Here is a 40,426-nt window from a genome sequence, read left to right on the forward strand (position 1 = left end):
TAGGGCTGGGATGGCCCGAATCAACGCCCGTGGAGACTGCGCTCCCTACGGACACGGATTCCGTGTCTGCAAAGTGCGTCGTAGAAACGGGAAGCCTCGGGGCTTGACCCCGAGGTGGTTCACCGGGTCTTTGTTGTGCACAATACACTTGACGCTCGCGCGCCTCGAATGTACATGGATAACAACCGGGCGGGTGAGTGGACCATTCCAGTTATTGATGCAGTCACTGCTGCACTCGATCCGCTTGGCTGGCAGGTAGCGGATGGTCCGGACCGAGGCCCTCCTGCAATTGCGACAACCGATAATGCAGACAGTAGCCAACCGATCGCAATCGAACCACTCTATACCACTTCAATCGACCCAACAACCGTCTGTTCGCAGATCGTGCATGCCCAACGAAACGATAGATCGGTGTTATTTGTCGTTGAGACTGAAGATGCACAGCGACTTCTTACAGAGATTCTCAACGCCCCACCACTGCTTCACGCAGCACGTGATGGAAAGCGTACATTCTACAATGGACCTGACCGCATCCCACTTGATGCAGGTGGCTACGCACTCGTTGATGCACCGGCACAGAGCCTTGTATGGCGAGAAACACATACCCCATCTGGACCGCTCCCAGACGATCCAAATGTAGACAGAGGGCCACGATTGGTACTGGAAGCAGACACGGAGGTTGTTGCCCTTTTAGCAGATGTTGATTCCTTACGGGCCCCTCGTGCCAGTGCATTTCCGTATCGGTATCTCCGTGATCCAGATACGAAGCGGTTCTATGTGTTTGCTAACCGGGACGGCCCTGACGGTCCAATCGAAGATTTCGCAGGTGTCTCTGCAATTCGACACGGTGGCTACACACCAGTCCCAATGCCGCTTGTTCCAGAGCACCTCCTTTCGGAGCCGTGGCCACAGGTTGGCTTCTATACAATCGAAACCGATGTACTGCGAATGCCGATCGAGTTGCAATAAAATACGCAGATACAAACGGGCAGATTCACATTATCAGATAATGACTGTCCGGTACGACACACTTTCAGTTACGTGGCTTGGCTATGCAACGGCTCGAATCGAGACCGCGGATGGGCCTGTTGTCTACACCGATCCTGGCCGGTATGGCGTTCTTGATAACTACTACGCCCGCGATGCAGACGTCGTTGTCGTGACTCATAATCATCACTACGATTCTGATGGAATCGAGCAAGTTGCCAGTGAGGATGCGACGATCGTTGTGTACGAGGGTGTTGATACGTCCGAGATCGATCGCGACGTAACGCCGGTCTCAGCGCTTCCATTTACCGTTGTGCGTGTAACAGATGATGACCACGTTGCAGTTGAGACAGAACATGGTGTGGTTGATATCTGGTCTGTCCCTGCGTACAACGACCCTGATGGCCCGTGCGCTGATGCGGACGGGAACGTCCCACATCCAGTAGGGCTTGGCTGTGGATTCCTTATCGGACTTGATGGACACCGAGTCTTTTGGCCAGGAGATTCTGATGCGTTGGATGGGTTCTCAGAGCTTGACGTCTCCGTTTTCTTAGCGAACATCGGTGGCAGCGTTGTCTCAGACGCGGCTGCAAGTGCTGCGCTTGCCGAACAAATGCAGCCGGAACTCGTTATTCCAATCCATTACAACACATTTGAGCTGCTCAACGCGGATGCGGCGGCGTTTGTTGCGGATGTTGCCTCACGATCGATCGCGGTTGCACTCGACGAACGAAGTACAAACCAATAAAAAAGGCTCTTTTAGCGGATTAAATAACGCCCATTGCGTCAAGCCGTTCCGGGAGATACGTGTCGGTCACGAAGTCGAGTCCACGTGCAGCAAGCGCTTGCTGCTCTGCCTTTTTGCCGATTTCAAGTTGGAGTTCGATCTGTTCTTCCCAGTAGTCAGTCTGGAATCGCGGATCTGACAACTCAGACTCCAGTGCATTCACATCAGAGTCAGCTAGCGGGTCTGTTGGAAGGTCGTACTCCACAATATCTTCCGGTTGAATCCCAACATATCGCGCCTGCGGTGTTGCAAGATACTCCGAGAGGTGTGCGGACTTGATCGATCCGTATGCAACGGAGCCATAGATCCGATAGGACCACGGGTCGCCGTCACAGAAGACCATCACTGGGAGATCTAACTCATCGTGCAGCCGTTTTGTAATCCGGCGGGTCGCCCGTGCTGGCTGGCCTTTGAGGTGAACGACGAGACAGTTGTACTGTTCATCGAACCCGTTTTCGATGAGCCGATCGCGCATCCCACCGGTCTCGACACACATGACGAAATCAGTATCATGATCGAGGAATTCGATCGTATCCGGGTTATTTGGAATCTGATAGCCGCCCTCGCCAACGTCCTCTTGACAGTGAATCTCACGTTCGCCACGACGGGTCTGTTCTTTTATTTTCAGTGGCCCCATCAGTGTAGCACCGGATTCCTCCGGTCGCATATGGAAATCCTCACGCGTAACTTTGGAAACGATTTCAAGATCCTCAACCAACTGGTTCGATTCGTCTTGATCCGAAAAGTGCGCTTCATTGTTATCCCACGATTCGGAGAGATAGTACAGTTCACGCAGGGTCGAAGAGCGATCTTCCTCAAGCTGATTTGCAAGAAACTCGATCGTGTACACCGCTTTTAACAGCTTTCGTGCGCCTCGAACGGAGTTTGCACTCCGCGTTGACGTCCGATCGCCATACACCCACACACCGGAGTTTGGGTTATACTCGATATTGCTTTTTGTTCGGGTCGGAAGTTTCATCTCCGGAATGTCTCCGCCAGCAAACTGATCATAAAACTCCGCTGCGAGGTCAATCAGCTGTTCGCGTGCTTTCTCTTCCGGTGTTTGTGTTTGTGATTGTGATTCGGAACTCATTATGCGTTCACCGTCAGTTTTTCTCCGTCAATGCCATCGACATTCATTTCGAAATCGGTGCCCTCCGCAACTGTGTACGTAATCGATACCTCATCGCCCGAGCCAACTGTTGGTGACCATTGGAGGAACCACTCACCATCCATATCGACCACGGTTGCATCGCCGTTCAGATCGGTTGGCTCTGCGGACAGAATATCCGTTATTTCTGGTGTTTCCGATCGACCGGAGTAGTTCTCAACAGAGAGCGTCACCGTTTCTCCATCCACTTCGCGATCGACACTCACATTGTTCATGATACGTGCCATCGCACCCTCGATGTTCGGTCGCTCCCGACCAGTGACCTCCGCAACCTTATCAGCCATCTCCGGAAGGATTCGGCCAAGCACATCCTGCTTCTCTCGGCGTTTTTCCATCGATCGACGCTTATTGAGATAGGATTTGAGCTCACGTGCAGCCTCACGAATTGCGAGTTCGATCTCATCTTCGATCGCTGGAATGTTCGCCAGTGCGTCTTTTGACTCGCTGGTAAACGGCACATTTGTCGAGGCAACGTGAATCATAATGACGGCCGGTCCGTTTGGCATGCCGCTCCCTCCTGGCTGGTCAAGCCCGTAGTTTCGCCAGCCGATTCGTTTGACGACATCCGTTGATGCACACGCACCACGCTGGTAAACAAGCGGTACGCGGTTTGCAAATCGGAGCAGATCTACCGATCCCTCGGCTTTGAGGTCACCACCATACGCAATTCCAGCTTCAATGATGAATGGATCGCCACCATGTACCTCTGCATCACGAGTTGCTGCAGAGTAGAAATCAGCATTGTATTCCTTTCTGAGCCCTGCCTCGACAAGCTCGGCACTAATCGGGGAGAGACAGTCGGTTGGCGGAGAGAGAATATCTGTCTCTCGCATCGCATCAACCAGTTGGCTCGCTGTGTCACGATCGCCTGCAACCGATCGTACCTTCGGAACGTCGTCTGGGACCGTCCGAGTCGTCTTCCAGACGGCCTCAAAAATATTCTCTTGTGCTGTCTCTCCGAATTTTACCTCATCGTACTCCTTCGTTGCTGCAGCAACATCAGCAATAATCTTCGTTAGTGATTTGTGGGTGAACCGGAACTGCCTCCCACCGTCAGCGGCGAGGCGCCGAGCAAGCCGATCGGAAAAGCCCTGAATCGCAGCATCATCTTTCCGAGTGCTTGTTGCGCTGTCGACAAGCGTGTAGATGTTTGGTGTGAGGTGGTCGCGCGCCGGCTCTTCGCCGTTTGTGGCTTCCTCGCTGTAGGCGGTGAGCTCATCCCATGCGGCTTCAACTGCATTCTCTCGAACCGTATCACCGAATGTTCTTCCAGTGTCCTTCTCGACCGTCTCCGCAACACGATCGACAATCTCAACAAGTTCGAAATGGCTCGTTCGCTCTCTGTTGGAGAGAACTGATGCAATTTCGCTGGCAAACGCTTCAGTTGCGTCTGCACCCTTATTTGAAACTGCTTCCGTGACTGCACCCTCAATATCTGCGGTGTGTGTCGCTGGCGTTGTCCACGATAGTTCTCGGCCAAAGTGCCGATCGCGGAAGGCATCTAGAATCTTATCCGAGGTTTTTGCACCAACCCGAGTGAACTCCTCTTGGAGGAAACCAGAGATCGAGTATGATTCGGTCGCCTCAAGCATCTTGATGAGCGTTCCAAGCTCGACACCGTGTGGGTGTGGTCTGATCTCTGTTGTTTCTGCAGGCAGCTGATCTGTCGCTCGTTCGAACTTCATTGGGGTTTCGAGTCCTGGTTCTCGAAGTTCCAACCGAGCGTGAGGGTTCACCACAGCGGTATGTTTGATGTAATCTCGAAGTTGGCCGCGTGCCCGCATATTGGCTTCCATCTCCAACTCGATTCGTGTACCATGTGGACGATCCCACGATGTTTCTCGTGCGACTTTGATCTCCGGTTCGTTGGTGTCCGTGTCGATAATTAGCTCAACGTACTCCGCATCTTGGGAGCCTTTTGGGCGGCTTGTGATCTTTGCAGGCTTCCCGGACGTGAGCTGCGAGTAGAGCACAGCCGCGGAGATTCCGATTCCCTGTTGTCCTCTACTTTGTTCTCGCTTGTGGAATCGAGAGCCGTAGAGGAGCTTTCCGAATACCTTCGGAACTTGCTCTTTCGTAATTCCCGGCCCGTTGTCCTCGATAATAAGTCGGTAGTAGTCACCAACTTCGGTAATCTCAACGTAGATGTCAGGAAGAATGCCTGCTTCCTCGGTGGCATCAAGCGCATTGTCAACTGCTTCCTTAACAGCGGTGACAAGCCCTCGTGCACCCGAATCAAAGCCAAGCATGTGCTTGTTCTTCTCGAAGAACTCGGCGATGGAGATCTCCCGCTGGCTCTGGGCCAACTCTTCGGCGATCCCCGGTTCATCACCGAGCGTCGACTGCAAGGAGGTCATTATGTGAGCATCTCTTTCTGTCCTATGGTTAAAACCTCACCGCCAGCGTAGTGAAAGTAGAGTAGCCACCAATTCCCTGAACAGATCCACATTTATGTATTGTCAGGAATGACGTAGTGTCATGGTCGCCATACAATTAGACGGCGTCTCCAAGCAGTACGGTTCGATAACTGCGTTACGGAACGTCGATCTAACCGTCGAGTCCGGCGAGATATTTGGGTTTTTAGGCCCAAACGGTGCTGGAAAGTCGACAACAATTGATATCCTCCTCGATTTCGTTCGCCCAACGAACGGATCGGCTACTGTGCTCGGACATGATGCGCAAACCGAAAGTGTGGCTGTCCGATCGAAAACAGGCGTACTCCCCGACGGCTATCACGTCTACGATCGGCTCAGTGGACGCGAACACGTTCAGTTTGCGATCGACTCAAAAGAAAGCACAGAGGATCCGCTCGATCTCCTTGATCGAGTTGGGATTGCAGATGCAGCTGATAGAAATGCCGGTGGCTATTCGAAAGGGATGACTCAACGGTTGGTGCTTGCAATGGCACTTGCTGGAGAGCCAGAGTTACTAATTCTCGATGAACCATCAACCGGGCTTGATCCAAACGGTGCTCGGGAGATGCGTAAAATCATCCGCGAAGAAGCCGATCGAGGCGCTACCGTGTTCTTTTCGAGCCATATTCTTGAGCAGGTTGAAGCAATCTGCGATCGAGTTGGGATTTTGAATAACGGGGAACTGGTTGCAGAAGATACGATTTCTGGACTCAGAGCATCGCTGGAGACGGATTCGAGATTGGATGTAACGCTTGAAAACGCCGACAACGGTGCAGTGTCAGCGGCTGAAGACGTGGCTGGTGTCACATCGGCTATTCAAGACGGCTCAATGCTGTCGATCGCGCTCACGCGTGAGTCGAAGTATGAGGTGTTAGCTGCGCTGGATCGTGAGGGATACTCGATCGTTGATTTTACCACTGATGAATCCTCGTTAGACGATCTCTTTGCAGCCGTTACTGGAGAGCCAAGATCAGAAGATCACACCGAAGAAGATGCCGCTGCAGCCCCAACAGAGGTCGAACAATGACGTGGGTTGCAGTCGCGAAAAAAGACTTCAGCGATGCGGTTCAATCACGATCATTGTGGGCGCTTTCAGCGTTCTTCATCCTTCTCTCGCTTGGTTTAACCTACGGCTACAGCGAGTTTGAGTTTCTTTCTGCTGGGACAGAGACGACAATTGGTGGGTTAGTATTCTTCCTCGGCGGAATTGTTGGGCTGTTTGTCTCGATCACGTCAATCGTCATCTGTTATCGTGCGATCGCTGGTGAACGTGAGCTTGGAAGCGCAAAACTCCTCCTTTCGCTTCCACATTCACGGTTGGATGTACTCGTTGGCAAAGTCGTCGGCCGGACCGCCGTCCTTGCAGTGCCGCTCATCATCGCATTAGGGCTTGGATTGTCGATCGGAATCATTGTTATTGGCGCAGGAAGCATTCTCTCCGCAGTGATCTTCCTCGGTTGGACGTTTTTTTTTGCACTCGTCTATGTGAGTATCATTGTTGGACTCTCGGCACTTGTGAGCTCGACAACCAAGGCGGCAGCGCTCGGCATTGGGTTCTTTTTTATTGTTGAGTTCCTCTGGGACGGAGTTGCATTCGTACTGTTATTCGTTGCAAACGGGTTCTCTCTCCCGACAGCGGCACCGGATTGGTACTTTGTCGTGACGCAAGTTCCACCAAGCAACGCCTACTTTTCCGGGCTTGTCGCACTGCTTCCGGACGTAGCTGCGGCAGTGAATGCGTCAACCGGTGCGGCCGGATTTGACGCCTTTTATGCCGTGCCTGAGATCGGGATTGTCATTCTCTGTCTGTGGCTTATTGTGCCAATTTCGATCGGCTACACCGTATTCTCACAAGCCGATCTCTGAGCGAGGCATACGAATCGAAATATCTTTTCACTCGTTCTTCGGAGTGAGCATGTGAACGAAACGCAGCTCCAATTTTATTCTCTCTACCTCACACGGTTTGCGGAAGGCTTTGGATTCATCACGCTGATCACCCTTCTGCCGACCTATATCAACGTCCTTGAGCCATCTTCGACCACTATTTTGGGGATTACAATCAGCGCGGGATTCATCATTGGAATGTACACCACGGGGTTCACGCTTGCACAGACAGCTGCAGTTGTGCCGTTGGCGTGGGCTGGCGATCGGTTTGATAAGCGAACGGTCCTCGTTGGGAGCTTACTTGTCGGGATCGTCGCCTACGCACTCTTCCCGCTTGTTGATTCGAGCGCATCATTCATTGCAGCGCGTGCATTGCAAGGGATCGCCGTCACTGGTGCGGGGTTGATGTCGCTCTCACTTGTGGGCCAACTTGCACAGTACGGTACACGGGCGGATCATATTGGGAAAGCAAATGCCGCAAGCTTCGCAGCGTCGATCGTTGGGAGCCTCTCTGCGGGATTCTTATATGACTTGTTTGGGTTTACTCCGATTTTTATGATTATTGTCCTGATTATGGTGATCGCAACCGGCGGGCTCTCGATCTTTCTGCCGCCAGATGAAACCAGAATCAAGGGGTTTCCATTCTCCGATCTGGCGCTCAACCAGAAGATTCTGACAATGACCAGTTTCCGTGTCCAGTACGCGTTTTCGGTAACGATGGTTCGGACATGGGTCCCGATTTACGCTGGCACTGCAGCCGCTGCAGGTGGGCTGGGTGTCACTGCAGCGTTTGCCGTTGCGATGACTGTCACCGCAGAGAAGTTCACGAATATGGTTGGGCAGCTGTTTACTGGCCGACTTTCGGATGGATACGGTCGATCGCTGTTTGTCTTCTTTGGCGGCGGGATGTATGGGGTGATTGCGATCGCGGTCCCGTTTTCACCACAGATCGGTGCTGCAATCGGGGCACCGACCGCACTACCATACATTGGCGAGATTTCGATCGCATTCGTTCCGCTCGTGCTTCTCTCTGGACTGCTTGGGATCGTTGACTCCTTCCGCGAACCTGCAAGCATGGCGTTGTTTGCCGATGAAGGAACTTCTGAAGGTGGTGTCGCATCGTCATTCGGTATTCGTGAGCTTGTCTGGCGGCCCGGGAGCGTCCTTGGCCCACTCATTGCGGGCTGGCTGATGATTGAAGTGAGCATGGCATCGGTGTTCTATGTTGGTGGGGCATTCGCAATTACTGGCGCACTGTTGTTCCTCATGATTTTGGCAACCCACCACGGTCGAAATGCGCTCTCTGCGTGGTAACTCACTACTCGCTTTTTCGAGGGCAATTCGATAGTAAGCGCTCTCGACCGATCGCTGAATGGCAGCAACCATCCACGGGGTCCCCGCAGCCGCCTCACGAATCCGATCGGGACTAAACAGCCGAAACAGCAGTACTGGATCGGATTTGTCGGTATATTCGAACCAGAACGCACGGGATGCAACCCCGTGTTCGGCATCCGATCGGTATCCAAGAAGCTCCGACGTTCGGTGGTCAGTTGGGTCATACGAGTCAATAATCGCGGTTGCGTTCTCTGCGGTAATTGTAGCAAGGTCCGACAGAAATGCCGTTAGTCCAGCCATGGATCGGACAAGTCCGAGCTGCGTTCCGATCACGATCGCGGACTGAAACTGCTCCGTATCGAACTGACCGGTGAGCCCAAACAGCCCGCCAATCCGTGCGTCAGAAACACCACGGTCTGTCATTGTTTCGACAAGCTTCGAGCTCGGGTCGATCGCCGTAGTCTCGTATTGGGATTGAAAATACAATGCGTGCCTGCCAACACCGGCACCGATATCCAAAAGCGGTCCGGAAATCTGTTGACAGAGCCACGAGCCGCGATCGGATTCGGAAGCGAACGGCTCAAAATAGAACGCCTCGATCGGATGGGTCTGTCTCTGCGGTCCATCACACTGATACAGCGGCTCCGATCGCGTCCCCATGTAGTGGTCGAACAGGGCAGTCCCAAACAGATCCGAATTGCCGTCGGTATCGGCCATACTCGACAGTCAGAACGGAATTTAAAAAATATGTGTGAGCAATGATACCGAACGTGGCGCAGTTACTGTTCGTAGCCTTGTTCTGCAAGTGCTTCTTCGATCGATGAAAGCACGTACTGAACGTTTTTCGGACGGGCAGAGTAGCCCATACAGCCGATTCGCCAGATATCACCTGCAAGATCACCCAAACCACTCGCGATCTCAAGATCGTAGGTATCCAGCAGGTATGAGATGACGGCACCGTCGTCAACGCCATCAGGAACACGAACTGCATTGAGGCTTGGTAGCCAGTATTCGTCCGGTGCGTTCATCTCAAGCCCCATCTCCTGAAGTCCGCTTTTGAGCTCACCAGCGACATTCAGATGCCGTTCCCAGCGGTTTTCAATGCCTTCTTCGGCGACAAGTCTGAGTGCCTCTCGAATCGCATAGACGTTCGTAATCGGTGCAGTATGGTGATATGATCGATCGTCTCCCCAGTAGCCTTCAAGCAACGATAGGTCGAGATACCACGATCGTGGCTCCTCTTCGCGGGAGAGGACCTTGTCCATCGTCCGATCGTTCAGCGTGAGTGGGCTTGCGCCTGGTGGACAAGAAAGACATTTCTGTGGCCCAGAGTAGGCAACATCAACACCCCACTCATCAACCTGCATCTCCACACCACCGAGCGAGGTCACACAGTCTGCAATCACGTATGCGTCGTGATCGTGTGCGATCGACGTAAGCTCCGAAACGTTTGGCTGTAGAACACCTGTGCTGGTTTCGGCGTGAATAAACCCGAACACATCCGGCTGATGCTCATCAAACGCTTTTTGAACGTCGACTGGATCAAGCGGTTCACCCCACGGAGCCTCAACATGGACGACCTCACCACCTGCACGCCGTGCCATGCTCTCCATGCGACCGCCGAAGTAGCCATTTGTTGGTACGAGCATGGTATCTCCGGGTTCGACGACATTGCCAATCGCAGCTTCCATCGATGCAGAGCCAGTCCCCGAAACCGGGATCGTCCACTGGTTATCGGTTCGGAATGTGTACCGGAGTAGCTCCTGTACCTCGTTCATAATCTCAATGAACGATGGGTCAAGGTGTCCAACAAGCGGTGTGCTCATCGCCTGCAGCACGCGCGGGTGCACGTCGCTTGGACCCGGCCCCATCAGTGTTCGATCCGGCGGTGTCAGCTCGCCAACTTCTGGTGCGTCAGCCATAAGTGACGATATCTCACGGTGGGGGCAAAAACACATTGATCATTGAAAATAATGCTGATAGACTCTACATTTCCGATACAGTCGGTTCATCCATCGATTTTGACGCTTTGACTAATACTTCGGGGTCTGTGCTGACGCTAATTCGATCGAGTGCAAGTGCGACGATGTATGGTGCAGGCGAGATACCAGTTGCAGAAAAGAGGCCTTTGAACCCTGCTGTTGGATTAACTTCGAGAACGTACCATCGATCGCCGTCTGTAATAAGATCAATACCTGCACAATCTAGCCCGATGGCAGCCGTCGCGTCAACTGCAAGCGATACAAGCACGTCATCAAGGTCATCTGTGACATCAACCGCGTATCCACCACGTGCAATATTCGCTCGCCAGTCAGTTTTGGCTGCAAATCGGTCCATTGCGGCGATAACTGAATCAGCAACGACGTAGATTCTTCGATCCCACCATCGGTCACCGGGCGGTTTGATTCGAGATTGGGTCAGTGAAAGTCGGTCGCCAAACTGTGGCTCAGGCGGGTTGTTACGGTTCGCCTGTAACACGTTTGAGCCATGTGTACCAACAGCTCGTTTGTACACAACAGACTCTGTAAGCGTCTTGTTTGATGTAAAGAGCCGATCGTGGTTCAGGCTACAGACAGAGGCTGGCACCAAAATGCCCGCCTCAGAGAGTGTCGAAAGCGTCATGAATTTATGTGTTGCCCGTACGGTCGCGAACGGGTCGTTTATCATCGGGACTGCTTGGCTGATAGTGTGTGCAACACCGATCGGGTCAAGTGGATATGACTGTGTACTCAGAAGAATTCGGTTAATACAAACATCGATATCCGGTTCGATCGAAACGCCACTATCACCTGCAGTGAGAGTGAGTGATTCCTCATTAAGTCGAACTGGTACCGCACCAAGTTCGGAGATCGCCCCCTCGATCGCACGAAGTTCAGGACTCGTATGAAACGCTAATACCCCAACTCGCGGCGTCTCCAAGCTCATGCAAAAAAGACGGATTGAATGCGGATAACAGTCGGTATCAATCGGTTTTACGGACTATCCAGCGCTCAAGCATGTTAACACGCTAGTCGAGGAAGTCCGGCCCCAGCCGTTTCTCAGTGCGTTCGGAGAGGATATGCTGAACGAACGTCTCTACCTCTACGTCTTGTTGTTCCTGCTCTTTGCGGTCTCGTACTGAGATGGTTCCGGCTTCTGCCTCATTGCTTCCGACGATGAGCATATATGGAACCCGATCGTCCTGCGCTTCTCTGATTTTGCGACCAAGCGTCCACGATCGATCTTCGATATCAACCCGGAACTCCTTCTCCGTCAGTTCGTTCTTCAGTCGATATGCGTAGCCGAGTTCGTCATCCGAGATCGGGAGGATGCGAATCTGCTCCGGTGCAAGCCAGAGTGGGAACTTCGCGTTGAAGTGCTCTATGAGAACCATCAAGAACCGCTCATAGCTGCCGTAGAGCGCACGATGGATCATCACCGGCTGGTGTTCCTCGTTGTCTTCACCAGTGTACGTCAGCTCGAATCGGTCCGGCATATTGAAATCAAGCTGGACGGTTGGACCGTCCCACTTCCGGCCAAGTGCGTCGGTGAACGCAAAGTCGATTTTTGGTCCATAGAACGCACCATCACCAGGTTCGAGATCGTAGTCAATATTCCCGCTTTCGAGGACCGCCTCAAGCTGGGACTCTGCCTGCTCCCAGATCTCATCTGAGCCAACGGATTTCTCCGGGCGCGTGGCGAGTGCAACCTCCGCATCAAGTTCGAACGTCTCGAACACGGTCATAATGTTATCAATGATGAGGTTGATCTCCTGTTCGATCTGGTCCGGGCGACAGAACAGGTGGCCGTCATCGATCGTAAACGCCCAGACACGCGAGAGCCCGGAAAGCTCTCCACGCTGTTCTTTTCGGTACACCTTGCCATCTTCGTAGTACCGAACTGGGAGGTCACGGTAGCTCCACGACTGCTGATTGAAGATGGTTGCGTGCCCCGGGCAGTTCATCGGCTTGAGGCCATACTCCTCATCGTTCACATCAAGGAGGAACATGTCATCAACGTAGTTGTCGTAGTGGCCCGATTTTTTCCACAGCTCCGTTCGGAACAGATGTGGCGTCTCAACCGGCTCATACCCGGCTTCAAGATTAAGCTCTTCTGCGAAGTCCGACAGTTCATTGAGAATCCGCTTGCCATGTGGATGATACAATGGGAGGCCAGGTCCCGTCGTCTCGTTAATCGAGAAGATACCAAGCTCGCTGCCGAGTTTACGGTGATCGCGCTCTTTTGCCTCTTCACGCTGTGCGCGGAATGTTTCGAGATCGGATTCGCTCTCAAATGCCGTTCCGTACACACGCGTGAGCGTGTCGTTTTCTTCGTCGCCGCGCCAGAATGCAGCGGAGATGTTCGTCAGCTCAAACGCACCGATCTTCCCCGTCGATGCAACATGTGGCCCCTTACAGAGATCCTCGAACTCCGCTTGCACATAGAATGAGATCTCCTCCTCATCTGCGGCTTCCGTCTCAAGGATGTCGAGTTTGTACGGGTTTGGCTCCGACTCGTACTTTTCGATCGCCTCCTCGCGCGATCGGATCACACGCTCAATCTCGTAATCTTCCTCGACGATCGATTCCATTTCGGTTTCAATCGCTGACAAGTCGGATTCGTCAAGCTCGACACCCGTGATATCATAGTAGAACCCTTCATCGGTCCATGGGCCGATCGTTAGCTGTGCATCCGGGTGGGTTCGAAGCAGCGCTTGTGCAAACACGTGTGCTGCGGAGTGTCTGAGGACGTCAAGATACTCGTCGCTCTGGTCAGTGACAATCTCAATTCGATCGCCATCGGATACTGCTGCGGCTTTATCAACAAGCTCGCCTTCGATCTTGCCGGCAACTGTGTCGCGTCCGAGACCGGGTCCAATCTCGTACGCTACATCTTCGAGCGTCGATCCCTCGGGGACCGTAAGGTTTGATCCATCCGGAAGGACGACTGCGATATCGCTCATATCAAATCGAAGCCGGACGAACAGGATAAGTGTTTTTGAGTGTCGCTGTGGCGTGTCACACAATGAAAACGTACTTATATAGGTTGTGAGCCGATCATATCTGAGAGAGGAGAACCCGAAATGGCAAGCAGGAAAGGCGATCGACGAGAGCGTGAACTTGTCAACAAACTCGATGCAAACGGCTTTGCAGTGATGCGGGCACCTGCGAGCGGCAGTGCAACAGAACGTGACCTTCCGGACGTGATCGCAGGAAATGGTGAGCGATTCTATGCGATCGAAGCAAAAGCAAGCAGCGGTAGACCGATCTATCTGGATGCGGCTGAGGTTGCATCGCTACAGTATTTTGCGGACTCATTTGGGGCGGAGGCGTTGATCGCTGTTCGGTTCGATCGGGAAGCGTGGTACTTTTTCGAGCCCGACGAGCTGTACCGAACTGATGGCGGCAACTATCGTGTCAAAAAGGAGACCGCCTTGAGTGAGGGGTGGGATTTGCACGCGATCGCTGGGCAGTCAGAGCAGTCACGGCTCTTTTGAACACCTGCCGAAACAATTAGTCACGTTCGACTCCGATCAACGGTGTGGACGACATTCATCAGTGGCTTCGGACTCGCCCATACTACGCTGGACAGATCGCAGACATGCGAACAGTACCAGCACGCGAACCGGAGTTTTCATCGATCGAACTTGAGCCGCGGCTGGAATCTGCACTCTCAAAACAGGGAATTGCACAGCCATACCGTCATCAAGCGGAGACGATTGAAGCGGTTCGAGATGGGGAGAATGTCGTTCTTGCAACCGAAACCGCAAGCGGAAAAAGCCTTACATACACTGTTCCGGCGTTTGAGAATGCAATGGACCACGGTGGTCGGACACTCTACATCGGTCCGCAGAACGCGCTGATCGCCGATCAAGAGAGCTCGCTAAGCTCGCTTGCACACGGGCTCGGATTTGGGAGTCGTGTCTCAGTAGCGTCATACACGGGACGGCAGTCAAAAAGTGAAAAGAAAGCCGTCCGCGATCGACGGCCAACCGTCCTGTTGTCAAACCCGGATATGCTGCACTATGCACTGTTGCCCCATGCTTATCGGCTGTGGGATTGGTTTTTCAAATCGCTTGAACTGGTTGTGATTGACGAAGTCCACAACTATCGCGGTGTGTTTGGGACACAGGTCGCGCTTGTGATGCGACGACTCAACAGACTGTGTGAACGCTACGGGAGCGAGCCACAGTTTGTGTGTTGTTCGGCAACGATCGGGAATCCAGTCGAGCATGCCGCACGAATCACCGGAACAGACGAAACAACGTATACACTCATCGACGAGGATACGAGCGGCCGTGGACCACGTCACTGGGTGCTTTGGAATCCACCGGAGTACGAGAACGAGTGGCAAGCACAAGGATCTGGCCGACGGCGATCGAACCACAGCGAGGCAAAACAGCTCTTTTGTGATCTGGTCACTGCAGGCTATCAGACGCTCACGTTCACGCGGGCACGACAGGCCGCAGAGCAGTATGCAACCGAAAGCGCTCGAGAGCTGCGCGATCGAGGTGAGAGCGAGCTTGCCGGAAAAGTGAGCGCATATCAGGCCGCACTACAACACGAAACGAGACGAGACATTGAATCACAGCTTCATAGCGGTGCACTTCGTGGGGTCTGGAGCACAAATGCGCTTGAGTTGGGTGTCGATGTTGGAGGACTTGATGCCGTTATTTTGGATGGGTATCCAGGAACGCGGATGTCTGCGTATCAACAAGCTGGACGAGCAGGGAGAGGGAGCGACCCCGCGTTGGTTGTGCTGATTGGTGGTGAAGATCAGCTTGATCAGTATCTGATGCGGAATCCAGATGAGTTCTTTGCAGCCGATCCGGAACAAGCGATTTCGAACCCTGAAAATGAGGAGTTGCTTCCGGACCATATCGCGGCTGCAGCCAACGAAAACTGGCTCTCAGTTGACGACGAGGTGCACTTTGGCGGGCCGTTCCCGGATATTATTTCGCGACTAGAAAGTGAGGGCCGATTGGAACGCCGATCGACCGATGATGGTGTCCGCTGGACCTACGCTGGCGGCGGGAGTCCACAGCATTCGATGAGCTTGCGGACGATCGACGATCGAGAGATCAACCTGCTCGATGGACGAACAAACGAAACGATCGCCTCGCTCGCGTTTGCAGACGCACTTCGTGATGCACACGAGGGCGCGATTTATCATCAACAAGGCCAAAGCTACGAGGTCTCATCGCTCGATCTCGATCGGGATGTTGCGGTGTTGCAGCCAACGTGGGCGGATTACTACACAAAAGTCCTCACCGACAAGTCTATTGACGTGACTAGTGATCTGCTTGAAAAACCGCTTTCTGGGGACTCCGATGCAACGGTTCGGTTTGCGGATGTCACCGTCACAGAGCAGATCACTGGGTTCCAACGGAAAGATCGAAAAACAGGAACGGTGATTGGTGAAAGAGTTCTCGACCTTCCAGAGACGACGCTGCGAACCAAGGCGTTGTACTATACGCTCCCACCGACGTTGGAAACCAAGATTCGATCGGAGCATACAGACTGGGAGTTCAATGGTGGGATCCATGCTGCGGAGCACGGCATAATTTCGCTGTTTCCGTTTACACTGCTTTGTGACCGCGGCGACATTGGTGGCATCTCTACCCCATATCACCCACACACTGAGCGGAGCACAGTCTTCATTTATGATGGTTATCCCGGTGGCGTTGGGTTAACAAGAGCTGGCTATTCGATCGTCGAAGAGCTGATGAGTCGAACGGCGACCCTCATTTCGGGGTGCGATTGTACAGATGGCTGTCCGTCATGTGTGCAGTCACCGCAGTGTGGAAATGCAAACGAACCACTCGCAAAAAAACCGGCGGTGTGGCAACTTGAGGCGTTGGTTGCGTCCGAAAATAGCGACTCAGGCTAACCACTCACTACCGATGTCGCCGGCAACGTTTCGTCGCCACTGTCTAAATCCAGATTTACAGCGTGGGTTTTCATCGAGATGGTCCATAAATCCCGCTCCCGGATCAGCTAATCGGGACTGACAGAACGGACAATGGTTGTGGTCGGTCCACTCTGCGATCGGGATGTTTTTTATGTCACTCGTTGCCATACAGCACTATTCGATAGAATCCGGTATATATCTTAGGATCAGACAGGAATCAATAACAAATCAATAAAGAACGCATATATTATTGGTCGTTTGTTTCGTTGTTACCAGCTAAAGACTGCGTCTCCACACAATCGATTGGACGTTTCCAAGTGTGACGGAGTCGCGGTCTGCGCCGGTAGCAACGGCGGGTGCGGCGAGTGCTGGCTCCCAGCCATCGGTTGGGAGGTCAGCAATCTCGTCGGCCAAGATTTCCGGTGAGACCTCAATCGGTGGTCCCTCCATGTTTGCTGCAAAGAGTAGTTGTTCATCACCGTCTGGGGACTCTCGAAGCCCGTAGTAGAGGACGGTTCCGTTTGTTGGATGTCTGTAGCCGTACGCTTCGTTCCCTTCGTGATCGATATCCGATCGAAGCCATGGACGTTCGTGCCGGAACTCTCTGACCGCCAGGTCGAACGCAGTACGCTCGTCGTCCTGTTCATCTGCCCAGTGGCTGAGATTTGCGTAGTGATGAATATCTTCCATCCACGCATAAGCGAACGTCTCCAGATCATCAGCAGTAATCTCCTTGCCAAATGGCGTCTCAAGGGTTGAAAGAACGGTTGCGATCGCATCGAGATCGTAGTCCGTCAGATCAACTGCCGAAAGCAGCGCTCGGATGAACATCCGAAGGTCGTCTTTCTCAGTAAAGCCGAGCGATTTGAGTCCGCCAAAGAAGCGATCGTCGCCGTACACGTCATCTGGAATCTGCCAATCAACGAGGTATGCCTCCTCTGCTACAACCTTGACGTTCCATGCCGGATCCGTATCGCGGATGAATCCCCACGGCGATCGCATATTTGCACCGACAAAGTCCATCGGAACGCCCGGCATGAAACAGTAGAATAGCATCGTTGCCGCAGGGCTGTTGTACGCCTCATTGAGGGTTTCCGGCAGTGTCTCTGCAAGGTGTGGATTCTCTTGTGGGGCATTCCATGCGTCACCAACTTCGGTCTGTGTTCCACGACGGATGGTGTCATGGTTTGCGACGCCGGTAATCCACTGGCTTCCAAACTCTGCGACCTCTTTGACGCGCCACCATTTTGTTGCCCAGAATGTAAGCAGTGCAGGCGTGTTGTGCGCAAACGTTACGGGCGACCACTGGAACGCGTGTGGGTGCTGTTCGATAAGGGTTCGATACGTCGACGCAAGCTCCCAATCCTCCTGCGGCCATGGCCGGCCATCCTCGTAGATCATCCACGGACGATACTCCGTTCCAGCGACTTCCTGAGTAATCGCATCCATTTTCGCGAGATACGCATCATCGTGGATCATTTCCTCGCGCTCCGGATCCCAGTAACGGAAGTCCTGTGCACCATCAACCCGGATCCCATCCGCTCCGAGGTCCATCTTTCGGCGCTGGAGTTCAAGCAGGATTGCTCGAACGGTTGGCTCTGTATAGTCGAGGTGTTTGCCATACATTCCGGGGCCCTCAAAGAAGTGCTCCGAAAGGAGTGGAATGGAACCGTTATCGGCGTGCCCAAGCGCAATATCAAAGACAACCTTGATCGGCTCCGGAAGGTTGTGACAGGCGGCAATGAAGTCAACTAACTCGTCCGGTCGGTTGCTCTCTAGGATTGCCGGGTTCGTCGCAGAGAAGGCGGAGACAACAATGTCGTATCCCCAGTTTATCATCTCCGGGTTACCAATTTTGACCTCGATCGACTGTGCATCGGTCGATCGGTCAAGCTGCTGTGGCGTCCAGTAGTCATGAAGGTCGGGATTCTGTGTAATCGGCTCAGTTGGCATTAGCTGAATCGCATCGTAGCCGACAAAATTCCGCTCTGCTGGGGTCAGCGCCTCGCCAGTCTGGAGTTTCTCACCGATCGTCTCATATTTTCTTGCAAGCCCGCCAAGACTCCCCGCTTCAGTTGCGGTTCCAGGGTGGATTTCAAGCATACTCACCGCAGGGTCAACCCGTGGAAGTCCGTCATCTTCACTGGTAGCGACGCGTTCAGCGTCTGTACCGATCGATGCAAAGTAGTCGCGATCGGCACGGTTGGCCTGCAGGTGCTGCATGTCATAGATTTCGGACGGTGCATAGACGCCAAACGGAACCGAATCCGCGAGCGGGTCCGGGATGACGCCCCACTCCTCATCTCCGAGGTCGCTCTCTCGTGCGAGGGCTTCGCCGGGTGTTGGGCGTTTGTAGACCAGTTGGTAGAGCGTCCCAAGCTGTTGCCGTGTACCAGCAGACACATTATCTACGACGGCCCATGTGTAGTCCTCGTGCTGACGAACTGGAACCTGGTGGCGATCGAACGCAGCCGTCTCGTCCGTTGTCAGGTCAACTGAGCCCGTTGGTGTGTACAGTTCGAGATAGACGTCCGCTTCAGGTACGTCAGCCTCCGTTAGCTCCGGCGTCCAGAACCCGATCGTCACGGTTCCATCAACATTGACGTGCGAGCCAAGACGCGTGGAAAGTGTTTCAGCTGCATCGAACTCGCTGGTAGCTGTTTCAGTAACGTCCGTGTGCCATGCAATTAGTTCTGCAGTTTGATCGCTGCAAAGCGTTGGTGAAGTGTTTTGTGTCATCGAATAACTCTGTGAAATGATCGCTATGTCAGTACGTGTCGGTGCCGTTAGTTCAGTTTGAAAACAGCGGCATCCTCAACGAGGAGGCCGTTTTCGGATGCACGATTCTCACCGGAAACGAGGTCTGTTGCATCAACCGTGACGTCGACACCGACCTCTACGTCTCCTTCCGCAAAGTTGAGACAGACAAGCAGCGACTCATCTCCTGTGTGCCGGACAAACGCAACTGCATCGTTCGGATGTGCGTTATCAGCGGCTGTCACAGTGTAGTCAATCCGATTGAGATCACCGGTAGATCCAAGCGAGTCGTATTCGTCGTGAAGTGCGATGAGATCATCATAGTGCGATCGAATTTCATCGCGTGCATGGTTCCATGCAAGCGCATCACGACGACCACGCTGACCGAGTTCCTGACCGCCGTAAAGCATTGGAATACCAGGAAGCGTAAAGAGGGCACCAGCCGCAGCCAAGCCGGCATCGTCGCCACATTCAACGATGTACCGTGTCTCGTCATGGTTCTCTAGGTAGAGCATAAATGCAGCGTGGTCCGGGAACCCACTTTCCGCTCGGCCATCAATCGCATCTAAGAGGGCCTCTGCAGGCTCGTTTCCACGGCCGATCTGTCGGAGTGTGAAGTAGAGCGTTGTATCAAAGTGAACATCGAACATTCCTTCGTGGAAGTCTTCGATATACGGAATCGTCTCATCTAAAAGCAAAAACTCTCTGTCCTTTGCTTTGATCCGATCGCGGATCTCTTTCCAGAACGAATCAGGAACTGCCCATGCCATATCACAGCGGAACCCATCTGCGACTTCGGCCCACTCGTCAACAGCCGCAAGGAGATGCTGTCGGACTTCAAGGTTTGTGTAATCAAAATTAGCAATAAGCTCCCAATCAAAGTAGGTTCCTGGCTCGCCGTTGTCCTGCCATTCGTACCAGTCGTAATACGGTGATTCAGGATTCTGGTATGCGGACTCGAAATATGGGTGATCACGGGCAGAGTGGTTAAGAACGAGATCAAACAGGACTGCCATGCCGCGCTCGTGTGCTGCATCAACAAATGACTCGTATGCCTCACGCGTTCCAAGATCATCCGCAATCGAAAAGAAGTCCGTGATGTTGTACCCATGAGGCTTTCCGTCGTGTTGGAGTACCGGTGTCAACCACAGCGTATCAACACCAAGCTCTTCGAGGTACGGAAGTCTGTCTTCAAGCGCCTCGAAGGTATTAGTTGCATCTTCGTCATCGGATGCAAAGCCGCGGACGTAGATTTCGTAGAGGGTTGCATCTGTTGCCCACTCTGGTGGATCGTTGAGTCGGACAATGTCGATCGAATCCGGTGATGGAATCGCTCCAGCGTGTCCGGTTACGTCACTTTCTGTATTGACCACATACTCATCGGTACGCTCAATTGAGACCGCATCAGCAACACTGTAGCTGTCACCAATTGCAACTGCGTGGACTCTGAGCTGTTCAGTGCGTTCGAAGACAGAGAGTGGGACTTCGACGGTTCGATCGGTGATCGTAACCGCACTTTTTGAGATGCCATCTCGGTCGTCAAGCACGAACTCAACCGAAAGATCGCCAGCCGATCGCGACGAGTTCGGGTGTGGTGATGGTGTTGCGTGGATCGTTACAGTCTCTGTCTCTTCGTTGACAGTGCCATCAAGTCTGATACGTGGGCGACCTGTTGGAAGATTTTGTTGTTCGCCGAGTGCGCCGGAGCCAGAACCGCTAATTCCGCCACTTTGCCCACCAGAGCGTGGGCGAGCAGAACCGCTGAAGCCGCTGTAGCCGCTGTATCCACTGCGACCCGTTGCGCCGCCAAGACTTGTTGGCCGCTTGTCACTCGAGAAGACACGTATGGTGAGGTTGTGTGTGCCATCTGGTGCATCGAGAGCGAGAGTGTATTGCCCTGCGGCGTCAGGAACAAAAGAAATAATCGCATCGCTTCCGAGTTCGACAGTACTTGCGATCGGCGCATCAACAATAGACCACGCGTATGCTACGTCTGGATCAGGATTGCGTGGTGCTAATTCAACTGTGTCGCCAACAGCGACAAATCGTGGTGGACCTGGATGGTGCATAGTTCTAGAATAGAATACGGTCACTTTTGTTTTATGTATTGGGGAAGTATTGTTCACTACTGTAGTAAATAACTCCTGTTTATATACACGACAACTGCGTAATATTGTACCTAATCACTAGACTGGGTGCTGGTTAGCCAGATGTTGCTCCTAATTGGAAGTTTCTGCTGCGGTGGTTCCTGCGAAAAGGCGGCAATACTTATCAGTCGATATCTATAGATGTGGATATGCGACTTCGGACAGCAATTAACGAATACAAAGCCCGCCGCGGATCGGTCTATCCGGAAGAGTGTGCAACAACAGATGGTGCATTCTCTGCCCATGGTGATCGGCTCGTACATATCACTCCAAGCGGGCACCTTCGAGATTATTCTTCTTCCCTTTCTGGGCTTTATGGGTTGGATCGCTCCCGGTTAGGTATTGAAACTGACAGCGGGACCCGTTGGTTTGACGAGTTCCAAACCGTACGACAGCACTACTATCGTGAGACCAATTTGGTTGAGACAGAGTACGATGCAGGTGAGTTTACCGTTCACCAGTATGATCTCACGCTCGGTCGCGCACACGCAACACACGTCGAACTCCGTGGCTCAATTCCGGTGAATGCGGAGTTGACTGCATTTTTGACCTTTGCACCAGAAGGCACAGAGAGTCAAGTTGGCCGACTTATTCATAATGAAGGTGGGCCTGATGGGTCGAAAGCGGTCGAAATTTTTCACCGAACAGAACACGATTACGTAACTGCATCAACCGGAATCTCGACAGTCGGTGGCCAGATTCCAGAGCGGTTTGATGAGATTATGTCGGACGAGCATTTTGAGTTCCCGCGAGACGCGGTGCTTGAAAAATATGAAGATACACACCTTAGCGGCGACGTTGTGGTGAGTGCCCCACTTGAACGATCGGGGCGCGCCGTACAGACAACCCTCGTCACACAGCTCTCAGATCATACGGAAGTCGATCGAGAAACGGCACTTGCAGATCTCAGACAGTGTGCGATCGATCACCAAACCGCAGATGAGATTCGGCAATCAGCACGCGATCGAGCAGATATCCGAATCCCTGAAAGTGCACCAAATGCGACAATTGTTCGACAGGATCTCCGATCATTGTCGCTCCTTACTGCACCGACCGGCGTACATATTGCCGGGCCGGAGTTTGACCCATTCTACGCACACTCAGGCGGTTACGGCTACACATGGTTCCGCGACGAATCCGAAACGGGGCGGTATCTACTCACCTCCAATGAGCTGCTAGGACTAGACATTGCAGACGAACTCATTGCGACTGCACAGTTCCTTTGTGAGACACAGTCAGCAGACGGGAGCTGGTCGCACAGAGCATGGGCAATTGATGGCTCTATTGCTCCGGGATGGGCGCATGGACGGCTCGAAGGAAACAAGCCTGATGAGTATCAAGCCGATCAAACCGCAAGTGCAATTACATTCCTTACGGACGTGCTTACAGCCCACGAAGCGGATATTAGCGAGACAACAACAGACGAAATTGTACGAACGATCGAAGCCGGTGTTGAGTCGCTTGATGAAACAATCGCTGACAATGGGTTACCACAGCGGTGTCAGAATCTCTGGGAAAACATGTCCGGACAGTTTACTCATACTGCTGCGACATACCTCACCGCCTACGCAACCATTGCGGACGCATCCGTTCCGGTATCGCTTCAAGCCCACGCTGAGTCGAAAGCGGAGGATGTGTTTGAGGCGATCGACCAACTATGGTCCGCTGAGAGAGAGGCATATGGCCTTCGGTTAGATTATGGCTCACTTGACAATCGGCTTGACTCGGCTGGATTTGCGCTCGTAGACGCATTCCGAGCCTACGATACAATTTCGGAGATTGATGAGAAGTCCATTAAGAAGCTTTGTTCGCACGTGAAGACGCTCTCAGAGGAACTCTATCGCGATCCAAACGGCCCTGTGGAAGGGCTGATTCGGTTTGAAGGCGACGGATGGCGAAAAAGTGGACAGAGCGAATCAAAAGTGTGGTCCGTATCGACCGGATGGGGTGCTACCGCGAACGCCCTGCTGGGTGCATTTTTGGATGCCCGCGGTGATGATGCAGATGCGGTATTCGATCGGGCAGGTGAGCTCTATATGTTGCTACTATCTGAAGGGCCGCTCACAACGAATGCGGGATATCTGGCAGAACAGGTGTTCGATGACGGACGACATGACAGCGCAACACCGCTTGGCTGGTCACATGCACTCCGACTCCACACAACTGCAGTGCTGCGGGAGTATGATGCACTCCCAACAAGTGCAGAGACGCCGTCCGGGCCGGGCGATCAACCACACTGGACAACTGGCGAAAAATACGGTGTTGGGACAGTCGCAGATCATGGTGCAGAGGAGCCATCAAAAGTCTGGTTTACACTAACCGAAGGTGCACTGACAGAGCTTCGATTCCCACGGATCGACCTAATGAACATCCGAACGGTTGACTTTCTGATTGTCGATGCGGATGAAGATTCAGACTATACCGCTCGTACATACAATGAAACACGCCGAGATGACGAGAACGAAACCGTTACTCGTCGCGTGGAACCAGTCGAAACTGATGCACTCTCGTTCCGCCATATCATCGAAGAGAAAGGTGATGGACGGGGACACGAATGGAAACTCGTTGTTGAGTACGCGGTTGATCCAAATCATGATGCACTCCTTGCTGATGTACAGTTTACTGCTGGCAACGGCTCCGAATATGAGCTGTATGCGATCGCAGATACGTCGTTGACAAATACTGGCACTGCCGATCGGGGGCTCACACTTGGAAAAGCAGGTGGGTTCCATGTTGCCGCGCGTGATTCAAGTGCTTATGATGCGGACGCAAGTTCGCTGCTAGTTGATGAGAACGGCGAGCCATACAGCGTTGCTGTTGCAATGACAACGCCAAACCGATTTGATTGGGCGACCGTTGGTGTTGCAGGCAGCGAGCATCTCACCCAGCTATTCTCGGACGGAGTGCAACCAGCCGCACAGAACCGCGCTGATAATGCGAATGTGGTCTTGGTTGGTCGGTTTGGGGTTGGAGATATTGATGAAACGCTTGCAATTGGCTTTGGAGAGAACGCAGATACCGCAGCAGCACTCGGTGAGGCAGAGGGTGCGATCGCCAGATCGTTTGAAACCGTTCGAGCGGACTATATCAACACCTGGCGGACGTGGCTCGATGATAAACCACTTCCAGACAGTGTTGCAGGTGATGCCGTACTGGAGCCACAGTACCTGAGCTGTCTGATGGCACTTCGAGCAGTTGAAGATAAAACGTTCCTCGGGGCAGGGATTGCATCGCCGTCAGTCCCGTGGGGAGAAGTTGTTGACGCCGAAGAAGAACGAGGGTATGGATACAACTTCGTTTGGTCGCGTGATCTATATCAGGTGTTTACTGTCTTTGAGGCGATCGGTGATATCAAGACTGCACAGGATGCGCTTGAGTACATCTACAACTACCAACAAGACAAAGAAGGGTTCATTCCTCAGAATACCTACGTAAACGGAACTACCCGTTGGGGTGGTGAACAGATGGATAACATCTCGTTCCCACAGGTGATGGCATATCAACTTCGAGAGCGTGGGGTAACATTTGATGATGCCTCCTACGATTTCAGCAATATCAAAGCATCCGCAGATTACGTTGCTCGGAATGGTCCACCAACAGCCCAAGAGCGTTGGGAAGAAGAAGCCGGCTACTCTCCATCATCGATTGCTGCAGAGGTTGCAGGTCTTGTCTGTGCGGCTGACCTTGCGATCGAGGAATCGAAACTTGCAGATGCGCTGATCTGGCTTGGGTTGGCAGATGAGTGGACCGATCGGGTTGAAGAGTGGTGTGCAACCGAAACCGGAACAGAACTGCACACAAACACGCCATACTATGTCCGCGTAACTCGGGATGGCAACCCGGAGGCAGGTCATCTTCGGACACTTGCGAATGCTGGCCCAACGCTTGACGAGCGAGAGATCATTGATGGTGGGTTCCTTGAGCTAACTCGGCTCGGAATTAAGTCGTGGGACGATCAGATCATTCAAAACTCGTTAGCTGAGGTTGATAAGACGATTCGTGTCGATACACCAGTTGGCCCTGCATTCTATCGCTACAACGGCGACGGGTACGGTGAGCGTGCTGTTGGAGACGAAGGTGCACCATGGTCCGTTGAAACAAAAGGCAAAGGTCGCCTGTGGCCGATATTCTCGGGTGAACGTGGCGAATATGAGCTACTCGCAGGAACGGCTGATGGTGACCTTGCACCGGAGAATCTCTTAGAGACGATGGCAGGCTTTGCAAATAGCGGTCGAATGCTTGCCGAACAGGTTTGGGACCGTGGTCACAGTACCGATTACAACTGGGAGTTTGGTGAAGGGACTGGCTCTGCAACGCCGCTCGCTTGGAGTATGGCACAGTTCATTCGGTTGGCCCACGGCGTCGCTGCGGGCACGCCGGTTGAGATGCCACGCGTTGTTTCCGATCGGTACATAAACAAAGCGCGGCCAGAAGGTCCATCACTTCGGGTTGAAAGCCGAATCATCGACAACCGGCTCCAAATTACTGGCGAAACAGACGGAGACGTTATTGGCGTAAAAGCAAATGACGACACGACGATCGAAACCGACTGTGATGGGACGTTTGAGCTGTTTGTTCCGATCAGTCACGGCGATACAACAGTCACGGTTGCTGCAGCGACAAGTAAAAAGCTGCGAGATGCGGGCATCTCTGTTGAACGCTTTACGATCTAAGACTCGCTGAGCAGACGGCCTTTTGCGTCTTGCGTTCCAATACACCAGTATGCCGACGTATTCACGGCGAACGCGGATTGCCGCTCCACTATCTACTGTGTGGGATTTTCATTCGACAATTGACGGTCTGCGAACACTGACACCTGAGTGGATGCACCTTGATATTGTGAGCGTTCATGGACCGGATGGAGAACTGGATCCAAACATATTGGAGACCGGCTCACAGATCGAGATGTCAATGCAGCCGTTCGGCGTTGGGCCACGACAGTCGTGGATCTCACGAATTACCGAACGAGAGCGCAAAGATGGATATGCGATGTTTCGTGACGACATGCTTGGTGGCCCATTTGCGCTTTGGGTTCATACCCACGAGTTCTATGGGGATGGTGATGAGACGATACTGGTTGATACTGTCGAGTATGAACTCCCATTCGGTCCTGTTGGGCGGCTTGGAAACCCATTCTCAAAAGTTGGGTTTGAGGGAATGTTCCGCGATCGCCACACAAAGACCAAAGCAGTCTTAGAATAACAGGATGTGTATGAACGACGAAACACCAGTGATTGATGTGGTCGATTTAGACCATGTTGCAATCCGTGTTCAAGACCTCGACGCTGCATTGACATTCTATGTGGACGTACTTGGAATGGAAACACGAGATCGCGATCGGTTCGAGAATGGTGACGTCCCGTTTGTATCCCTTGTTGCAGGTGGTCGACACATCCATGTTGTCCCGACAGATGAGTCAATTAACGTCGAAAATGAGCATATCTGTTATCTGCTTCGATCGAAGCATGTCGATTCAAAAGCAGAGTTAGTGGCTATTTTGGATCAGATTGCAGACGCAGGGTACGACGTACTTCAAGACGAGCCGAAGAAGCGGTTCGGAGCATATGGCCGTGGGTGGGCTGGATATGTCCGTGACCCAGATGGTCGGATCGTAGAATTAAAACTCCACTAGGCGGAGATCGTTATCTGGCACACTCAGTGCTCAGTCGTAATCATAAATTTCGCGCCGCCTTCTTCGCTTTCAGTAACTGTGATTTCCCATCCATGGGCTTGCACAATCGTTTGGACGATCGATAGCCCTAGTCCAGTTCCATCGTCACTGGTGTATCCGTGTTCAAAGACAGTATCACGAGCGGATTGTGGGATACCAGGACCGTTATCTGCGACAAAAAACCCATCTGGAGTCCCTGAGACAGTGATTTTCGTCTTAGGCCCTGCATGTTCCGCCGCATTCCGAAAGAGATTTTCAAGCACTTCCGTCAACCGAGTCTCATCAGCAACGATTGTTCCCAGGTTATTTGTCGTATACGTCATCGATGCGGTGTCAACATTATCCCATGCATTCTCTACAACCATTTTAAGTGAAGTTGGTGAAACAGTGCCGATCGCTTTGCCTTCTTGAGCGAGAGTAAGTAGGTCGTCTAAGAGATTATGCATCCGATCAGCAGCTCTAATTGCGGGTTCGAGTTGGGCTGTATTTTCAGTTTCATACGCGAGTTCGGTGTACCCTTTGACGATGTTGAGTGGGTTTTGCAGGTCATGACTAATTACGGATGCGAACCGCTCGAGACGCTCATTCTGTTTACTAAGACGCTGTTGGTGGCGGTGCTGTTGTTCTGTATATGCGATAAGTTCCCCAACAGTCCGTAGCCGTTCAACTGTTGTCTCTGACCAGTGTTTGTTGCTGACTGACTCAACCGTAAGTACGCCAACGAGTTCCCAGTCAACAACCATTGGAATGGCAAGGAGCGACTGAACACCTCGGGCTTCCAAAAATCGCTCAACAGTGTCTGTCTCTCTGGTGTGATCATCCTCCTGCAGTTCACTGCCAGCTGAAACCTGTGTGAGTGGATCAGAATGGGTATTGGTCCTGATTGGACGCTTCGTTTTTATTAGCTGGGTGTCGGATCCATGTATACGTGGACCCGTTTTATTTGTTGTCGGTGGTAGAGGCAATCGTATCGTATTAAATGAACTCTGAAGTGCTTCTCCATGTGGAAGGTCTTCTATTGCTAACCGGGCGGTATCAGTATCGGTGACAGTGAGTTGGTCTGTACTCCACTGGTGTGTTTGGGTGAGCATTTCTATGTCTGCGCCCCACCGATATACTGTGCAGCGATCGACTCCAATCGCGGTCCCAACGGATTCAAGCGACCATTTGATTTTTGTATCAACCTCATCCGCGGCCGCACTCATCAACGATCGCGATACATCAAGCACAACATCTTCAATAGAGGCACCAGCGCTGGATTCAATTGAGCCAATCGCAGTGAGAAGCCCCACAACTCCCTCTCTGCGATATTGCTCGGGTGGAAGTTGGTTGGAGTCACATGACGGTCCCGATTCAACCGAGTTGATGTGGTAAACAACTTCTGTAACACCAAGCTGGTATGCGGTATGAACTACCGAACCAACAACAGGTGGTGTATAGTATATTGTTGGAATCTGTGAAATTACGGATTCAACACTGAAAAGCGTCTCAAGCGGGGGGCTCGAACCGCTCTCATTTGAACCGTCTATTATAAAACAGTCGACCCCGGCCTGGAGTTGTGTGTGCACATCTGATCGCGTTGTTGCGGTCATCACCTTCCAGTGACTGTTTATATTGTCACCCAAAATATTGGAGCCGTCGTCGCTCGTGTATAAGAGAATATGAAAATTGCGGCCCCGAGTATCCATGTGTGGTAGAACAGGCCAGAGTGCATTAGTTTTGTCTTCTCGATATTATGAGCCATCCGAAACAGCCTGTGATCGTTCTTGTGCAGTGATTGTAATCCCAATAAGCACAACTACCGCACCAAGGATGGTAGCAATGCTTGGTATCTCTGCGAACAAGAAGAGTGCAATCGTCGTTGCACCGATCGGTTCACCTAACAGTGAAACACTCACCACGCTTGATTCGAGATAGCCAAGCGCCCAATTAAGTACTGTATGTCCTATCAACCCAGGGCCAATTGCCAGCCCAGCGAAGATTGCCCACTCACGGGCTGGATAGTTGAGTAAGTCGTGGCCTTGTCCAACAGAGATTGCAAGAAGCACTGTCGCACACACAATATAAACAATGGTCACATATGGGATTAGCGCAATTCGTTGTCTGAGCGATCGACCAGCTAAAACGTAGACGGCCGCCATTACCGCACCAAATAGTGCAAGCGAGTTTCCAAGCAGCGGGTTCTCACCAACGAGCACCGCTCCAGAAATAAGATCACCAAGCGACATGACGACCATCCCACCGACAGCGATCAGAATACCAACTACCATGTTGCGCGTGAGTAGCTCTGAAAGCAAGAGGTATGCACCGATCGCAACAAAAATCGGCTGTGCTTGCACGATCGTCGTACTTGCAGCAACGCTTGTCCACGAGAGGCTTTCAAACCAAGCCGCAAAGTGGAGTGCTAACGCAATACCTGAAATAATCGCAAACAAAAAGTCGCGAAGAGAAACCTGTGCGAAGTCCGATCGATACCGAAGAACCGCGATCGGAAGCAACGGAAGCGTTGTAAATAGTACCCGGTAGAACGCCGCAACGGCACTTGGCGCAGTGCTAAGACGGACTAAAATGGCACCAGTGCTCACCGCAACGATCGCAACAAACAATGCAGCGATCGGAGGGACAACAGGGTCGTCGTTCACGCTCTACTGAGGTGTGTGCTGTCTCATAGTCGTTATGAATCCGGAAGCAAACCCGACTGCGTTACTCGGTATATGATGGCCGTTCGGCGTAGTCGATTGGATCTCGAATACCAATGGCTTGGAATGCTTGGAGACGGAAAGCACATGAATCACATGTACCACAAGCTGGCGCGGAGTCACGATAACAACTCCAGGTAAGTTCGAACGGAACTGAAAGCTCCGACCCACGGGCTGCAATATCTGTTTTTGAAGCATCGACAAATGGAACCTCGATTGATATTTTTGTCTCCGGTTTTGTTCCGACGTCAACCATTGCTTCAAATGCGTCAAAAAATGCAGGTCGGCAGTCCGGATAGCCTGCAAAATCCTCGCTGTGTGCACCAACAAACACTGCCTCGCAGCTATTGGCTTCCGCATAGGAAACAGCCATTGAAAGCAGATTTGCATTGCGAAATGGGACATATGTATCAGGGATTTCTTCGCTTTCTAAGTTCGCGTCACCAACAGCCATCGACGTGTCAGTCAGTGCTGAGCCACCAATCTGTTGGAGATGATCCGTTTCAATATGAAGGAACTCTGCAGCATCCATCTCCGCTGCAAGTGCGTTTGCACAGTCGTACTCAACTGCTTCTGTCCGTTGCCCATACGACGTATGTAAAAAGTAGAGTTCATAGCCGCGGTCTGCGGCCTCATACGCTGTGGTTGCGCTGTCCATGCCACCAGAGACAAGCACAACTGCTCGTTTTTGCGGTTCCGATGATTGATCCGAAGTAGATGAAATATTGTCTGTCATTTGAATTGTGATTGCTGTATGTTGAAGTCTGATTACGTTTCGGGAGCGTCATTCCACAGATCGACATGGATTCGTGGCGTGTATCGATACCCATGTTCCAGTGCGAGCTCTGCGACGGTTCGCCGTGTCTCCGAAAGTGCTGCTCGTGTTTGTCCTTCCGGCATAAGCAACACATCAGTGCTTTCGATCGGTGTCTCAGTCTGTCGCTGTAGTGTCGATACCAGTTCGGTGATCTCCGGTACATCAGATTCGCCAGTCACAACGAATTTGAGCTGTGTGTTATACCGATCGAACAGTGTTGCAAGTGCATTGCTGTCGATTCTGTCTGCTTCGTGTTTGTCAGCCCATGAACCAAGTGCTGCATCTCCGCCAGCAGGTGGGCGGTCGGCAGTTGGTGTTGAACTCGCAAGCTTTGGGCTCACGCTTGCGAGATCGATCGGTGTCTCCGCAGGGGGAACGATCGTCCCGTTTGTTTCGACCGTAATATGATATCCACGCGCAGAGAGCTGTTGGATGAGCTCAATAGATTGTTCGTGGATGAGTGGTTCACCACCAGTGAGGACCACATGCGTTGCGTCAAAGTCGGTCACTTGATCAATAATCTCGTCGATCGATAGCCAGGCATGTGTTGGTTCCCATGAGGTGTGGTACGAGTCACAGAACCAACACCGGAGGTTACAGCCACTCGTTCGGATAAATACGCTTGGAACCCCAGTGAGTGTCCCCTCTCCCTGAAGTGACTCAAAAAGTTCATTAATTGGAAGTGCATCTGTTGCGGCCTCTGGTGGCCGTTCTGTCTCCGATACATCAATCTCGCTTGTAACAGGCATTCGTTAGATCGCACCTCCACACAGTTCGGACGTTTCGCGAACAACAACAGAAACATCAGTTACCGTCTCCGAGAGCCCCTCAAGTAGGCGGTTCTCTAGCACAACAGACATCACTTCGGCTGTCGGTGGTGCATCAAAAATAACGAGTGCGTCGCCATCACCCGACTGTTTGAATGCGTCAATCAACGGGTCGCCGCGCTGAACGAGAAACATATGATCCCACTCGTCAATAACGTCGGTGACATCACCTTTGTCGACAACCCATCCCTCTTTGGTGAGTTTACCAGTGACGCGTACCGTAATCTCATAATTATGTCCATGAGGTCGGCTACATTTACCGTCATGGTGTAGTAGCCGATGGCCTGAGCTGATTCGGATTGGCCGATCGCGCCCAATCTCAATGACCCGCTCACCGGCTTCCTCAATAACGGTAGATTCTGCAGATACTCCCTGAAGCATATCATAGGATTATCGAGATAGTATTTTACTGTGTCGGGAGCTGGACGGATTGATAGTCGGAAGCATTGAGGTACATGGCAGTTGTACCAGTGAGTATGGTGGAAACTAATGGAGGGTCAGGACAGCCGTAAGACAAGAGATGACGTTGTAACGGTTACTGTGCACCATACTGGTGAGCCCATTTTAATCGAGACCACAACAGGCCGATCACTTCGATCGGTGCTGCTCGAGGCAGATCTCTCACCATATACATCGCTGACTGCGTATGCAAACTGTGGTGGGCGTGGGATCTGTGCAACGTGTGGCGTACGTGTACGAGACACTACAGAACCAACACACTGGCACGATCGGCTAGCCGATCGATTCGGCTACCCCCGCCTCTCATGTCAGATTGCGGTGATGGAAGATATGACGATCGAACTTGTTGAAGAAAAACGAGTGTGGGGCCGAAGGGAGCCAAAATCATAGCGATCGACTCGTCCCTGCTCCCCTCGAATTGAAGCGCGCAAGACTCACTTTGTTCGTCTTGTTGCCCCTGCTCGCACCGCTCACAGGAGCGGGAGACAAGTCAATCTCTCCGTGTATTTCTGATCACGCAAAAGTCCGCTCTCCCCGAATTGAACGGGGGACAAGCCGATCTACAGTCGGCTGCTCTACCAGGCTGAGCTAAGAGCGGTCATTACAATGTAGCCGCTCGTGGAGACTTAAGAATTCTCATTCAGTATGGCGATCAAGAACGCACAGACATTTTTGGACTCACTGATAAGAGAGAATATATGGGCGATGATCGGCAATCCAGACAAGCGACATTTGGACACGATGGCTCAGTCGAAGCTGAAACACCTCCTGATGCGGTTGGGACAAATGATTTTGGCGAGCAGAAAGCATCGAACGAGACTGATGGAGGCTACAGCCGTTACGCGGTTTCAAGTCTGCTACAGAAGGCAGTCCGTCGATCGGATGAAGAGGTTGCTGCCTGGGCTGCATGGGAGCTTGCCCGATCGGGCTATGCGTGGAACCTGTGGGATAGACTTACTCTCTACATTGTGGAAGATCTACAGGCTGGCGATACGGTTGCGTTGACGATCGAGCGCTACGAAACGCTTGCAACGGAGCGATGGGAACCTGATTCCTGGAAAGGCCGCCTCTGTGCAATCCATGCGGCACTGGCTGCAGCACGCGCACAATCTACCCGTGAGGCGGCGAATGCAGATGCGTACTTTTCGACCGTTGCAGAAGAGCGGGCTGCTGCCTTCGAGCGTGGAGAGTCACCTCACGTTACATTCCCTGCGGGCGACCTGGAAGTTGGTGGTACATACGATCTTATTTTTGACGGACATACAGGTGAAGGCTCGAAGCTAGGTCGAGACACGCGGTTTTTCAAGCTTCACGGCGCCCGTGTTGGCCCCGAAGGTGAATCCGAGCTGAGCGCAAACTGGCAGCGGCTCAGTATGGTCCTTGATTCAATCGACTACACGGAAACAGAAATTAACCATGCGATATCACCGGTTGATCCGGATGCAAAGTGGGATGAGCCGGATTTTGAGGCGTGATTGGTAGTAATCGAATCGGTACTCCCTAATTCACCGGTATCGAAGAGGAGAGTATGCTGTTTACACCAGGGCCAACTGCAGTTCCCCCCGAAGTTCGTGATATAATGGCGCAGCCACAGCCAAATCCAGATCTTGACCCCACATTCGGAGAGACGTATGCACAGCTCACTGCAGATTTGCAGACTGTCTATAATACGGATCATGACATCGTTGTTCTTGGGGGAGAGGGAATTCTGGGATTAGAGGCTGCAGTTGCATCGATCGTCGAGCCGGGCGATCGAGTGCTGTGTATCTCCAATGGACGTTATGGAGATGGATTCGCTGATTTTGTCACCGCATATGGTGGAGAGCCGACCCTGATTTCTGCACCGTACGATTCGGGATATGATCTAGATGCGATCGAAAACGCAGTGGCTGCAGCAGCAGCTGATGGTGCACCGTTTACCGCCGCAACCATGGTACACTGTGAAACTCCTACTGGAACGCTTAATGATCTCACTCCGGTATTGGAGTTGCTCAAAGAGCACACGATACTGAGTATTGTTGATGCAGTCTCATCTGTCGGTGGTACCCCGGTACCAACCGATCGTATTGACATCTGTCTTGGTGGCTCACAGAAGTGTTTCAGTGCGCCTCCGGGGTTGACAACGGCAGCCATCAGTGATCACGCGTGGGAACAGATGGAGAAGCGTAACCCAACATCCTTGTACACGAACTTTTTGCCATGGAAGGACGTGTCGGAGGGATTCCCGTACACACATCTCGATGTACTTGTCTCTGCACTCGCTGTTGCTGTCGATCGAATCGTGACTGAAGGGGTTGAGAATGTATATGATCGACACACCGAGGCAGCCGATCGGTGTCGAGAGCGTGGCTCCGAGCTGAGACTCCCACTATACCCTGACACAGAGCGGTCGTCGCCAACTGTGACGGCGTTTTATCTCCCCGGAAACGCAACTTCGATTCAAAAGGAGGTTGCCGAATCGGAAGAGATTGTACTTGCAACGGGGTTGGGTGAACTTGAGGACGACATTCTTCGAATTGGTCATATGGGGTACAACGCAGACGTTTCGAAGGTTGATCAGGTGATGGATGCAATTGCCAATATTATCGAGTGATCAAAGACTGGCTCATACTATCGAGTGATAGAATACTGACTCTTCAATTACACTATTCGCTGATGTTTGCTTCTCGAATCTTAATCCCTTTGCCAGCGAGATGTCGGAGTTGTCGCTGTGCGAAATCTTCCTCACGGGTTCCGCGGGTTGCTAATACGTAAACGATCGAACTTCCGGCCGGGCGCATTGTTCGCCCAGCCCGTTGTGTTCCCTGCCTCCGCGAACCGCCAAGTCCTGATGCGACGATCGCTAACTCGGCATTCGGGAGATCAAGTCCTTCGTCTGCAATTCGAGAGACAACCAGCGTTTTCGTCTCACCGGTTTTGAATTCCGACAGTAGCCGTTGTCGTTCATAATGTGGTGTTTCGCCGCTGAGGAACGGAATCGACAGCGCGTCTGCGATTGCCTTTCCTTGATCAAGATACTCCACAAAAATGAGGGCCTTCGAGCTGTTATTTCGGGCAAGCAGATACCGTACTTCGTCAATCTTTGCAGGGTTCATCGATGCAAGTTGATATCGCTGGCGGCCATCAGCACTCGAATATTCATTTCGTTTGATTTCATCACGCCACGGAACATACCGAATCTCGATTTCCGGCTCAGCTACAAACCCAGCTTCCATGAGTGCGGCCCAGTCGGTGCCGATCGGCGGCCCGATGAGCGTGAAAATTTCAGCCTCTTTTTCATCTTCTCTAACCGGGGATGCAGACAGCCCAAGTCGATGGACAGCCTGCAGATCAGCACTCCGTCTGAAAATATTACTTGGAATGTGTTGGCATTCGTCGTAGATAATTAACCCCCACTTTCGGGAGTCAAACAGGTGACGATGCCGATCCATTCCCGCAGTCTGGTAGGTCGCAATTGTTATCGGTGAGATGTCTTTCTCCCCACCATGGTATTCGCCGACATTCCGTGGGTCAACTGTGGTATGTGTACAAATTTCATCTCGCCACTGGGTGGCTAACTCTCGGCTTGGGACCAAAATGAGCGTCTCACCAGCAATTGCGGTGAGGGTTCCAAGTGCTGCGATCGTTTTACCACTCCCCGGAGGGCCAACGTAGATACCTGCTTTTTGTGTGAGAAACATGTCCATCCATGCCTGTTGATAGTCACGAAGCGTCGCGGTAAGTTCGATTTCGATCGGCGCTCCGGTCTCCAGTTTTCGATTATCTACAACCGGGTATCCTGCCTCATACAGTGTTCGTTTGAGAGTGCCAATAGCTTCATCACGAACCCAACTTTCCGTATCTGAGATGGGTGCATGGAGCTGTTCGTCGGAGAGTTTCTGTCGAGCAACGTTACCCATGAGGTTCTCGGTTGCAGCCTCAAGAACGACATACCCATCTGGATGGGTTTTGAGTGTGAATTGATGTGCCCGCTCCCACTGGTCGGTAATCCACTCTTCAAGATGTGGTGACTGTCTGGGAAGCACTGATCGAACCGATCGAAGAAGCGACTCGGTATCATCGAATGGGGCTGCCCAGACGTCTTCCGGGCGAATTCGGTACAGATATCCGCGGGTGCCGGGATCAGTTCCAGTTGAATCAACGAGATGTGCGAACTGTGACAGCTGTGCGCGTGTATACTGTGTTGGCTGATCAACAACGATCTCTCGTCTGGTTGGGAAAAGCACAATTCGTTCGCGCTTTGCAACTGCATTGAGATCGGATGGATACCATACCACAGGATCCGCTGAAACATCGAACGTATTGAGTTTCTTGTCAGTGGTGTACACATCAAGGATCGTTTCAGCCTCGTGTTGTGAACAGTTGAGCTGTCGACCAAGTTCGCTTGCAGTAATAATCGGACGCCCCAGATCTTCCATTGTTTCGTAGATTGCTTCGATTGGGACAGATTGGTCTGGGTAGTCTGATTGGCTCGATTGAGCCTCTCGATCGACAGTCTCTGATCGATCCTCAGCAGTCATTAGTCTAAATATACAGGTAAATGCTGTTACCCCTTGCGGGTCACACATACACGTATACACGTGCAGCAAGCAGACCGGTAGCCACAAAACAACCGCAAATATTCAACGGCAACGACAACGACATCAAAAATAATCAGCAGACAAATAGTGAGCAGACACCGCTATCGAGGACAGTACGAGCTACACAGTTCCTCTTTCGATCGAAACTTGCTGGCACAATCAACGCAGCGTACATCTGCTTCTCCTGGACCGGTGATAATCCGATGGCCGCCGACACGGAACGGATGCGTGACAATTCGTGGTCTGATCTGCTCTGGAATCTGCGTCTCACGGTTTGTACTGAGATCTGTCCGGAGCTGGATCGTTTCAAGATCGTTCTCGGTCCACCGATCAGATGCTCTAGCAGTCTCTTCACACGCGAGTTGTGTCCACCCAGTCACAACAACGGGAGAGCGGGTCTCCGTATCAGTGACGACGACGATGTATTCGACACCGGCTTCAGTCAGTGCGAACCGCCATCCATCTTGAGTGTTCCACCGGAGTTGACCATATTCGATCGCCTCAGCTACGCGCTCAAGAGTTATGTATCTCCCCTGTTGTCTGAGCCGATCGTGAAAATGGTCTGTTTGGGCGTACAGTGCAGGATCTCGGATTGGTGGGTCCTGTGGTGTGCGACGCCGTGCTGGCGACTGTGGTTCAACGGTCGATCGCTGAACCGTTGCCGCGTACGCTTCGGGCTCGGGAAGGGAGTCGATCCCGAGCATCTCGTCGACACTTGGACCGCCCTGTCGGGATGCCACTACCTGCATATACGTGTGTATCAATATAAGCTTTCAGCACGTTTTGCTAGTTTAGTTACGTTATTCAAAGGCGTTCAGGTACAGAATCTGTTAGTTATGGATCTGTAGGCCTGCACACGTACGAATCTGTGAATCTGTGAATCTACGAATTTCCGAATTTGTGTTGAGGTTTTAGGACTACATTGAGTTACGCATGAGTTAGTTTTAATTCGTGGATCATTGGCACTTAACACACCATATTTCCGGTGAAAATAGCCGATAGTATTGTACAATAAAATGTGGTGTAAGATTGGAATAATAGTGGAGATTTTGACGTTCAGCTATCAGAGACACCTCATTTCCGATGAATTACAGTAACTTAGTCGAGTGTGTTTGAGAGACACACCATATTTCCGGTGAAAGCCCACTAAATGCGGTATGGAAGATAGAAATTGTGGGCGAGTTAGAGTGATACCAGATAATATCGTGGTGATTCATCCTCGCTTTGCTGACTGGCTTAATTCCTTCATCTGATTACCTCACTAGATTCACATTGAGTTATTAATAAACTCTAACGTCTGCACTGACACATCATGTAACCATGTAACGGCTGCACTGACACACCATGTTTCCGGTGAAATACATGAAGACGGTAGTACCGGTGCTGTATTTTTGGACCATATTTTATCATCGCTATTTTGATTTAATACAATGAGATAGAAGTATTTATTTATTAGTTGTGTGAAACGGCCACTAAACAGATAGCAAAAAATAATACATAAGTATAGCAAATAGTCCAGCAGAAATTTTGTGGATATTGCTTCTTGATTAGCACGCGAACTGTCACGTGTATACGGTTAGGATTATTCTTGACACAACTAAATAATACGCTTAGCTATCTTCCTCTCTGTTCAGAGGTTTGCTCAATACCCCATCCGTTTCAACTCCAACCCACTTTCGATCGTGTTTCACCGGAAACGTGGTGTGTGTGTCAAAATTCTCAAACAGAAATACATTTCACCGGAAACACGGTGTGATTCTATATGCCAGAAGCCACTGACGATCTTTTTACTCGTGAAGATCCAATCTTCGCAAACAAAGAACTTCTCGAGATTAGCCATCTCCCCGGCGAGGGACGCATTGTTGGCCGCGATAACGAAATTTCAGATCTCGCAACAGCTGTTAACCCTGCGATATTTGGCCAAAGCCCGAGCAACGTCCTTATTTATGGAAAAACTGGAACTGGTAAGTCTCTTTGTGCGAAGTATGTTTCTCAACGACTTGTTGATACTGCTGGTGAAGAAGGGGTAACTGCAACATTTGCTTACGTAGACTGTGCCCAGGATACTACTGAGACACAGGCAGTCCAAACGATTGCAGACAGTGTTAACGACTCTGAAATAACAGGCATAAAAGTCCCGGACAAGGGTCTAAGTACATCAACGTATTATAAACGGCTCTGGCGTATCCTCGATCAACGTTTCAATGTCGTTTTGATAATCCTTGACGAAATTGACAAACTGGATGATGATGATATTCTTATGCAACTCTCACGCGCGGGCGAGGCTGGCAAAATAACTGACTGTAAATTGGGTGTTATTGGAATCAGCAACAAAATCCAGTACAAAGATCGAATGGATGAGCGCGTTAAATCCAGCCTTTGTGAGCGTGAGTTCGTTTTTCCCCCATATGATGCGAATCAACTTCGGGATATTATGGATGCACGTAGCGATGCATTCCGTGATGGAGTCTTAGACTCCTCAACGATCCCACGAGCAGCTGCGCTTGCTGCTCGTGAACATGGTGATGCACGAAAAGCGATCGACATTCTTCGATACGCAGGTGAGATTGCACAGTCGAACGGTTCTCCAACTGTTAAAGAAGTGTTCGTTACCCAGGCTCGTGAACGAGCCGAGACTGATCGGTTCCGCGAGCTTATCCGAGGGTCAACTCCTCATTCGCGATATGTCCTCCAAGCCTTAGCGTTGCTCTCGCTCTCAAACAGTCATAAAGATGGCTTTCGTACGAGCCGCGTCTACGAAATTTATGAGAGTATCTGTCGTCAAGAGGGATCAGATAGCCTTTCTCTCCGGCGTGTCCGAGACTTACTTAAAGAACACGCATTTCTTGATATCATTGAGCAGTCCAAACACAGTGGTGGAAGTGCAGAGGGGAGCTACACAAAACACCAATTGCTTGAAGACCCTGGCGTAGTTAAGGAAGTACTCACTGAAAATTAAACAAAACCTATTGAGACTGTGTTGGAGGGCCCCCAGTGTAAGAAATGCGTTCAGATACTTATCCAAGCAGTCCGAGTCCGTCGATCTCTTCTACGATTTTTTCAACTGCAGTCGTCGCGTCCTCAGTTTGTTTTCCGCCAGTAATGACAATCTTTCCGGACCCGAACAACAGAATAACTACTTTTGGTGCATCCATTCTGTACACTAACCCAGGGAACTGCTCGGGTTCATATTCCACATCTTCCAGACCAAGGCCGATCGCGAGTGCATTGAGATTAAGATTATGGCCGAGATCGGCGCTTGAAACAATATTTTGTACCGTAATGTCGGGATTATCCTCAACAGGAATACTCAGCCCACGAAGTTTCTCAAAAATAATTCCAAGTGCATCGTGAACATCCCCAATACTCTTTGCTCCAGTGCACACAATCTTTCCAGATCGGAAAATGAGCGCTGCAGCTTTTGGTTCTTGGGTTCGGTAGACCAGCCCAGGGAAGTTATCGGGATTAAAATCTGCTCCTGGAAGGTCTTCTGCAAGAGCCTCAAGATCAAGTTCTTGACCGATTCCGGTCGATGCAACCACATTTTGAATTTCGATGGAATCTGCCGGCGTTGTCATCGTTCGTTATATACTGCACACCCCATCCTTATAAACCACTGCCTTATAAATTGATTTTGACGCTTTCTGATCTTGTTGGTTTTTCTGCTAGACTTTATTCGCACATGCGAAAAAGCACCAAGAGTAGGTAGCGCTTTGCAGATCTACTGTTGATTTTAGTTTGATGTGTGTCCACTTATCATGGAATATTTTGTACGTTGTTTTCTCATACCATTCTAATTCCACATGTTTTTTCGACAATTGTCCGAAATCAACGGTGTTAAATATATCCCTCTCATCGGAACTAATGCGAAGATCCGCAGGACGCAACCTGCGTCTCAGATCGTGTAAAACGCTCGATCTGGAAATGAATTCGACGCCCTTAAGCGTAACAGGGCATTCGGATAATATGCGAAAAACACAACGCGATCGTTCGAACGTTCA

30 protein-coding genes, 1 tRNA gene and 1 pseudogene are annotated in these 40,426 nt (G+C 51.7%); 15 read left to right on the forward strand and 17 right to left on the reverse strand.

The genetic code is table 11. From position 1 onward, the window contains the following. The 3 genes and pseudogenes from AArcSt2_RS16900 to AArcSt2_RS16085 form a co-directional block, all read left to right on the forward strand. Positions 1–107, forward strand: a pseudogene (locus AArcSt2_RS16900) (RNA-guided endonuclease InsQ/TnpB family protein); the annotation flags it as partial. A 67-nt stretch (positions 108–174) separates the two neighbouring features. After that, entirely contained in the window at positions 175–969 is a 795-nt protein-coding gene (locus tag AArcSt2_RS16080) for a hypothetical protein (protein ID WP_174653957.1), read from the forward strand. 40 nt (positions 970–1,009) lie between these two features. Continuing rightward, the gene (locus AArcSt2_RS16085) at positions 1,010–1,735 is read left to right on the forward strand and encodes an MBL fold metallo-hydrolase (protein ID WP_250586181.1); all 726 of its coding nucleotides are present in this window, start codon (positions 1,010–1,012) and stop codon (positions 1,733–1,735) included. A 19-nt stretch (positions 1,736–1,754) separates the two neighbouring features. Here the strand turns inward: AArcSt2_RS16085 and AArcSt2_RS16090 are convergent, their stop codons facing one another. Next, positions 1,755–2,867 carry a DNA topoisomerase IV subunit A gene (locus tag AArcSt2_RS16090; protein ID WP_174653959.1) on the reverse strand — a complete coding sequence of 371 codons (1,113 nt, stop codon included), beginning with the start codon at positions 2,865–2,867 and terminating at the stop codon, positions 1,755–1,757. Further along, positions 2,867–5,302, reverse strand: coding sequence for a DNA topoisomerase VI subunit B (locus AArcSt2_RS16095; protein ID WP_250586183.1), 2,436 nt, complete (start codon positions 5,300–5,302; stop codon positions 2,867–2,869). Before AArcSt2_RS16095 ends, AArcSt2_RS16090 begins: the two co-directional genes overlap by 1 nt. Before the next feature lie 121 nt (positions 5,303–5,423). Here AArcSt2_RS16095 and AArcSt2_RS16100 point away from each other — a divergent pair, with 121 nt between their 5' ends. Genes AArcSt2_RS16100 through AArcSt2_RS16110 form a run of 3 tightly spaced genes read left to right on the forward strand, consistent with a single transcriptional unit; the run spans position 5,424 to position 8,557 of the window. Then, complete coding sequence (locus tag AArcSt2_RS16100) at positions 5,424–6,386, forward strand: ABC transporter ATP-binding protein (protein ID WP_250586185.1); 963 nt, start codon at positions 5,424–5,426, stop codon at positions 6,384–6,386. Further along, positions 6,383–7,225, forward strand: coding sequence for an ABC transporter permease subunit (locus AArcSt2_RS16105; protein ID WP_250586187.1), 843 nt, complete (start codon positions 6,383–6,385; stop codon positions 7,223–7,225). Before AArcSt2_RS16100 ends, AArcSt2_RS16105 begins: the two co-directional genes overlap by 4 nt. 51 nt (positions 7,226–7,276) lie before the next feature. Continuing rightward, entirely contained in the window at positions 7,277–8,557 is a 1,281-nt protein-coding gene (locus AArcSt2_RS16110; protein ID WP_250586189.1) for an MFS transporter, read from the forward strand. A gap of 800 nt (positions 8,558–9,357) precedes the next feature. Here AArcSt2_RS16110 and AArcSt2_RS16120 read toward each other — a convergent pair. The 3 genes from AArcSt2_RS16120 to thrS all read right to left on the reverse strand — a co-directional run bounded on the left by AArcSt2_RS16120 (position 9,358) and on the right by thrS (position 13,520). Further along, complete coding sequence (locus AArcSt2_RS16120; RefSeq protein ID WP_250586191.1) at positions 9,358–10,500, reverse strand: pyridoxal-phosphate-dependent aminotransferase family protein; 1,143 nt, start codon at positions 10,498–10,500, stop codon at positions 9,358–9,360. A gap of 64 nt (positions 10,501–10,564) precedes the next feature. Next, the gene (locus AArcSt2_RS16125) at positions 10,565–11,503 is read right to left on the reverse strand and encodes an ATP-grasp domain-containing protein (RefSeq protein WP_250586193.1); all 939 of its coding nucleotides are present in this window, start codon (positions 11,501–11,503) and stop codon (positions 10,565–10,567) included. Between the two features lie 82 nt (positions 11,504–11,585). Beyond that, positions 11,586–13,520, reverse strand: a complete 1,935-nt coding sequence (gene thrS, locus AArcSt2_RS16130; protein ID WP_250586195.1) for a threonine--tRNA ligase — start codon at positions 13,518–13,520, stop codon at positions 11,586–11,588. 120 nt (positions 13,521–13,640) lie between these two features. On the opposite strand from thrS, the gene hjc reads away from it, so the two are divergent. Then, positions 13,641–14,054 (forward strand): Holliday junction resolvase Hjc, encoded by a 414-nt coding sequence (hjc, locus tag AArcSt2_RS16135; protein ID WP_250586197.1) that lies wholly within the window; start codon positions 13,641–13,643, stop codon positions 14,052–14,054. A 44-nt stretch (positions 14,055–14,098) separates the two neighbouring features. Further along, positions 14,099–16,447: a DEAD/DEAH box helicase gene (locus AArcSt2_RS16140; protein ID WP_250586199.1), complete on the forward strand. Its 2,349-nt coding sequence runs from the start codon at positions 14,099–14,101 to the stop codon at positions 16,445–16,447. On the opposite strand, the gene AArcSt2_RS16145 is transcribed toward AArcSt2_RS16140, so the two are convergent. From AArcSt2_RS16145 to malA, 3 genes are all read right to left on the reverse strand, one after another. After that, positions 16,439–16,636: a DUF7501 family protein gene (locus AArcSt2_RS16145; protein ID WP_174653970.1), complete on the reverse strand. Its 198-nt coding sequence runs from the start codon at positions 16,634–16,636 to the stop codon at positions 16,439–16,441. The two genes, AArcSt2_RS16140 and AArcSt2_RS16145, sit on opposite strands and share 9 nt — an antisense overlap. Positions 16,637–16,744: 108 nt before the next feature. After that, positions 16,745–19,207: a glucosylglycerol hydrolase gene (gene gghA / locus AArcSt2_RS16150; protein ID WP_250586201.1), complete on the reverse strand. Its 2,463-nt coding sequence runs from the start codon at positions 19,205–19,207 to the stop codon at positions 16,745–16,747. 47 nt (positions 19,208–19,254) lie between these two features. After that, on the reverse strand, positions 19,255–21,294 hold the full coding sequence (gene malA / locus AArcSt2_RS16155) for an alpha-amylase MalA (RefSeq protein WP_250586203.1): 2,040 nt from the start codon (positions 21,292–21,294) through the stop codon (positions 19,255–19,257). A gap of 227 nt (positions 21,295–21,521) precedes the next feature. Between malA and AArcSt2_RS16160 the strand changes: the two genes are divergently transcribed. From AArcSt2_RS16160 to AArcSt2_RS16170, 3 genes are read left to right on the forward strand one after another with little or no spacing between them, the layout of a single operon-like run. Beyond that, positions 21,522–26,045, forward strand: a complete 4,524-nt coding sequence (locus AArcSt2_RS16160; RefSeq protein WP_250586205.1) for a DUF7997 domain-containing protein — start codon at positions 21,522–21,524, stop codon at positions 26,043–26,045. Positions 26,046–26,094: 49 nt separating this feature from the next. Continuing rightward, positions 26,095–26,574 (forward strand): SRPBCC family protein, encoded by a 480-nt coding sequence (locus AArcSt2_RS16165; RefSeq protein WP_250586207.1) that lies wholly within the window; start codon positions 26,095–26,097, stop codon positions 26,572–26,574. Between the two features lie 10 nt (positions 26,575–26,584). Next, positions 26,585–27,004 (forward strand): VOC family protein, encoded by a 420-nt coding sequence (locus AArcSt2_RS16170; RefSeq protein WP_174653975.1) that lies wholly within the window; start codon positions 26,585–26,587, stop codon positions 27,002–27,004. Positions 27,005–27,027: 23 nt separating this feature from the next. On the opposite strand, the gene AArcSt2_RS16175 is transcribed toward AArcSt2_RS16170, so the two are convergent. The 5 genes from AArcSt2_RS16175 to AArcSt2_RS16195 all read right to left on the reverse strand — a co-directional run bounded on the left by AArcSt2_RS16175 (position 27,028) and on the right by AArcSt2_RS16195 (position 31,767). Further along, on the reverse strand, positions 27,028–28,731 hold the full coding sequence (locus AArcSt2_RS16175) for a sensor histidine kinase (RefSeq protein ID WP_250586210.1): 1,704 nt from the start codon (positions 28,729–28,731) through the stop codon (positions 27,028–27,030). 45 nt (positions 28,732–28,776) lie between these two features. After that, positions 28,777–29,685, reverse strand: coding sequence for a DMT family transporter (locus AArcSt2_RS16180; RefSeq protein WP_250586212.1), 909 nt, complete (start codon positions 29,683–29,685; stop codon positions 28,777–28,779). Between the two features lie 61 nt (positions 29,686–29,746). After that, on the reverse strand, positions 29,747–30,478 hold the full coding sequence (gene queC, locus AArcSt2_RS16185) for a 7-cyano-7-deazaguanine synthase QueC (RefSeq protein WP_174653978.1): 732 nt from the start codon (positions 30,476–30,478) through the stop codon (positions 29,747–29,749). A gap of 32 nt (positions 30,479–30,510) precedes the next feature. Next, positions 30,511–31,308 (reverse strand): 7-carboxy-7-deazaguanine synthase QueE, encoded by a 798-nt coding sequence (locus tag AArcSt2_RS16190; RefSeq protein ID WP_174653979.1) that lies wholly within the window; start codon positions 31,306–31,308, stop codon positions 30,511–30,513. A gap of 3 nt (positions 31,309–31,311) precedes the next feature. Further along, a complete protein-coding gene (locus AArcSt2_RS16195) occupies positions 31,312–31,767 on the reverse strand; it encodes a 6-pyruvoyl trahydropterin synthase family protein (protein ID WP_174653980.1) in 456 nt (151 codons plus the stop codon). Positions 31,768–31,875: 108 nt separating this feature from the next. Here AArcSt2_RS16195 and AArcSt2_RS16200 point away from each other — a divergent pair, with 108 nt between their 5' ends. Further along, positions 31,876–32,235 (forward strand): 2Fe-2S iron-sulfur cluster-binding protein, encoded by a 360-nt coding sequence (locus tag AArcSt2_RS16200; protein ID WP_250586214.1) that lies wholly within the window; start codon positions 31,876–31,878, stop codon positions 32,233–32,235. A 134-nt stretch (positions 32,236–32,369) separates the two neighbouring features. Here AArcSt2_RS16200 and AArcSt2_RS16205 read toward each other — a convergent pair. Further along, positions 32,370–32,443: transfer RNA gene (locus AArcSt2_RS16205), tRNA-Tyr, on the reverse strand. 100 nt (positions 32,444–32,543) lie between these two features. Between AArcSt2_RS16205 and AArcSt2_RS16210 the strand changes: the two genes are divergently transcribed. Next, positions 32,544–33,320: a hypothetical protein gene (locus AArcSt2_RS16210; protein ID WP_250586216.1), complete on the forward strand. Its 777-nt coding sequence runs from the start codon at positions 32,544–32,546 to the stop codon at positions 33,318–33,320. 53 nt (positions 33,321–33,373) lie between these two features. After that, entirely contained in the window at positions 33,374–34,438 is a 1,065-nt protein-coding gene (locus AArcSt2_RS16215) for a pyridoxal-phosphate-dependent aminotransferase family protein (protein ID WP_250586218.1), read from the forward strand. Between the two features lie 52 nt (positions 34,439–34,490). Here AArcSt2_RS16215 and AArcSt2_RS16220 read toward each other — a convergent pair whose 3' ends face one another. Both AArcSt2_RS16220 and AArcSt2_RS16225 read right to left on the reverse strand, forming a co-directional pair. Then, positions 34,491–36,365: a DEAD/DEAH box helicase gene (locus AArcSt2_RS16220; RefSeq protein ID WP_250586220.1), complete on the reverse strand. Its 1,875-nt coding sequence runs from the start codon at positions 36,363–36,365 to the stop codon at positions 34,491–34,493. A gap of 161 nt (positions 36,366–36,526) precedes the next feature. Next, positions 36,527–37,165: a hypothetical protein gene (locus tag AArcSt2_RS16225; protein ID WP_250586222.1), complete on the reverse strand. Its 639-nt coding sequence runs from the start codon at positions 37,163–37,165 to the stop codon at positions 36,527–36,529. A gap of 1,022 nt (positions 37,166–38,187) precedes the next feature. On the opposite strand from AArcSt2_RS16225, the gene AArcSt2_RS16230 reads away from it, so the two are divergent. After that, complete coding sequence (locus tag AArcSt2_RS16230) at positions 38,188–39,384, forward strand: Cdc6/Cdc18 family protein (protein ID WP_174653985.1); 1,197 nt, start codon at positions 38,188–38,190, stop codon at positions 39,382–39,384. 58 nt (positions 39,385–39,442) lie between these two features. On the opposite strand, the gene AArcSt2_RS16235 is transcribed toward AArcSt2_RS16230, so the two are convergent. After that, positions 39,443–40,003, reverse strand: coding sequence for a TATA-box-binding protein (locus AArcSt2_RS16235; RefSeq protein ID WP_174653986.1), 561 nt, complete (start codon positions 40,001–40,003; stop codon positions 39,443–39,445). Positions 40,004–40,426 lie beyond the last annotated feature (423 nt).

Origin of the sequence: Natronocalculus amylovorans, assembly GCF_023638035.1 — an archaeon.
Lineage (GTDB): Archaea > Halobacteriota > Halobacteria > Halobacteriales > Haloferacaceae > Natronocalculus > Natronocalculus amylovorans.

What these genes read in the sequence shown, in the direction of transcription:
- AArcSt2_RS16220 (WP_250586220.1), bottom strand. Translation starts at nt 36,365, where the DNA reads ATGACTGCTGAGGATCGATCAGAGACTGTCGATCGAGAGGCTCAATCG.
- gghA (WP_250586201.1), bottom strand. Translation starts at nt 19,207, where the DNA reads ATGACACAAAACACTTCACCAACGCTTTGCAGCGATCAAACTGCAGAA.
- malA (WP_250586203.1), bottom strand. Translation starts at nt 21,294, where the DNA reads ATGCACCATCCAGGTCCACCACGATTTGTCGCTGTTGGCGACACAGTT.
- AArcSt2_RS16080 (WP_174653957.1), top strand. Translation starts at nt 175, where the DNA reads ATGGATAACAACCGGGCGGGTGAGTGGACCATTCCAGTTATTGATGCA.
- AArcSt2_RS16100 (WP_250586185.1), top strand. Translation starts at nt 5,424, where the DNA reads ATGGTCGCCATACAATTAGACGGCGTCTCCAAGCAGTACGGTTCGATA.
- AArcSt2_RS16235 (WP_174653986.1), bottom strand. Translation starts at nt 40,003, where the DNA reads ATGACAACGCCGGCAGATTCCATCGAAATTCAAAATGTGGTTGCATCG.
- AArcSt2_RS16085 (WP_250586181.1), top strand. Translation starts at nt 1,010, where the DNA reads ATGACTGTCCGGTACGACACACTTTCAGTTACGTGGCTTGGCTATGCA.
- AArcSt2_RS16210 (WP_250586216.1), top strand. Translation starts at nt 32,544, where the DNA reads ATGGGCGATGATCGGCAATCCAGACAAGCGACATTTGGACACGATGGC.
- hjc (WP_250586197.1), top strand. Translation starts at nt 13,641, where the DNA reads ATGGCAAGCAGGAAAGGCGATCGACGAGAGCGTGAACTTGTCAACAAA.
- AArcSt2_RS16200 (WP_250586214.1), top strand. Translation starts at nt 31,876, where the DNA reads ATGGAGGGTCAGGACAGCCGTAAGACAAGAGATGACGTTGTAACGGTT.
- AArcSt2_RS16145 (WP_174653970.1), bottom strand. Translation starts at nt 16,636, where the DNA reads ATGGCAACGAGTGACATAAAAAACATCCCGATCGCAGAGTGGACCGAC.
- AArcSt2_RS16170 (WP_174653975.1), top strand. Translation starts at nt 26,585, where the DNA reads ATGAACGACGAAACACCAGTGATTGATGTGGTCGATTTAGACCATGTT.
- AArcSt2_RS16160 (WP_250586205.1), top strand. Translation starts at nt 21,522, where the DNA reads ATGCGACTTCGGACAGCAATTAACGAATACAAAGCCCGCCGCGGATCG.
- thrS (WP_250586195.1), bottom strand. Translation starts at nt 13,520, where the DNA reads ATGAGCGATATCGCAGTCGTCCTTCCGGATGGATCAAACCTTACGGTC.
- AArcSt2_RS16095 (WP_250586183.1), bottom strand. Translation starts at nt 5,302, where the DNA reads ATGACCTCCTTGCAGTCGACGCTCGGTGATGAACCGGGGATCGCCGAA.
- AArcSt2_RS16195 (WP_174653980.1), bottom strand. Translation starts at nt 31,767, where the DNA reads ATGCTTCAGGGAGTATCTGCAGAATCTACCGTTATTGAGGAAGCCGGT.
- AArcSt2_RS16175 (WP_250586210.1), bottom strand. Translation starts at nt 28,731, where the DNA reads ATGGATACTCGGGGCCGCAATTTTCATATTCTCTTATACACGAGCGAC.
- AArcSt2_RS16190 (WP_174653979.1), bottom strand. Translation starts at nt 31,308, where the DNA reads ATGCCTGTTACAAGCGAGATTGATGTATCGGAGACAGAACGGCCACCA.
- queC (WP_174653978.1), bottom strand. Translation starts at nt 30,478, where the DNA reads ATGACAGACAATATTTCATCTACTTCGGATCAATCATCGGAACCGCAA.
- AArcSt2_RS16230 (WP_174653985.1), top strand. Translation starts at nt 38,188, where the DNA reads ATGCCAGAAGCCACTGACGATCTTTTTACTCGTGAAGATCCAATCTTC.
- AArcSt2_RS16090 (WP_174653959.1), bottom strand. Translation starts at nt 2,867, where the DNA reads ATGAGTTCCGAATCACAATCACAAACACAAACACCGGAAGAGAAAGCA.
- AArcSt2_RS16215 (WP_250586218.1), top strand. Translation starts at nt 33,374, where the DNA reads ATGCTGTTTACACCAGGGCCAACTGCAGTTCCCCCCGAAGTTCGTGAT.
- AArcSt2_RS16165 (WP_250586207.1), top strand. Translation starts at nt 26,095, where the DNA reads ATGCCGACGTATTCACGGCGAACGCGGATTGCCGCTCCACTATCTACT.
- AArcSt2_RS16105 (WP_250586187.1), top strand. Translation starts at nt 6,383, where the DNA reads ATGACGTGGGTTGCAGTCGCGAAAAAAGACTTCAGCGATGCGGTTCAA.
- AArcSt2_RS16120 (WP_250586191.1), bottom strand. Translation starts at nt 10,500, where the DNA reads ATGGCTGACGCACCAGAAGTTGGCGAGCTGACACCGCCGGATCGAACA.
- AArcSt2_RS16125 (WP_250586193.1), bottom strand. Translation starts at nt 11,503, where the DNA reads ATGAGCTTGGAGACGCCGCGAGTTGGGGTATTAGCGTTTCATACGAGT.